The following is a 55,924-nucleotide window of genomic DNA, read 5'->3' as shown; positions in this document are numbered from 1 at the left end:
TTGCCATAGTCTCTTTCCTTGGACGGCCTTGACCTTCAGTTCAGTCGAATGCGGGGCGATTAGCGACTACGGCCGAAAAACACAAGTGCCTTGTGGCCGGGTGCGCTGTCCACTCGGTCCGAACCGATGATCCGATTGCGGGGATATGGCGCCGATATAGGAACGCGCGACGGGAAATGAAATGGGGGCAGCGGGCTTCAGCGCGTATCTGCAACTCCCGGCCATGTCCTGGCCCTTCCCTGCCGGATTGGCAGCCCGCGCGTGGCCCATTGCCGCTGCGGCGCCGGTCTGATTTGCTCGTCCGATGCATTTCATCCCCACCTCCATACGCGGCCCGTTGTTCATGATCGTTTCGACGGGGTCCTACCTCGTCAACGACACGATGATGAAGCTCGCCACCGCGGGATTGCCCTCCTATGAAGTGCTGTTCCTGCGCGGGGTCGCGGCCACGCTGTGGGGCATGCCGTTGCTGTTCCTGCTCGGCTATGGCAGGCAGATCCCGCTGATCTTCGACAAACGCGTGCTGCGCCGCAACCTGCTCGAGCTGGCGGCGATCCTTTGCTACGTGGTGGCGCTGGCCAACATGCAGATCGCCGATTCGACCGCGCTCGGGCAGATCACGCCGCTCCTGATGCTGGTCGGCTCCTCCATCCTGTTCGGCGAGCGGATCGGCGGCGTGCGCATGGCGCTGATCGGGCTCGGCTTCGTCGGGGCGGTCATGGTGGCGCAGCCGACCATGGAAGGCATCTCGATCTATGCCTTGCTGGCGCTCGGCAACGCCGCGCTGTCGGCGGCGCGCGATCTCGCCGGCAGGCGCGTTCCGGCCGAGGTACCGGGCATGATCGTCGCCATTTCCGCCGTCGTGGTGGTGCTGATCGGCGCGGGTGCCGCGCATCTGGTTTCAGAGCGCTGGGTGATGCCGGAAGCCCGTCACCTGCTTTTGATGGCCGGCGCCGGGTTCTTCCTGATCTTCGGCCATTTCTTCATCTTCATGGCCTATCGCGTCGGGCCGACCGGCGTCGTGGCGCCGTTCTACTACTGCTTCACCGTATGGGCAGTCATTTCAGGTGTGCTGGTGTTCGGGCAGTTCCCGAATGCCCTGGCCGTGTGCGGCATCCTGCTGGTGGTCGCGAGCGGACTGACCATCGTGTCGCTGGATGAGCGCAAGCGCAGACTGACCGTCGTCGCCTGACTCCTGCGGCAACGCATCGAAGAAGGTCAAAGACGTCCGGCAGCCAGCCAATCGGCAGACTGGCGCTAAAGCGTCCGCTTGCCGGAGAACTTGTGATAGGCCCACAGCACGACCACCGAACCGATGACGGCGACGATCAGACTCCAGATGTTGAGGCCGGTCACGCCCGAGGCTCCGAAGGCGCTGAAGATCAGGCCGCCGACAATGGCGCCGACGATGCCGAGCACGATATCCATGATCAGGCCCTGGCCGGTCTTGTTGACGATCTTGCTGCCGATGAAGCCGGCGATGACGCCGAGGATAATCCAGCTGATGATACCCATTTTTCCTCTCCATTCCCTCGCCGGCCGATCATGGTCACATGATTGTCAAAAGCTCAAGCCAACTTGAAATTCCGCCCGCGTGCTCCATTCTAGCCGACGGGACGGGCTTGGTCGTTATGGAGGATTGGACCTATGGGACTCTTTGACAACGCCGTACCCGGCGGCAACATCACCAAACCGCTGATGATCGCGCTCGGCGCGCTGCTGGTCGGAAAGATGCTGAGCGGCAGAAGTGCCGAACAGCCCGACGAGCCCGCCCAGCCTCAAACGCCCGCCCCCACCGGCACCACCGCCTCCGGCGATGGCGGCCTGCTCGGCGGACTGGGTGGACTGCTCGACAAGTTGAAGGACGCCGGCCAGGGCAACGTCGCTGACTCGTGGGTCGGCACCGGGCAGAACCAGCCGATCAATGCCAATGATCTTGGCAGAGCGATTGGTCCGCAGGTCATTCGCGAGATCGCGCAAAGGACCGGGCTCGACGAGCAGGAACTGCTCAAGCAATTGTCCACCGCCCTGCCCGGCATTGTCGACAAGCTGACGCCGAACGGCCAGGTGCCGCAGCAGCATCAGGTCGCGTCGGCGTTCAACAACTAGGGTACAGCGCCTGCTTCTGCATCGCGCCTAAACACGCCCGACGCCGCTTTGCGGTTGTCGGGCGTCGCTTCCACCAGCTCGGTGAACCTCCTGGCGATCAATGGCCAAGGGCGTACAGCCGGTCCTGCCGCTCACCGACGGCAACGTCGTGAAGCTATTTGCCAAGATCTGAGGGAAGTTTGGAGCGGGTAGCGGGAATCGAACCCGCATATTCAGCTTGGAAGGCTGCTGCTCTACCACTGAGCTATACCCGCATCGTCCTGGGGCTCGCGGGCTGGCAGTGGTGGAGAGGGTTGGATTCGAACCAACGTAAGCTAAGCTAACGGATTTACAGTCCGTCCCCTTTAACCACTCGGGCACCTCTCCAGCCTGCCGTCGAAGCCTTGCAACGAGGCATTCTCGCCGATCAGGTCGAAACCAAGGTTTTGTCCGAAATCAGCGAAGCGCCTTATGGCGGCAAGGCCAGTGGGTGTCAACCGCACGTCTGGGCAAAATGCGCGGATTTTGACTGCCCACGCGGCAAGCCGGCTTTCTGCCTGTATCCACGGCCCGGCGACGCGGCTATAGAAGCCGGCCATGAGCAATGACAACACCCCCAAGACCGCCAAAGACACCCATTACGCCAAGCTGCGTCGCGCCCACCGCGACGAGAAGGCCGGCGGCGCGCCTGCCTTCCGGCCGCGCCAGCGGGTGCCGCCCGGCGAGAACGCCGCCGACGGGCTGGTGCGACTCTATGGCCTGCACACGGTGCGCGCTGCGCTCGACAATCCACGCCGGCGGATCAAAAAGATGCTGGTGACGCGCAACGCCGCCGAGCGGCTGGCGATTGCCGATCTCGCCGCTCTGCCGTTCAAGGCCGAGCTGGTCGAGCCGAAGGAAATCGACAAGATCACCGGCTCGGACGCCGTGCATCAGGGCGTGCTGATCGAGGCCGAACCGCTGAAGCCGAAGCGCCTTGACGCGCTCGGCGACACGAAACTGGTGCTGGTGCTCGACCAGGTCACCGACCCGCACAATGTCGGCGCCATCCTGCGCTCGGCGGTCGCCTTCGGCGCCGGCGCGCTGATCACCACGGCCCGCCACAGCCCGCAGGAATCCGGCGTGCTGGCAAAATCGGCTTCCGGCGCGCTGGAGCATATCGACCAGATCGAGGTGAAGAACCTCGCCGACGCGCTGGGCCAACTGCACGAAGCCGGCTTCCAGACCATCGGCCTCGATTCGGACGGACCGGCGGAACTTGAAACGAGTTTTTCAGGCGAAAAGATCGCGCTGGTGCTGGGCGCCGAAGGCAAAGGCCTGCGCCAGAAGACGCGCGAGACGGTGACGACACTCGCCCGCCTCGACATGCCCGGCGCCATCCGCTCGCTCAATGTGTCGAACGCCGCAGCGGTGAGCCTTTACGCGGCACGGGCTTTCCTGAAGCGCGGCTGAGTCGGAAGCGGCAGGCCGCGGGCCAAAAGATATGACGAAACGAGAAACGGGCTCCCGTGACAGACGCAGGAACCCGTTCTCTGATCGGACAAGAGTTGGCGGCTTGGGAACGTTGCGCCGCCCTCTCCTGACCTATGCCGCTTTGCCCTTGGCTTCGGCCGCTGTGCCGCCGACTTCGAAATTGGCCATCCGCTCCAGCGCGCGAACCAGCGCCGAGTGATCCTCTTTTGCCCCGCCATTGGCCGCACAGGAATTGAACAGCTGCTGCGTCGTCGAGGTGTTGGGCAAAGAGACACCCAGCGCCTTGGCGCCTTCCAGCGCCAGGTTGAGGTCCTTCTGGTGCAGTTCTATGCGAAAGCCTGGCGCGAAGGTGCGCTTGACCATGCGCTCGCCATGCACTTCGAGGATGCGCGAAGCCGCCAGCCCGCCCATCAGCGCTTGCCTGACCTTGGCCGGATCGGCGCCGGCCTTTGAGGCAAAGACAAGCGCCTCGGCGACGGCTTCGATGGTCAGCGCGACGACGATCTGGTTGGCGACCTTGGTCGTCTGGCCGACGCCGTTCGGCCCGACCAACGTGATGTTCTTGCCCATTTTCTCGAAAACGGGCCGCGCGCGCTCGAACGCGTTGTCCTCTCCGCCGACCATGATGGTCAACGACGCCGCCTTGGCGCCAACCTCGCCGCCTGAGACCGGTGCATCGAGATAGTCGCAGCCGAGGTCGTTTATTTTCCGGGCGAAAACCTTGGTCTCGATCGGCGAGATCGAGCTCATGTCGATAACCAGCTTGCCCTTGGTGAGGCCGGATGCGACGCCGTTGTCGCCGAACAGCACGTCGGCTACCTGCGGTGTGTCGGGCACCATTAGGATGACGATGTCGGCCGCCTTGGCTACGGCGGCGTGGCCTGTTACGGTCTTTAGGCCCTTACCGACCAGGTCGGCCGGTGGCTTCGAGCGGTGGGCGCTGGCGATGACTTTGTAGCCCGCGTCCAGCAGATGCCCTGCCATCGGGGCACCCATGATGCCGAGGCCGATGAAGCCGATGGTTTCCATAGTTTTCTCTCCAAATGACTGTGTGAAACGCCCCCTCATCCGGCCCTTCGGGCCACCTTCTCCCCGCCGGGGAGAAGAGGTAGGCGTCAACTTCGGCGATCTCTTCTCCCCTCGGGGAGAAGGTGGCCGCGTAGCGGCCGGATGAGGGGGTTGCGACGCTTAAGCCGCCGCACTCCCCTGCCCGTTCAACTCCCTGAACCACCCCAATCCAGCCTCCGTCCCGGCCTTCGGCTTGTATTCCGCCCCAACCCAGCCGGAATAGCCGATGCGGTCGATGTGCTCGTAGAGGAAGGGATAATTGATCTCGCCCGTCCCCGGCTCGTGACGGCCGGGATTGTCCGCAAGCTGTATATGCGCGATGCGGCCAAGGTTAGCCTCGATGGTACGGGCGAGATCCCCCTCCATGATCTGCATGTGATAGATGTCGTATTGCAAATAGAGGTTCTTCGAGCCAACGCGGTCGATCAGCGCCAGCGCCTGCTCCGAATAGTTCAGGAAGAACCCCGGGATGTCGCGGGTGTTGATCGGCTCGATCAAAAGCCGGATGCCGGCCTGCTCCAGTTTCTCGGCGGCGAACGCCAGGTTCTCGGCAAAGGTGTTTTCCAGCACCGAACGATCGGCACCTTGCGGCGCGATGCCGGCGAGGCAATTGACCTGCTCGCAGCCGAGCGCATGGGCATAAGAGATCGCCTTGGCGATGCCTTGCCGGAATTCCGGCACACGGTCCGGCAGCACGGCAATGCCGCGCTCGCCCTTGCCCCAGTCGCCGACCGGCAGGTTGAACAGCACCTGGCTGAGCCCATTCTTCTTCAGCCGCGCCGCGACCACGTCAGGCGCATGGTCGTAGGGGCCGATATATTCGACACCCTTGAAGCCGGCGCGGGCGGCGGTATCGAAACGGTCGAGGAAATCGTGCTCGCCAAAGAGCATCGACAGATTGGCTGAAAAACGCGGCATTCTTTTTCTCCCTAGTCGAGCATGACGATCGCCGTCGGCGCGTCCTCATGGCTTTCGGCAAGGTCCTCGAATTCGGTGATCTTGTCGATTTCCGTGCCCATGGAAATGTTGGTGACACGCTCGAGGATGAATTCGAGCACAACCGGCACCTGATGTTCCTTCATCAGCCGCTCAGCCTCCTTGAATGCGCCGGCGAACTCTTCCGGCTTGCGCACCCGGACCGCCTTGCAGCCCATCGCCTCGGCGACCGCGACATGGTCGACGCCGTAGCCCGCCTCGGGGTCGTTGGCACGGTTGACGTTCTCGAAGGCCAGGCTGACCTCGAAATCCATGGAAAAACCGCGCTGCGCCTGGCGGATCAGGCCGAGATAGGCGTTGTTCACGACGACATGGATGTACGGCAGTTTGTGCTGCGCACCGGCCGCCAGTTCCTCGATCATGAACTGGAAGTCGTAATCGCCCGACAGCGCCACGATGGTGCGGTCGGGATCGGCGGCGCGCACACCGAGCGCTGCCGGCAACGTCCAGCCGAGCGGGCCGGCCTGGCCGCAATTGATCCAGTTGCGCGGCTTGTAGACATGCAGGAACTGCGCCCCGGCGATCTGCGACAGGCCGATCGTGGTGACATAGGTGGTATCGCGGCCGAACGCCTTGTTCATCTCCTCATAGACGCGCTGCGGCTTCAACGGCACCTGCTCGAAATGCGTCTTGCGCTTCATCGTCTTCTTGCGGGCCTGGCATTCCTTCGCCCAGCCCGACCAGTCGCGCAGCTTGCCCGCCGTCTTCCATTCGGTGGCGACGTCTAGCAATATCTTCAGCGCCGCACCGGCATCCGAGACGACGCCGAGATCCGGCGCGAAAACCCGGCCGATCTGCGTCGGCTCGATATCGACATGAATGAACTTCTTGCCCTTGGTGTAGACGTCGACCGAACCGGTATGGCGGTTGGCCCAGCGGTTGCCGATGCCGAAGACGAAATCGGCTTCCAGCATCGTCGCATTGCCGTAGCGATGCGACGTCTGCAGCCCGCACATGCCGGCCATCAGCCGGTGATCGTCGGGGATCGCGCCCCAGCCCATCAGCGTCGGGATGACCGGAACGCCGGTGATCTCGGCGAATTCGATCAACAGGTCAGATGCATCGGCATTGATGATGCCGCCGCCGGCAACGATCAGCGGCTTTTCCGCAGCGTTGAGCATCGCCAGCGCCTTTTCGGCCTGGGCGCGCGACATTGCCGGCTTGAACGGGACAAGCGGCTCATAAGCGTCGATATCGAACTCGATCTCGGCCAGTTGCACGTCGACCGGCAGGTCGATCAGCACCGGACCCGGCCGCGACGAACGCATCAGGTGAAACGCCTTCTGCAGCGCCATCGGCACCAGATAAGGCTCCATCACCGTGACCGCCCATTTGGCGACAGGGGCAGCGATGGCTGCGATGTCGACTGCCTGGAAATCCTCCTTGTTCAACCGGGCACGCGGCGCCTGCCCGGTGATACACAGGATCGGGATCGAATCCGCCGCCGCCGAATAGAGGCCGGTGATCATGTCGGTGCCGGCCGGGCCGGATGTGCCGATGCACAAGCCGATATTGCCTGATATGGCCCGGGTGTAGCCTTCGGCCATATGCGAAGCGGCCTCGACATGCCGCGCCAGGATATGGCGGATCGAGCCCCTCGCCTTCAGCGCCGAATAGAACGGGTTGATCGCCGCGCCCGGCACGCCGAAGCCGCAGGAAATGCCTTCCTTTTCGAGAACGAGAACCGCTGCATCGACAGCGCGCATCCTGGCCATGGTCAGCCTCCGCAAGATTGTTGGTTGGCTGACAATGCCAGCGCGCCGGCTATTTTTCAACTTTTTCAGAATATTTTTTCATTTCGAGAAAATGACTTTTACCAACTGATTTCGCTAACTTTTTCGTTTTCCATAAATCCAGTTCCAAAAATCAGTGAAAAACTTTTTCATTGTGTTTTGGGCGAAATCGGCGACAATGCCGGCATGGAAACCAGTGAAAAACGCCAGCGCGGCCGGCCGCGCGCTTTCAACGGCCCGGCCGAGGCCGGTTCGGTGCAGTCGCTCGACCGGGCCTTGCGCATCCTCGCCATCGTCGCCGAAGGCAGCGGCCTGTCGCTGAGCGAAATATCGGCGCAAAGCGGCCTTGCCGCCTCCACCGCCTACCGCATGCTGATGACGTTACAGAGCCACGGCATGGTCGAGTTCGATACAACGGACCAGCTTTGGTCGATCGGCGTCGAGACCTACCGCATGGGCTCGGCCTTCCTGCGCCGCCGCAAGCTGGTCGACCGCGCCCGTATCGTCATGCAGGAATTGATGGAAAGGACCGGGGAGACCGCCAATCTCGGCGTCGCGGAGGACGATTGCGTCGTTTTCGTCAGCCAGGTCGAGACGCATCAGGCGATCCGCGCCTTCTTCCGCCCGGGCACGCGCAGCTCCTTTCATGCCTCCGGCATCGGCAAGGCGGTGCTGGCGCAGCTCGAGCCCGAACGCGTCGCAGCCATCCTGCGCAAATCGGGCCTGCAGCGCTTCACCGACAAGACGCTGTCGGACATTTCGACCCTCGCCCATGATCTGGCTGTCATCAAGCACCGTGGCTGGTCGGTCGACGATGAGGAACGCCATCCCGGCATGCGTTGCGTGGCCGCCGCCATCTTCAACGAATTCGGCGAGCCGATCGGTGGCGTTTCGGTGTCCGGCCCGACCGTACGGGTGACGCCGGAGCGGCTAGGCGAGATCGGGCCGCTGGTGCGCGACGCGGCGGCGGAGGTGACCAAGATGATCGGCGGCGTCAGGCTGACCTGACTAAGCCCCGACCAGCGCGCTCCTCGCCGACACCTCGAAGACATCGAGCAGAATCGCCAGCCCGACGCCGCAGGCGGTCAGGATGATGCCGGCCATGAAGATGCGGTTGGCGCGTTCGTAGATTGGCCTGCGGAGCGAATCCAGGTCGAGCAGCAGCGACAGCGCCCGCATCTGCAGGGCGATGCCAACCAGGATCGGAACCACGGCAAGCAAATGATGGAGTTGCCACGGTATCGGGTTGGCCGCCCAATGGGTGACGAAGCCCAGCGAGAACGCCAGCAGGATGCCGACGGTGGTGACCGTGCCATTGCGGAAAACCGGCTCGATCAGGTCTTCCTTCGGGTCCTGCTCGTCCAAACCACCCTCCCCTCATTGGCGCTCGGGTGGCAGACTAGACTTTCGCAAAATCGCTGTACATCGCCGGCCACATGGACGTTGCCCGTCTTGCCGCGGCTTTCGCAGGCATGCAAAAAGGCGAGCATGCGGAAAACGGTCCAGCTTTTGCTCTTCGCTTCGCTTTGCGGTTGCGTGGCGACGACACCGCCGCGACCTGAACCCGCCGCGAGCCAGCGCGCCGATCCCATTGCGGTCTCGCTCGCCCTGGAGGAGACCATCACCATTGGCGTGCGCCAGCACTTGAAAAACCCGGTGGCAGCGAGGTTCGGAACCATACTTGCCGGCGAGCGCACGGTGAACGGCCGCAAAGAGATCGTGGTATGCGGCTCTGTCGATGACAAGATCGCCGCCGGCGGCTCTGCTGACTATGAGCCTTTCCTTGGCAAGATTTACCCGGATGCCGACAACAGCTTCGGACTCATCGCAATGGGCAACACGCAGCAAGGCGGGATTGTGGATGCCTGCCGCGCGGCAGGGTTGCCGATCGACGCGCAGAAATCCTAGCGCGAATGATGAAAAAGGGGCTGTGGAGCCCCTTCTTCATTGCCTGAAACCGACCTGTTAAAGGCGGCAATAGTGGCGGTAGCCGTCGTAGCCGACATAAGTGTCGGAGTACGGATCGTAACTCGAGTAGCGGTTGGCGCAGCGGCGGACGTGCCAGGAGCCACCCTCGTCGTCGACATAGACGGTGCGCGGCTGCTGGTTGAGCAGGCTGCCGAGCACGAAGCCGCCAACGCCGGCGGCGATGCCGATGCCGATTTCACGGTTGTGGTGATGGCTGTGGGCAGCCGAGGGCTGGACGGTGCCGACCAGCGACGTGGCGGCGACGGTGGAGGCGATGAGGGCAGAAGCGATTTTGCGCGTGAACATGACGATCTCCTTGTTTCGTTGGGAGAGGCGATTCATCCGCCTCTTGATCATCTGTCGTTGCGGTGCGGAAAAAGGTTCGAAGGGTTTGAAGATTTTTTTCTGGAGCCGGAAAATCTGCTGGGGTCAGTCGCGGTGGCATGGCGAAAGGTTCGAAGGTTTTGGGTGAGTTGTGATTAGTGAAAATGCGGCCTCCCCACTCACTACCGACTATTCGCTACTCACTCTCTGTCACCCCATCCCCGTCACATGCCGCAGCCACAAGGCCAGCACGATAAAGCCGACAATGGTGGCGATGCCGGTCCAGTCGACTTTGGCGCTCTTCACGTCCTTGATGAGCTTCACCACGAGAAACCAGGCCACGACGACAAGCGGCAGGATGATAACAAGTCTGATCATGCGACACCCCGTTCGATGCGGTTGCACCTGAACGATATGTAGGAAGCGCATTGACGGTTTTCAGCATGGCGGCGCCTGCCGGCCCGGCGGGGTTCATTGGCAATCGAAAACGGAGTTTTGTCTTTACTGGCGCGGCAAATATGCTAACCGGAGCGCCGTGCCCTTGTAGCTCAGCTGGTAGAGCAGCGGTTTTGTAAACCGAAGGTCGGCGGTTCGATTCCGTCCGGGGGCACCACCCTTCGCTCTTCGAGCTTCGGGTGGCAAGCCACCTGAAGCTCGTTAGACGAAGGAGTGTCCTCCGGAGCCTTGGCGTAGGAGGACTGCTGACGGCCAAGCGAAAAAGCTGAACTCTCGCCTCTACTGAAAGGCAGTCGCGATCTCCGCATTTGCTGCAGCCCTGTCGAAGGTGTTTCTGACCCTGACGGAGTTGTAGATGTAGGCAACCCAAATCCCGGTGACCACGAAGGAAACTATCGGCTTGACCAGCGCATCCCCCGCAAGGACCTGGCTCACCGAAACCTTGATAAGAGTGGAGATCCAAATAACGTCGACCAGGAACACGACCGGTATTGCAAACCACTGGAGGAGGAACAGCTTCTTGAAACGGGGACTGCGCCGAAACATGGCAATGAGAACAACCAGCTGAAGCACCAGAAATGCCAGCAACAAGGCGATCTCGCCATAAGTCGCCAAGAGACCATTGGGCAGCGTCATGAGCTGCTGATAACCTTCGATCGAATTGCCGAATTCGGCCAATGTACGCAACGGCGACAAGGTCTGACCGATTGCGAGCAGCAAAAGCCACCCTCCAAACCCTACCAGATCAGTCGAATTCCGTGATGGCCTTCGTGCTGATCGGACAGCGAAAAATACGGGCACTCCGATCAGCAGCAGCAGGATCACCCAATGCCAAATTGAAAACTGCACCCACCCCTCCATCAAATACACCCTGAAGTTGTACGATATTCTGGATTCAACTCAATAGGGACATTGTATGACGCCGGCGCGAGTTGATCGATGGGTATCTGGCGCGCAGAAGCGCCAGGCCGGCTGTTAACGGCGGTAGCGCCCTAACAGATCAACGCATCACCTCAAAATGCCGTGGAAATGCCTGATGCAACAGGAGCAGCATGGTCTTGCGCAGCACGTCGGTGTCGCGGCTGGACGGGTTGAGATGATCCCAATACCAGGCGCCGTGAACCAGATAGTTCAGGCTCTCTGACAGGGTGTGTATGTCGACGCCGGTGTAACCGCCGCTCTGCGAAATCTCGATCAACAGGTCGCGGGCTTCGGCGGTGTAGGCGAGATCGCTGGGCAGGCCGATCTCGTTGTAGAGCTGCATGCTCTTGCGGTCGCTGGAGAACACGACGAACACCGAAACCCATTTCGGATGCAGACGGGCAAAGCGCTGCGCGCAATCGACAGCGCCTAACACCCTCTCGACCGGCGACAGGCCGGGCGCCCGCACCAGCGTCAGCCACAGCGCATCATATTGGTCGCTGAGATATTGCAGCACGGCCCGGAACAGGTTCTCCTTGCTGCGAAAATGAAAGACGACCAGTGCGTTGGACGAGCCGACATGCTCGGCAATGCGCTGCATGGTGACGCTGGCCAGGCCCTCATCCGCGATGAGCTCGATGGTGGCATCGATGATGCGCTGTATGCTCGCTTCGCCGCGCTCGCGCCGGCGGTCCTTGGGCGCAGCGTCGTTTGCCGCACCCTTGGCTGCCTTGCTTTTTCCCGCAGCCGCGGTGGCTTTGCGTTGCGCCATTGTCGTCAGGCCTTCCTCGGCGACGGAAACATCCGGCCGCTGCTTTGGCGTGGGCACGCGGACTCAGAGCGACGGGCGTGTCCCGGCGTTTCCATACCACTGACCCCGAGCCGTCTCATAGGCCATCGCCACCCGGAACACGTCGGCGTCGCTATAGGTGCGGCCGACAATCTGGATGCCTGTCGGCACGCCATTGGTGGCGCGGCCCGACGGCACGGACAGAACCGGGCAGCGGCTCAGCATGTTGAACGGCGTCGTCATCACCCAGCCCAACGACGGGTTTACTTGCTTGCCATTGATCTCGACCTTGCCTTTGGTCTGGTCGAATTCCGCCGGCACCGCCGAAAGTGCATTGGTCGGGCAGATCAGCACGTCATATTTTTCCAGCAACGGCCCCAGCGTCTGGTACATCCTGGCCGCCACGTCCAGGGTCGCGACAAAATCTGTCGCCTTCGACTTCTGCCCATCCTCGGCGAACTGTCTGGCATAGCTAGTCATGTCCTTGCCGTGCTCTCTGAGCAGAGGCGCCAGCGAGGCACCGAAGAGGTGCTCCAAGTAAGCCATGCCGGCCTTGAGCACTTCATCGCCCCAGCCGAGATCGACCTCCTCGACCGTGGCGCCGAGCGAGCGGAACACATCGCAGGCGGCGAGCGTGTTCTTGCTCACCTCAGGGTCGACCTCGAAGGACCCGAGATCCATGGAGAAAGCGATCTTCCAACCCTTGATCGGCTTGTAGTCGAGCGGCAGGCGCAGCTTTGGGCGCAGCGTGGCGATGTCGAGCGGGCTCGGTCCGGCCATGACGTTCTGCAGCAGGATCGCATCCCCCACGTTTCGGGCGAGCGGCCCGGTGTGGCAATAGAAATCGAGGTTAAAGGGCGGCTCGTCCGGGTTGCGGCCGTAAGGCGGCTTGAAGCCGACCAGGCCGCAGGCCGATGCGGGGATACGGATCGAGCCGGCAATGTCCGAGCCGGTGGCGATCGACGATGTGCCGGACGCCAGCGTTGCCGCCGAACCGCCCGACGACCCGCCCGGCGTAAAGTCGGTATTCCAGGGGTTGCGCGTCACGCCCCAGCGCTTCGACCAGGTATAGCCGGCGCAGCTGAATTCGGGCGTTGCCGTCCGGGCGTGCACGATGCCGCCTGCCTTCATGATGCGCTCGTTCATCGTCGAGGTATGGCCGCCAATGGCGTCCTTCGACAGCAGCGAGCCATGCGATGTCGGCTTGCCCTTGATGTAGCTCTCATCCTTGATGCCGATCGGCAGGCCCTCGAGCGCGCCGGTCCTGGCGCCCTTGGCGTATTTCGCCTCGGCTTTTCTGGCGAGAGTCATCGCCTCGTCGAAATGCGTGAAGGTGAGGCAGTTGATCGTCGCCTTGGTCGCTTCGGCGCGATCGATGGTCGCCTGCATCAACTCCACAGGCGAAAGTTTCTTCGCCTTGAACAGCCGCAAGGCCTCGCTGGCTGGCATGTAGCAAAGGTCGAGATCGGACATCAAAAATCTCCCGCGGCGGCTAGACCGCGCATCTGGCATGAAGGGATGGCCGGGCCGCGATGCGCGGCCCGATGTTTGTTGGTCAGGTTCGTCTGGGGTCGCCGCTATTTCTGCAGGTCGGTCCAGATCCTGGTGTAGAGCGCCTGGACGTCGGCCGGACAGGCCGGCATGAACTGGCCCTTGTCGGCAAACTCGGCCGGAACATCCACTTCGGGCGCGCCCTTCATGTCGGCCGGCAGAAAAGCCTCGGAGCCCTTGATGCCATTGGCGTAGCGGGCGAAGGCCGAAACCAGCGCGGCGTTCTTCGGGTCCATGATGAAATTCTGGAAGAGCTTGGCGTTCTCGACATTCTTGGCGTCCTTGAGCACCGCGACATTGTCCATCCAGATCGGAAAGCCCTCTTTGGGATAGCCGTAGACGATCTTGTCGTTTTGCAGCCGTTGGCGCAGTGATATGCCGTTCCAGTTGACGCCGGCGGCAATGTCGCCCCGGCCCAGGCCGTCGACGGCAGCGTAATCGAGCGACAGCCATTTCGCTTTCGCCTCGACCAGCTTGTCATGAACCTTCTTCAGCAGCGCCTTGTCGTCGGTGCAATACTTGCCGCCCTCATAGGTGATGGCGAGGAACATGATGTCTCCCATTTCGGGCACGACATTGATCTTGCCGACGAGCTCCGGCGGCGGGTCGAGGAAAAGCGCCGAGGTGTTCGGGTCGCCCGCATAGACCGATTTGTTGACCGAGATGCCGGTCGTGCCCCATTGCCACGGCACTGAGTATTTGCGGCCGGGATCGAAGGGCACATCGACCCATTTCGGATCGACGTTTTTGAAATTCTCCATCGTGTTGGGATCGGTTTCCAGCAGCAGGCCTTCGCTGATCCAGATCGGCATGACACTGGCCGAGGGCACGACGATGTCATAGCCGGAAGCGCCCTGGCGGACCTTGGCCAAAGCGGTGTCATTGGAATCGTAGTCGGTGACGGTGACCTTGACCTTGTAGGTCTCCTCGAACTTCTTGATCAGGTCCGGGCTGGTGTAGTTGCCCCAATTGTAGATTTGGAGTTCGCCATCGGCGCGGGCAATGCCAGTCATGGCCAGCAGCGCGAGCGCCGTCGCGGTCGATTTCAGGTGCATGCTTATTGTCTCCCATTGTCGGGACCGGCGGGATTGCCGCCTCGAGTCCGTATGTTCCCTTCGTCCTGGTGGCCATTCACCGGCGGATGCCGGCTGACCAACTCGGTATGTCCGCAACGGTATTAATTACTAAACATACAGTCAATATCTTTTTACGGACATAACTACGCGTCGGCACCGACAGTGCGCCGGCGAGACTGACATGATATGGTCAAGGTCGGGGCCATTGATGAATTGGGGCAAGCCGTGGCGTACGCGCAGCGGCCTGCAAGACTTGGGCAGGGTCATGCGCCTTTTTCTGGCGGTCGTGGTGCTAATGTCCATGGCGCTCTTCTCCGCCGCGCGCGGCGAAGAGCGGATAGCGCTGGTTGTCGCCAATCCGGCCTATGAGGGCTCACAAGCCATCGCCAACGCCGAACTCAGTGCCGAGCTCGTTGCAGCGACGCTACGATCGCTTGGTTTCACTGTCCGGCAGGTGTCCGATGGCGACCGCGCCGATGTCGCGCGCGCCATGTATGACTTCGCCAAATCCCTGGCCGATCCGGAGTCCGTTGGCATCTTCTACTATGTCGGCCACACCGTGCAGGCCAATGACAGGAACTATCTGCTGACGCGCGGCACACGGATCGATTCAAAGGAAGCGGTCGACCAGACGGCATTGCCCCTCGATCTGTTTATGCAGGCGCTCGAGGCAACCCCGACATTGAAAGTGGTTCTTCTCGACAATCCCGGCGATGGCCACAACCCTACTTCAGGCGTGATGCAGGGTCTGGCGGAGGTCGATCCCCTCACCCACGCCATCGTTGCGCTTTCCGCCAAACCCAGAAGCGTTGCGCTGGACGAAGCCCGACCCGTGACGGTGTTTGCCGATGCACTCACCGCTGCACTGGTCAGGCGAGGCGCGGACATCCGCACCATTCTCGCCTCGGTCAGGCAAACCATTTTCGAAAAGACATTCGGTGAGCAGTGGCCGTGGGTTGCGTATGGCCGTTCGGCAGACACCGCCTTCGTGCTGACGCCCGACCAGTCGGCCGGCGCAGCACCGGCGCCGACCGAGGCGCCGCCGCTGCCGCCTGTGCCACAACCGGCGCCGCCGATGGAAAGCAGTGGCAGCGGCTACGACCTTCCGCCGGGCGGCTATATCTCCGGGAGTGACGGTTCTGAGCCTGCCGGCAGCGAGTACGGCTCCGGCGGCTCCGATGGCAGCAGCCAGGAGCAGCCTCCGATGGACGTTGCGCCGGGCTCAGGAAATCCCGACGCCTGGGCGGGCAACAGCGCCGATGAGGCTGCCCAATACGAGGAATACAAACGCCAGGGAGCGCAGCGCCAGCTGCAGGAGGCGCAGGCTCGAGAACGATACGAAGAGGAAAAGAAGCGTCAGGAGGCAGCGGCCGCGGCGCAGAACAATCTTGGCGAAACCTATCCGAAGGATGGCGACGCCACCGGCGCCGAACCGCCTCCCACCACCGAAGCGCCTCCCTCCGATCAGACAGAGGTTGTTCCCGAGGACGGCATGACATCGCCGGCCCCGCCACCCCCAACCGACACCAAAAGCCCGTCGGAGGTGGAGGCGCCACCGAAGCCAGCGCCACCTCCCGTCGACCAGGCGCAAACCCCTCCCTCCGGCGGCTCGCCAGCCCTTCAGCATCCCGAGACTGATGCTGTCGAAGTCGTGCGCCATCCGACCATTGATGCGCCGGATGAGATTGTCGCCGGCGAAACGGTGACTGTTTCGATCGCCCTGACTGAAGAGCAATTGACGCCCGAAGTGAAGGTGAAGGCAGCGCCGGGTTCGTCCGTGACAGAAGATGGCGCCTTGGCCATGGCGATGCCGGCGGGAGCCGAGCAGTGGCCGATCGACATCGATCTGTTCGCCAGCGGATTCGATCTCACCGATGGCGGCAAATGGAGCCGGCACACGACCCTCTACCGCCAGGGCGACAGCGACTTCGTCCGCTTCGACGTCAAGGCGCGGCCGATTACCAAGGACAGCAAGCCGGCCCAGTTCATCGCGCGCATCTACAGCGCCGGGAGGTTCCTGGGATCGGCGTCGCGGTCCGTTACTGTTCGCCGCACCGCGCCCGTCGAAGCAGCTGCTCCGAGCGCCACCGCCGAGCGCTCGGCCGCGCCGGCCATGCTGATGCTGGCCGCGGCGCCGCCGCAACCTGCGGTATCAGGCGATATTACGCTTGGCGGCACAGGCAACGATGACGTCCCCGACCTCGACGTGACCATCCTTTATGACGATCCGAGCGGGCTGGGTTCGGGGCAGATCATCATCCATTCGCCGCACCTGGCCGGTCCGGTAACCGATACATTCTCGACACCGCCCGAGATGGCGGCATGGCTGGACTCTGAATATCGCCGTCTGCTCCAGCTCGGCTTGAGCCTGCGCGGCGCGGTTTCGCTGCAGCAACCCGCCGCAAGCAGCGATCCTGACGCGCAAAAACGCTTTGTTACGCTGGCCGCCGAAGGTTTTGGCGATGCGCTCTATCGCGACTATGTGCCGAAGGCGTTCAAGGACGTGTTCTGGTCGCTACGTGGCCAAGGCGAGCTGCATTCGATCCAGATCACGTCGAACAGCCCGACGCTGCCCTGGGAACTGATCCGCCCGCGCAGCGCCGACGGCTCCACCGCCGACGGTTTTCTCGGCATGGGCTATCGGCTGGCGCGCTGGGCGCCGCGCAGCACTGCCTCACAGGTCGACAACCCGCTCGACCGCATGACCTTCACCGGCGTCGCGGCTGTCGCGCCCTCCTACGTCGATAACCAGTCGCTACGCTTCCAGCAGGACGAAATCGCGGCGCTGAGCAAGCTCGCCGGCTACCGCCGCTTCGATGGCGATTTCATCTCCTTCGAAAAACTGGTTGGCGAAGTCTCGACCGGTTTCATTCATTTCTCTGGTCATGGCGAAGTCAACCAGCCAAGCAGTGGCCGGCCGGTCTTTGCCATCGATCTCGTCGATCAGTCGCTCGACCCCGATACATGGCGCGCGCTGATTGCTGCCGCGCATGGCAAGGGCAATCCGTTTTACTTCTTCAACGCCTGCGACACCGGTCGCTCCCAGATGCTCGGCGGCTTCGTGCAGGGCTGGGGTCCGGCGGTGCTGGCGGGTGGCGCCTCAGGTTTCATCGGCGGCATGTGGCCGCTGACCGACCGTGCGGCAGCGGCTTTCTCGACCGATTTCTATGGCGGCATCAGCACGCGGATCAAGGACGGGCCGGTCTATCTGGCCGAGATCCTGCAGAACGTACGCAGAGAATTCTACCAGACCGGCGATCCGACCTATCTCGCCTACACATTCTACGGCAACGCCAATCTTCAGATCGTCGCGCAGTGAGCGTGGATCACCGTCGGCGGAACGGCTGCGGCTTCAGCCTACAAAGCGTTTTGCGGGCATGGCACGCCGGCATCGCCGCAGCGTGAGGCCGTCGGCCTTGGCCTGGAGCTCATGTCCTCGGACTGTCGCACAAGTTCGGCGAAGAGAAGCGCGAAACTTCCCAGCATGAGGAAGACGATAATCAGGCGTGTCACCGGCAATAGACAGGTCTCGACTGGCTAGCCCCCCAGCCACCCATCCTCTGCCGGCTAACATGATCGATCGGGCTTTACGAGTGTTTAAGCTTGCTCTTAACCATCACATTCGCCGCACCGGCGACATGAAGCGCGAGAAGCCGATTTTTGCGCTGGCGCGGCCGTGGTGGAACCGGACGCTGCCTCCCTTTGCAGAACTGCTTGCCCATGCTACCCCACGCAACCGCCGCCGACCGCCATCGGGAAGTCATGAGCAAAGCCAGTCTAGCCTTCGTCTCCTCCGACACCGCCGATGCCAAGGCGGCGATGGAAAGCCTGTCGGCCCGCTATGGCCAGGCTTCGTTCGACGACGCCGAGGTGGTTGTGGCGCTGGGCGGCGACGGCTTCCTGCTGCAGACCTTGCGCGACACCATGAGCACGGGAAAGAAGGTCTACGGCATGAACCGTGGCACCATCGGCTTCCTGATGAACGAATACCGAGTCGGCGGCCTCACCGAGCGCATCGCCGCCGCCGTCGCCGAAACGATCCGCCCGCTGGAGATGTTAGCGGTGACGCATGAGGGCGAGACGGTTTCGGCACTTGCCATCAACGAGGTGGCGCTGTGGCGCCAATCCTACCAGACGGCAAAGATCCGCATCACCGTCGATGATCAGGTCCGCATCGAGGAACTGAACTGCGACGGCGTGATGATCGCGACGCCGGCCGGTTCCACCGCCTACAATCTGTCGGCGCACGGGCCGATCCTGCCGCTCGACGCGCCGCTGCTCGCGCTGACCCCGGTCAGCCCGTTCCGGCCGCGCCGCTGGCGGGGTGCCCTGTTGTCAAACAAGGCGACCGTTCGCTTCGATATTCTCGAACCGGAGAAGCGGCCGGTGAACGCCGCCGCCGACCATACCGAGGTCAAGGCGGTGGCTTCCGTCACAGTCCGGGAATCACTGAGCGCGACGGCGACACTGCTGTTTGACCCCAACCATTCGTGGAACGAACGCATTCTCGCCGAGCAATTTCGCTATTGAGCCGGCGCAAAGATTGACTACCTGATTAAGCATCGCGATTAAGCTTACGTTTTCACAATCGTGCCAATCCCGCCCGTTTCTGTTGACAAATCGTGGGCTTGCGCCTAATCGCAATACCAATCTTGCAGGCACCATGTGCTTGCCGCGACGGATGCCGTTGCGCTTCCCCGAACCAGCCAAAGACAACAACACTTGTCCTCAGACACCACGACCGCTCCAGAAGCGTTGACCTTTTCAGACCTCGGCCTGTCGCCGAAGGTGCTTTCCGCAGTCACCGATGCCGGCTACACCCAGCCGACGCCGATCCAGGCCGGCGCCATCCCGCATGCGCTGCTCGGCAAGGATATTCTGGGCATTGCCCAGACCGGCACGGGCAAAACGGCCTCCTTTGTGCTGCCGATGCTGACCCGCCTCGAAAAAGGCCGGGCCCGCGCGCGCATGCCACGCACGCTGATCCTCGAGCCGACGCGCGAGCTCGCCGCGCAGGTCGAAGAGAATTTCATCCGATACGGCAAGAACCACAAGCTCAACATTGCGCTCTTGATCGGCGGCGTCTCCTTCGACGAGCAGGACAAGAAGCTCGAGCGTGGCGCTGATGTGCTGATCGCGACGCCCGGCCGCCTGCTCGACCACCGCGAACGCGGCAAGCTTTTGCTCAACGGCGTCGAGATCCTCGTCATCGACGAAGCCGACCGCATGCTCGACATGGGCTTCATCCCCGATATCGAGCGCATCTGCGAAATGATCCCGTTCACAAGGCAGACGCTGTTCTTCTCGGCGACCATGCCGCCCGAGATCACCAAGCTCACCGAAAAATTTCTGCATACGCCGGTGCGTGTCGAGGTTTCCAAGGCAGCATCCGCTGCCACCAACATCATCCAGCGCCTGGTCAAGTCCGGCTCGAAGCCGTGGGACAAGCGCGAGACGCTGCGTAATCTGATGAAGGCCGAAGACGCCGAACTGAAGAACGCCATCATCTTCTGCAACCGCAAGGTCGAAGTGTCGGAACTGTTCCGCTCGCTGTTGAAGTATGATTTCGACGCCGGTGCGCTGCATGGCGACATGGACCAGCGCGCCCGCATGCAGATGCTGGCCAATTTCCGCGACGGCAAATTGCGCTATCTCGTGGCGTCCGACGTCGCCGCGCGCGGCCTCGACATCCCCGATGTCAGCCACGTCTTCAACTACGATGTGCCGATCCACGCCGAGGACTATGTCCACCGCATCGGCCGCACCGGCCGCGCCGGACGTTCGGGCAAGTCCTTCACCATCGCCACCAAGTCAGACACCAAATACATCGACGCCATCGAACGGCTGATCGGCAACAAGATCGAGTGGCATGACGGCGACCTGTCGACGGTGGTTGCCAGCGAAGGCGGTGAGGACGAAGCGCCCCGCCGTGGCCGTGGCGCCCCGCGCCGCGCCGGCCGCAAGGACGAAGACCGCAAGGCCCATGATCGCAAAGACAGCGGCGAGCGCAAGCCACGCGAGCGCTATGCCAGGCCCAGCGACGAAGCCCCGGCGGATGCCGTGCGCGAAGAACAGCCGGTCGTAGCCGAAGCCGCGGTGGCCGACATCGGCGAACGGCGTCAGCGCAAGGAAGCGATCCGCTCCGAAAACAGCGAGCGCAAGGTTTCCGATCGCAACAACGAGAACCGCGCCCCCGAACGCGGCGACACGAGGCCGCAGCGCGCCAACAACAGCCGCCCTGCCCGCAACAACCGCGGCGGCGACGACAATGACGGCACGGTCGGCTTCGGCGATGACATGCCGGCCTTCATGAAGATCGTCGCCAAGGTCTGATTTCCAGTTTCATTTTCGCGAGGCAAGCCGATCACCCGGCTTGCCTGCCGCGATCGCATTTGTCCCGTCACATCGGGCCGGGCATCATCTTGGTTGGTTTTTCCAGCATCGGAAACTCGGCCTTGCTGCATTTCACATTCGGGTTCGTCGGACTGAACATGCCGTTCGGATTGTCCCTGAACAGCCAGGCATGAAGGTCGTAGTGGGCGAACTCCCTCGGGATGAGCGGATAGTGCCCTTCCATCGGTCCCATGAAGGTCTGGCCAAAGAGTTTTGGAGGTTCCTTGGTGTCTGGCGTCAGGGGCACCAGCCATTCCACGCCAACCAGCTTCAAGCCTTTCTTGCTCGGCTCGTAGATCAGCACATTGGGGCGCATCGGATCGAGTTTCTGACCGACACTCGGGACGTTGACGAAATGGATGCCCATGGCACCCTTCGGATAGTCCATCGTGCCGGCGATCTTTTCCCCGCTGAAGTAGACGCACCCGACGGTCGACAGATAAAGGTCGCGGACGGCGGTCGTGTAGTCCTCATATTTGGCGAGCGATTTCTTCAAGGCTTCGATGTCGGCCTTGTTGGCGTCCTCGGCTCGAGCCGTGGCGCCCGCGCACCACGCAGAGACTAGACCTGTCAAAACGAGGACGCCGCAACGCCCAAGGCGAGCTGTTCTTGTCATGCATTCCTCCCAGATTTCATGATCTGGCCGTGCAGGACCGGGGCCGATTGCGCGGCCATTTGTACCGCCCCATCCCCTCTGGAACGGCACCAATGCTAATCCTTTCCGAGGTCTCCGGAAAGCAATTATTAGTGATCTCTAATGCTTTAGGTCTTTTGGCTGATCAGGAGCCAAAATGAAAACGGCCCCTTGCGGGGCCGCCTTCGCATTTCGATGCCGACCTGATCAGGTAAGCGGCGAAAGCTGGATCTCGACGCGCCGGTTCTGCGCGCGGCCGGCCGTGGTTGCGTTGGATGCAATCGGGCGGGTCTTGCCGAAACCGGTGACGGCGAAGCGGCGCGAATCGACGCCCTGTCCCGATAGATAGTTGGCGACCGCCAGCGCACGACGCTGCGACAGATCGAAATTGTGCTCGTCGCCGCCGGTCGAATCGGTGTGGCCGAACACGTCGACCGTGGTCTGGCGGAACTTGTTCAGCACCAGCGCCACCGAATTCAGCACCTGGTAGAAGCCGGGCTTCACCGCATCCTGGTCGACGTTGAAGGTGATGTCGGACGGCATGTTGAGGATGATCTGGTCGCCGGTTCGGGTGACGCTGACGCCGGTGCCCTGCAACTGGCGGCGCAGTTCAGCCTCGTTCTGGTCCATCGTGGCGCCGATGGCGCCGCCGGCCAGCGCGCCGATACCGGCGCCGATCAGCGCGTTGCGCCGGTCATTGCCACCGGCAAGCAGGCCAAGGCCCGCACCCGCCAGCGCGCCAAGGCCGGCGCCGGCCGCGGTATTTGAAACCTTCTGCTCCCCGGTGTACGGATCGGTAGTGGTGCAGGCGCTCACCAGCACAGCCGTCGCAACGGCGACGAGCACAGTCTTTTTCATAGAAATCGTCCCTCTCCAAACCGCGGCCTTTACGGCTCGCGCAAATAAGCCCTTCTCCGGTCTTGTAACATGAAATGCGGCGAAAAGCGGAACGGCGAAAGCGGCTTTTCCCCGCTTGCGCCACTCTTCTGCTTCGGCGGTTGGCGCCGGCCTACCAGAGGTTCTTGCCGTCGATGACGACCACTTCGACCTTGTCGAGGTCGAAATCGTCGAACAGCCGCGAATTGACTGATATCTTGGGGTTGTCGAAGTCCGGTTTGCCGGTCGACCAGTCCGGCGTTTCGGTGAAGGTGCCGCAGCCGCAAATGGCGCAAAACCCGTGTTTGACGGTTTTGGACCCCCAGAGATAGACGGAGACGTTCTTGGCCGGGCTGGTGAGCTTGAATTGCGACGGAACGTAGTAGGCCCACAGCGAGCCGCGCTTGGAGCAGAACGAGCAGGTGCATTGCGTTACCGTCTCGGGCGCCTGCGAAACCTCGAATGTCGTCGCCTTGCAGTGACAGCTGGCCTTGATGGTCATAATCGCTTTCCTCTCCGTTGCCCGCCGCCCGTGCGGCAAAGGCAACATAAAGGAAGGGTCCTGACAACTGTCCGTCAGCTGGCTTTGATCGATAGAGCCGAGCGCCGTTCTGGCTGAGCGGTCTGTCGTCACCTGCCAATATAGGCAGCTAGTTCGTCCGGCGTCCCATTTGGGAAAGCCTGTTTTAGAAAATCCAGGAACGCCGACACTCGCGCGCTGAGCAGCCGCCGAGATGGGTAGAGCGTCCATAGAGAGATCTCGGGGCCGTCAATATCCCCCCAATTCACCAGTGTGCCGTCAGCCAAGTCGTGGGTCACCAACGAAATGGGAAGACGTGCTGCACCGACCCCGGCTCGCACCGCATCCCGGACCATGATGAGCGTCGACAAAGCAAGGACCGGCTCGATTTTAATTGTCGACCGGCCACCTTGGGTCTTTACATGCCATGTTTGCCGTTCGCCTGTCCCGCGCGCAACGCCAGGAGCGGGCCCGCCGGTCGTGCGAGGAAGATGAGGGCTCGCCACGACGACCAGGCGGTCGCGGAGAAACGCCCGTCCGACCAGGCTTTCGTCGGGATCTGGATTGACCCGGATTACCAGATCGTAGCCTTCCTCGATCATGTCGACATGGCGGTCCTCTGTCGTCACTTCAAGCCTCACCTCCGGATATTTCAGGGCAAAACCCGCCGCGATCCTCCCCATTGCCGTTTGAGAAAAAAGCATAGGAGCGCTGATCCGCAGTCTCCCCTTGGGTTTTTGACCACCCGAGGCAATCGCTGCAGCCGTCTCGTCCAGTTCGGCAAGCAATGCCCCGGTCCGCTCGAAGAGCGCCCGTCCTTCTTCGGTCAGCTTCAGGTTACGCGCACCCCGTTCAAACAGGCGCAGATCAAGGCTGCTTTCCAAGTCTCCAACGCGCCGGGACAGCGTTGCTTTGGGCCGGCCGGTGGCCCTTGCCGCTTTGCCGAAGCCACCATGGCGAGCAACGAGGTTAAAATCGGCGAGGGCCAGAAGATCCATGAGTGTTCCACCAGCGAGACGGTGCGTCTAAAATTTCGGCCTGTTTGGCTGTTTGTGAGCCACACATATTGGGCCTGTCAAGCAACCCAACAGGAGAAATTCCATGACCATTCTCGTTACCGGCGCCACAGGCAATGTTGGCCGCCAAGTCGTCGAACACCTCGTCAAGCGGGGCGCCGATGTCCGTGCTCTCGTCCGCGATCCGTCGAAAGCCAGCTTTCCGGCAGGCGTCTCCGTAGTGCAAGGCGACTTTCTCGACGTCGATTCGCTGCGCAAAGCCATGTCTGGGGTTTCCACCCTGTTCCTCTTGAACGCCGTGGTACCGGATGAATTCACCCAAGCTTTGATCGCGCTGAACGTCGCCCGATCGGCCGGCATCGAGCGGATCGTCTATCTGTCGGTGATCCACGCTGACGTCTATGTGAACGTGCCGCATTTCGCGGGCAAGTTCGGCGTCGAGCGAATGATCGAGCAGATGGACTTCAAGGCTACGATCCTGCGCCCGGCTTACTTCATCCAGAATGATCTGATGATCGAAGACATCATCACCGGCTATGGCACCTACCCAATGCCGATCGGCGCCAAGGGTCTCGCCATGATCGACGCCCGTGATATCGCCGAGATCGCCGCTCTTGAGCTACTGCGCCGTGAACAGTCCGAGGAGCCGCTTGCGCTCGACCGGATCAACCTCGTCGGTCCGCAGACACTGACCGGGACGGATATCGCCGCAATCTGGTCTGACTTGCTTACCCGCCCGATCAGCTACAGCGGCGACAATACAGAGGGCTTTGAACAAAATCTCAAGCAGTTCTTGCCCGCCTGGATGGCCTACGACATGCGCCTGATGGGCGAGCGCTTCTTCACCGACGGGATGCTGCCTGAGGCCGGCGACGTCGAGCGCTTGACGGCGCTTCTGGGCCGCCCACTGCGCCCATATCGCGACTTCGCCTCAGCAGTCGCTGCTTCTGTCTGACGGAAGCAACGTCTGTCTCGAAAAGACTATCGCCCTCGGTCTATTCGACTGCCAGTGTTCCGGTAAACCCGGAAGGCGAACCTAGGTTGACGCCCTCAGGTGTGGGAGGGTCTCGAACTCAAAGCACGCGACGCGCGCTTGTTCCTCGCGAGCGGCCAAGCACAAAAACGTCTAAAACTGAGAAGTGCTTGCCAGTGCCGTGGATGTCCTCACGTCATATGCCAGCCTTCTCAGCAAAAATGTTCTGGAACTACAGCCTGCCTTCCGATGAACTTTGTCAACAGTTCTCAGTAGGAACGCGGCGGCACGAACAGGCAGATCGTCTTGCCGGCGTCGAGACCAGCCTGATGCGCGCACCAGTGGAAATCGCCGTCGGGTGAGTCCTTGACCCGCTTATCGCTCATCGGAACGACCTCCCCCGTTCCGGCGATGACATAGCCCTCGGGTTTTTCCAGCACCTCGCCCGTGCGGGTGGCGCGGCAGTCATAGTTTGCACAGCAGGCGAAGGGATAACTCCAGCCTTGCGGTTTGGCCGCCGTCGGCTTGGCGTCATGGGCGAAGCCGGGTGCGGTCAGCATCGCGATCGCGCCGACCACAAACAGAGAAAACAGAAGTCGGCCAGCCGGTTGAACGGCTCTGGCCGATCGGACTATGGCAGCAGACATGGAAACGTTCCTTTCAAGCGAGCATCAAGCGTTTGCTTGCCCGTTCTTGGAACGTGTCTTCCCAGTGGCCGACTCGTCAGGCCGCAGATATGCCGCGTCCGGCCATAAATGCTTTTTCATCCCTCAGCCCGAGATGCTGGGCTGATTCCTTGGTCGGCGCAAGAAGTGCGTAGGTACTACAGTGCCGCACTCGGAGCGCCGGCCACCCAAAAGGGTGCGCCGGCTTGGTTAACGAGCGGTTAACGCGGCCGGCAGCCGAGGATCGCAATCAACGAAATCGGTATCCGCTGGTTCCACCTACTCGGGCGCGGAGACCACGTGCCCTTCATATTGCGGCAGGTCGTCGGCGATGGTGAACCATGGCGCCTTGGAGCTGACGAAAATATGCGCGGTCGGCCGGATCGTTGGATCGTCGACCAGCGTGCCCATGGCGACATGGACATAGGCGCCGTCGCGAACCAGCGAATAGAGCAACGAGCCGCAGCGGCTGCAATGCGCATCGTGGCCGCTGTCGTCGCCGAAATGGATGAGCCCGTGATGCCCTTCGGCAAGCGCGAACTTGTCACGCTCGATGCCGGCGAACGGCTTGAAGGCGGAACCCGTGGTGCGCCGGCAGTTTGAACAATGACAGTTCGCGGCATAGACGAACTCGTCCGCCACCTCATAGTGGACCGCGCCGCAAAAGCACTTTCCGCTGAGCTTGCGAGCCATGGTTCCTCCTTCGCTCCCCGCCCACGGATATGTTCTGATTCAGGTCAGGCCGGCCTCACCTGAATATGGACATATCCTAGTCGAGGTCCGCCACCGCTTCGCCCGCACCGCCTTCGATGCGCTGCGACAGCGAGGCTTCCATGAAGTCGTCGAGATCACCGTCGAGCACGCTCGACGGGCTGGTGCTTTCGACGCCGGTGCGCAAATCCTTCACCAGCTGGTAGGGCTGCAGCACATAAGAACGGATCTGATGTCCCCAGCCGATGTCGCTCTTCGACGCCTCGGTGGCATTGGCCACCGCTTCGCGCTTCTTCAACTCTTCCTCGTAGAGCCGAGAGCGCAGCATTTCCCAGGCCTTGGCCTTGTTCTTGTGCTGCGAGCGTTCGGCCTGGCAGGCGACCGCGATGCCGGTGGCGATATGGGTGATGCGCACCGCCGAATCCGTCGTGTTGACATGCTGACCGCCCGAACCGGACGAGCGGTAGGTGTCGATGCGGACGTCGGATTCAGAGACGTCGATCTCGATCCTGTCATCGACGACCGGATAGACCCAGATACTGGAGAAGGACGTATGGCGGCGCGCATTGCTGTCATAGGGCGAAATCCGCACCAGGCGGTGGACGCCGGATTCGGTCTTCAGCCAGCCATAGGCGTTGTGGCCCTTGATCAGCAGCGTGGCGGACTTGATGCCGGCCTCTTCGCCGTCATGGACTTCCAGCACCTCGACCTTGAAGCGGCGGCGTTCGGCCCAGCGCGTATACATGCGCAGAAGCATCGAGGCCCAGTCCTGGCTCTCGGTGCCGCCGGCGCCGGCATGGACTTCGAGATAGGTGTCGTTGGCGTCGGCTTCGCCCGACAGCAGCGTCTCGACCTGGCGGGCCTTGGCCTCGCCCTGCATCGAGCGGATGGCGGCTTCGGCCTCGGCGACGACGCCTTCGTCGCCCTCTTCCTCGCCAAGTTCGATCAGGCCGATATTGTCTTCCAGCGCCTGCGTCAGGCCTCTGACCGCCGCGATGCCTTCTTCGAGGCCCTGGCGTTCGCGCATCAGCTTTTGCGCTTCCAGCGGTTCGTTCCAGAGGCTTGCGTCCTCGGCCCGCACATTCAGGTATTCAAGCCGCTTTATGGCCTGATCCCAGTCAAAGATGCCTCCTCAGCAGGGTTATCGCCTGCCTGATCTCGTCGACAATGTTCTGCGTTTCCGCGCGCATGGCTGGTTGTTCTGTCCTGTTTTTGAATTGCGCTTGGGTCGGCGCGATACATAGGGACGGCATTGCTGCCTGTAAAGCGAAATGGGCCAGCTTCAACAGCCAGCCCATTCAACATAGGAAATCAGATCGTCAGTAAAGCCCGCCGCCGGGCGCCTGGATGGCTTGCGAAGCCTCCGGCGACAGCGGTCCGCCGGCGCCGTTGGAACCGTCGGCGCCCATGCCGATCACCCAATAGCTGTCGGCGGGGCCGGTGCCGGGCTTGAAGGCTTCGATGATGGTGCCGGGATCGCCTGACGCGGCACGCATGCCGGTCTTGCGGTTGATGGCGACCAGGTTCATGCCTTCCGGCACCTTGAAGTCGACATTGGGCGTGCCGTCCAGCGCCACGCGCATGAAGTCCTTGAAGATAGGCGCCGCCAGACCACCACCGGTGGCGCCATGGCCAAGGCCGCGCGGCGTGTCGTAGCCCATGTAGAGGCCGACGACGAGGTTCGGCGTATAGCCGATGAACCAGGCGTCCTTCTCGTCATTGGTCGTGCCGGTCTTGCCGGCAATGTGGCGGCCAAGCTCGGCGATAGTGGCGCCGGTACCGCGCTGGACCACGCCTTCCATCATCGAAGTGATCTGGTAGGCGGTCATCGGGTCGAGCACCTGCTCGGAATTGTCGACCAGTTCCGGTTCAGGCTGGTTGTTCCATTCGGACGCATTGCAGCCTTCGCAGCCGCGCTCGTCCTGCTTGAACACGGTCTTGCCGTAGCGGTCCTGGATGCGGTCGATGAGCGAGGGTTTGATCGACTTGCCGCCATTGGCCATGATCGAATAGGCCGACACCATGCGCATCACGGTGGTTTCACCGGAGCCCAGTGCCATCGGCAGATATGGCGCCAGATGGTCGTAGACGCCAAAACGTTCGGCATATTCCACCACCAGCTTCATACCCATATCGTTGGCCAGCCGCACCGTCATCAGATTGCGCGACTTTTCGATGCCGGAGCGCAAGGTCGCGGGACCGGCGACCGTGCCGTCATAATTCTTCGGCGTCCAGGTCGTGTTGCCGCTCTGGATGGTGATCGGCCCATCCATAATCACCGACGCCGGCGTATAGCCATTGTCGAGCGCCGCCGAATAGACGATCGGCTTGAACGACGAGCCCGGCTGGCGCATTGCCTGCGTGGCGCGGTTGAACTCCGACTGCGCGTAAGAGAAGCCGCCGACCATGGCCAGCACGCGGCCGGTATGCGGATCCATGGCGATCAGACCGCCCTCCACTTCCGGCACCTGGCGCAGCGTGTAGGCGCCTTCAGACCCTTCGTTTTTCTGCACGAAGATGACGTCGCCCGGCTGCAGCACGTCGGCTGGCGACTTGGCCTTGACCGTCTTGCCATCGACCACATGGCGCATGGCAAAGCTCATGTCTTCCTTGCTGACGGTGCCTTCGACGCGTTCCTTGACGATATCGCCTGAAATCTGCCGCGTCGGCTGCAGGCCGATGGAAAGACCGGTGTCGGAACTGTCGAGGACGACGGCAAGCGACCATTCCGGAACGTCTTCCAGCCCCTTGACCTTGCCTAGCGCAGCGCCCCAGTCGCCGGAAGCATCGATATGCGTCACCGGTCCGCGATAGCCGCGCAGCGTATCGTATTTGAGCAAGCCGTTCTGCATCGACTTGCGGGCGATGAGCTGGATCTTCGGATCGAGCGTCGTGCGCACCGACAGGCCGCCCTCATAGAGCGCGTTCTCGCCATAACGCGCGATGATCTGGCGGCGCACTTCCTCGGTGAAGTATTCGCCCGCGAACAGATAGGAGCCGTTGCGGCGCGGAGTCACGCCGAGCGGCTCGGCCTTGGCCTTGTCGCCTTCCTCGCGCGTCACGTAGCCATTCTCGACCATCTGGTCGATGACCCAGTTGCGGCGCTCGATGGCTCGGTCGGCATGCTTGAAGGGATGGTAGTTGTTGGGCCCCTTCGGCAGCGACGCCAGATACGCGGCTTCCGCGACGGTGAGTTCGTTGACCGACTTGTCGAAATAGGTCAGTGCCGCGCCAGCCACGCCATAGGCGCCAAAGCCGAAGAAGATCTCGTTGAGGTAAAGCTCGAGGATGCGGTCCTTCGAATAGGCCTGCTCGATGCGGAAGGCCAGGATCATCTCCTTGATCTTGCGCTCATAGGTCTGGTCCGAGGACAGCAGGAAGTTCTTCGCCACCTGCTGGGTGATGGTCGAGGCGCCGACCTGGCGCCTGCCCGAGCCCATATTCTGCAGGTTGACGTAGATGGCGCGGCCGAGCCCGGTGATGTCGATGCCGGGGTGGTTGTAGAAATTCTTGTCCTCAGCCGACAGGAACGCCGCCTTGACCCGGTCCGGAACCGCCTGGATCGGCAGATAGAGCCGCCGTTCGCGCGCATATTCGGCCATCAGCGCCCCGTCGGAAGCGTGGATGCGGGTCGTCACCGGCGGCTCGTACTTGGCCAGCACTTCGTAGTCGGGCAGGTCCTTCGACAGATGGCTAATGTATATCGCCACGCCCGCGGCAACCAGAAGCGCCAGCGTCGTGCCGATACCAAAGAAATAGCCGATGAGACGAATCATGCCCGCTCCAGTCCGAGGTTCGGGAATTTCTTAGACGAAGCCGCCTTTCGCGCAAGCTTTCGCAACGGTCCCAATCCGCAATGGCAAACCCTTGTCGCCACCATGTGGACAAAATACGGCAGCGTCCGATTTCGGCATCCCCTGGCGGAAATAAAAGCGCCTGGTGTTGTCGTCGTGCAACGCTGCCTCTGGTTGTGGGCGGCGGCGGCCATCTCAGCCCCCGGTTCCCGTTCCCATCTTGGCGGAGGCAAACAAGGCGACGGCATTGGTGATGCTCTGCGCCGCCTTCCCGCGCCAGTCGGCGTCGAGCAGCTGCGCCTCGTCTTTGGCATTGGAGAGATAGCCGAGTTCGACCAGCACCGAAGGCACATCGGGCGCCTTCAGCACCTTGAAGCCGGCCGAGCGCTGCGGATTGTTGATCAGGCCGACGCTGGTGGACAACTGGCCGACCAGAGTGTGGGCGAAGCTCATCGAGAAATTGTGCGTCTCGCGGCGGATCAGGTCGATCAGGATGTCGGTGACTTCCTTGTTGTCGTCCTTGATCACCATGTCGGCGAACTGATCGGAGAGGTTTTCGCGATCGGCCAGCGCCTGCGCTTCCGGATCGGATGCCTTGTCGGAGACGGTGTAGACGGTGGCGCCTCTGATACCCTTGACGCTGATCGTGTCGGCGTGGATCGAGATCAGAAGGTCGGCCTCGTGCTGGCGGGCGATGCGCACGCGGTCGTCGAGCCGCAGGAATTCGTCGGTCTCGCGCGTCATGAACACGTCGTAGTTGCCGACCGCGGCGAGCTTGTCGCGCAGTTCGGTGGCGAAGGCGAGCGTCACGTTCTTCTCGATGGTGCCGTTGAGACCTTCGGCGCCGCCGTCGATGCCGCCATGGCCGGGGTCGATGACGACTGTGAAGCGATGCCCCGGATTGGAAATCGGCCCGGTGCCGACCCTGGCGCCCTTGTCGGTGGAGACGGTCGAGCCTGTGGTCAGCGCCTGGTTGGCAAGCGCTTCATCGAACTCGCGGTCGGAAGCCGCCGACATGTCGATAGCGATGCGGTAGCCGTTGCCGTCATCGTTCTTGAGCACATCCAGCTTGTCGACCGAGAACGGCCCCTTGCCGGTCAGGATCAGCCGCGATCCCTCGCCCTGATCGCCATAACGTACCGCCTTGACCAGGCCGCGCGCCTTGGCGTCCTTCGCGCTGATGGCGAATCGTGTGCGCGGCAGGTCGATGACCAGCCGGTTGGGGCCGCGCAGCAGGAACCATTTGATATCAGGCTCGCGGTCGAAATCGATGACGATGCGCATCTTGGTGGCGTCGCCCGCCATCTTGTAGGCGGTGGCGCCGAGCGGCGCATCGGCGGCGCGTGAAACCGGCGCAAAGGCGAAGCAAAGCGCCAGCAGCAAAAGCACACACGCAGCGCGCAGCAAAAGGCCTGCACGGCCATGGCCCTTGTCTGTGGTGCCCGCCAGTCCCATCTCTTTGCAGTCGCTCCCGGTTTGGCGCCTTGCGCCCGCGTGGTTGGTCGAAATGCCGGTCAGGCCGCAGACTCGATTAACGATTGGTATCCAGAGAAGGTTAACCAAGCCTTTTCATTGAGGATTAGGGCCTGTGCTTCCGTTACGGCACTGCTTTTTGCCGGCATCCGAAATCGGGGTTGCCTTCCACCCCGTCAAATCATAAAAGCGATGGTGGATCACTGCAATCCTGGAACCGCTTCTCCCGCAGCTTCCCGCTACAGGTCAGATGAAAGGCGGCTCCTTTCGCTTCCAGCGAAAAGGCTTCAGGTGATCGCGACGAATTTCGCAGGTGTGCGCCCGTGGCGGGGGAATCGCCTGCGTGAGGAAAACGGCCGGGTTTGTTCCCGTGCCGGCTCTGTATGAGCAAACAAGCTGGTCCGGTACTTCCGGGCTTTGGTTCAAAAGGTTCTGCTGGTGACGATGGCTTCAAGCGCAATCATGGAAAGGTCCGCATCAAACCGCGCCATTATGGCTGCGGGCGGCACCGCCATGGCGCTCAAGCGGCGTCCCGCGGACATTCAGACATCCGGCACCCACATCCCAGACACGCAGCAGCGGGCTTTGCCTCGCAAGCTGCGGCTGACGGCTGCCGGGAGGAAACGTAATAATGCCCAACAAAATGCTGATAGACGCCTCCCACCCGGAGGAAACACGCGTTGTCGTTATCCGCGGTAACCGTATCGAAGAATTCGACTTTGAATCCCAGGACAAGAAGCAGCTCAAAGGAAACATCTATCTCGCTCGCGTAACGCGCGTCGAACCGTCCCTTCAGGCAGCCTTTGTCGAATATGGCGGCAACCGTCATGGTTTCCTCGCCTTCAGTGAAATACACCCCGACTACTACCAGATCCCGGTCGCCGATCGACAGGCGCTGCTGCGCGCCGAAGCGCAGGAAGCCGAGGACGAGGAGAACGAGGACAATGACGGCGACGACCGCCAGAGCCGCGATCGCGGCCGGCGCGGCCGCCGGCGCGGCGGCAAAGGCCGCGAGCGTGGCGAACACAAGCGCGATGCAGGCACGGATGATGAAAGTGGCGAACATGGCGATGCCGGCAGCGATGCCGTTGCCGAAGGGCCAGCTTCCGAGCATGCCGCGGCTGATACCGCCGGGCATGACGATCACGCCGGGCATAGCGACAGCGAAACGTCCGATACCGAGACATCTGGGACCGAACCGTCAGAAGGCGGCCCGACATCGATCGCGGCAAGCGTCGAAGCGGATGTGATCTCCGAAGCCGTCCCGCAGGCTGGGGCCGGCGACGAGGCAAGCGGCGAAACCGCATCAGCCGATCACAGCGGCGAAGCCACATCCTCCGACAATGATCGCGGCATGCTGGAAGAGGTGCAGTCCTCGCATCCCGACGACCACGAGATTGAATCGGTCGGTGCCGAGGATGCGCTGGAAGAGGTGCGCAACCGCCGCAAGCCGGTGCGCCGCCAGTACAAGATCCAGGAAGTCATCAAGCGCCGCCAGATCCTTTTGGTGCAGGTGGTTAAGGAAGAGCGCGGCAACAAGGGCGCGGCTCTCACCACCTATCTGTCGCTTGCCGGCCGCTATTCGGTGCTGATGCCGAACACGGCGCGCGGCGGCGGCATTTCGCGCAAAATCACCAGCGCGGTCGACCGCAAGCGCCTCAAGGAGGTCGTTGCCGATCTCGAAGTGCCGCAGGGCATGGGCGTCATCCTGCGCACCGCCGGCGAAAGCCGCACCAAGGCAGAGATCAAGCGCGACTACGAATATCTGATGCGGCTTTGGGAAAACGTCCGCAATCTGACGCTGCAATCCACCGCTCCCGCGCTCGTTTATGAGGAAGGCAGCCTGATCAAGCGCTCGGTGCGCGACCTCTACAACAAGGATATCGACGAGATCCTTGTCTCCGGCGAGGAAGGCTATCGCGAAGCCAAGGACTTCATGCGCATGCTGATGCCGAGCCACGCCAAGGTGGTTCAGCCGTTCCGCGACACGACGCCGATCTTCGTGCGCAACGGCATCGAGGCGCAGCTCGACCGCATGCTGCAGCCGCAGGTGACGCTGAAGAGCGGCGGCTACATCATCATCAACCAGACCGAAGCGCTGGTCGCCATCGACGTCAATTCGGGCCGCTCCACCAAGGAGCACTCGATCGAGGACACCGCGCTTCACACCAACCTTGAAGCGGCGGAAGAAGTCGCCCGGCAGTTGAGGCTGCGCGATCTCGCCGGCCTGATCGTCATCGACTTCATCGACATGGAGGAGAACCGCAACAACCGCTCCGTCGAAAAGCGGCTGAAGGATCACCTCAAGAACGATCGTGCCCGTATCCAGGTCGGCCGCATTTCGCATTTCGGCCTGATGGAGATGTCGCGCCAGCGCATCCGCGCCAGCGTGCTGGAATCGACCATGAAGCCCTGCCCGCATTGCGGCGGCACCGGCCATGTGCGCTCCGACTCGTCGGTGGCGCTGATGGTGGTGCGGGCGATCGAGGAATTCCTGCTCAAGGATTCGCGTAGCCACATCACCGTGCGGACGCCGGCGGCAACCGCGCTCTATGTGCTCAACCACAAGCGCGGCACGCTGGTGGAACTCGAAGGTCGCTTCGGCCTGACCATCACCATCGAGGCCGATGACACGGTCGGTGTGCAGCACTATGCGATCTTCCGCGGCGCCATTGCCGAAAAGCCCGAAGGCTTTGTCGAGGCGCGCAGCTTCCCGGCCTATGTCGAGCCGGAAGAACCCGAGGATGAGATCGTCATCGAGGAGGAAGACGACGAGGTTGTGGTGCAGGCCGAGCAGCCGCGCCCGGCGCAGCCGCAGTCGCAGCAGCAGCCGAGATCGGCCGAGGACGGCGAAGGCCGCGATCGCAAGCGTCGCAAGCGCCGCAGGCGGCGTGGCGGCAAGGATCGCGACCGCGAGCACGGCGAGCGCGAGCCTGGCCATGCGGCCGAAGGTGCTTCGGCCTCGGCAGCAAGCGACGACTTTGCCTCTGAACCAGGCGAAGACGATGCGGCCCCGCAGGACGAAGCCCCAGTCGGCGCCGTCGAAACGGTGGAAGCATCGGACGACGCCCAGGGCAAGAAGCGCCGGCGCGGCAAGCGTGGCGGCAAGCGCAATCGCCGTGAAGACGGTGAAGGCGGCACGGAGACCGAAGCCGGCGAAACCGCTGAGGTTTCGGTGGCCGATGCCTCCGATGCGACTGTCAGCGAGCCTGTCGCGGCGGTAGCGGTTGAAGAAGCCGCGGCTCCTGCAGCAGCGAACGACGACGAACCGGTCGCCGAAAAGCCGAAGAAGAAGCGTCCGTCGAGGTCGAAGAAGGCCCTGGCCGAGGCCGCCGCAGAGGCGGCAGCCGAAGCACCCGCCACACCTGTCGAGGACGCTGCACCGGCCGAAGCGGCGGCGCCTGCGCCCGCGCCGGCCGCCAAGGAGGAAGCGCCTGCCCGTCCCTCACGGCGCAAAGCGGTGGCGGCGGATACGCCGGTGGTGCCCGTGGTTTCCTCCAGCGTTGCCGACGAGGCCAAGGCCGAGGAAAAACCGAAGCGTGCCGGCTGGTGGCAGCGGAAGGGCTTTTTCTAAGCTTTTCAGTCAGTTGAACTGATTGCCTGAATAATAAAAATCCCGCGCCGTTCGAAAGACAGCGCGGGATTTTCGTATCTGGGGAATGGCCGAAGCCGTCAGGGAGCGAAGATCGACCAGTTCATCATCCTGGCCAGTTTTTCCAAGGCGATCGACCCCAGCTTTGAATTGCCGTTGGCGTTCAAGCCTGGCGACCACACGGCGAGCGAGGCGACGCCCGGCACGATCCCCAATATACCGCCGCCGACGCCGCTCTTGCCGGGAATGCCGACGCGAAACGCAAAGTCGCCGGAGCCGTCATAATGGCCGCAGGTCAGCATCATGGCGCCGATGCGGCGTGCGCGCTCGGCCGACACCACCTGATACCCGGTCGCGGGATTCTTGCCGCCATTGGCGAGGAAGCGACCGGCCAGCGCCAGCTGCCGGCAGCTCATGGCGATGGCGCAATGGTGGAAGTAGACGCCCAGCGCCAGCTCCGGCGCGTGGTTGAGATTACCGAAGGATTTCATATAGTTGGCAAGCGCAAAGTTGCGATAGCCGGTGGCCCGTTCGGAGGCCGCGACCTCCCGGTCGATGATGATCGTCTCGTCATCGGCGAGGAACTGGATGAAGCGCAGGATTTCGCCGATCGCCTCGCGCGGCTGGTGGCCGGCGAGCAGGATGTCGGAGACGACGATGGCGCCGGCATTGATGAACGGATTACGCGGAATGCCGTTCTCATGCTCGAGCTGGACGATCGAGTTGAACGGATTTCCCGACGGCTCGCGCCCGACCCGCTTCCACAGCGCGTCGCCGACATTGCCGAGCGCCAGCGTGAGGGTAGACACCTTAGAAATGCTCTGGATCGAGAACGCCTGGTCGGCGTCGCCGGCGACAAGCACGCGACCGTCATTGGTGACGGCGGCAATGCCGAATTTCTTCGGGTCGACCTTGCCGAGCTGCGGAATGTAGGTGGCGACGTCACCGCGATCGGTTCGCTCGGCCATCTCAGTGGCGACGTCGGCCAGTGCCTGTTCGAGTTCCGGCATGCTCGTCCCCGCTATTTCAGCCAGCGCTCGATGCGCGCCATCGCCTCGACCATGTCGTCATGGCTGCCGGCATAGGAAAAGCGCATCGTGCGGTGTCCGGCCAGCGGATCGAAATCACGGCCGGGCGTCGCCGCCACATGCGCCTCGGCCAGCATTTTGCGCGCAAAGGCCATGCTGTCATTGGTATGCCGGGTTACATCGCAAAAGGCGTAGAAGGCGCCGTCCATGGGTGCCGCCAGAGGAAATCCGAGCTCCGGCAGGCGCTGCATCAGGAGCTCGCGATTCCAGGCATAGCGCGCCTTCACCGCTTCCAGCTCGTCCGTCGCCTTGAAGGCTTCGATCGCCGCGATCTGCGACAGTTCCGGCGGCGAGATGTAGAGGCTCTGGGCAATGCGCTCGATTGGCCGCACCAGGGCTTCCGGCAGCACCATCCAGCCGATGCGCCAGCCGGTCATGCAATAGTATTTCGAGAAGGAATTGATCACCGTCACGCCCGAGCCGTAGGCCAGCGCCGTGGTGTCCGGCGCGGCATAGGCCAGCCGGTGATAGATTTCGTCCGATATCACCGCGATGCCAAGTTCCTCGGCTATCGCCACCAGCGCCGACAGCTCGTCGGCGGGAATGACCGCGCCGGTCGGATTGGCCGGGCTCGCAAACAGCACGCCCTTCAACGGTTTCTCGCGATGTGCGGATTTCAAATGCTCGGCATGCAGGTAGGCGTCGCTGCCGAGCTCGATCTCGACGATCTCGATGCCGAGCGCGGCCATGATGTTGCGATAGGCGGGATAGCCGGGTGCTGCGATAGCGACGCGGTCGCCCGGGTCGAACATCGCCAGGAAGGCCAGATTGAAAGCGGCCGACGATCCCGTCGTCACGGCGATGCGGTTCGGCGCGACATCGATCCCGTAATGGTCGCCATAATGCGCGGCGATCGCCTTGCGCAGATCCGCCAGGCCGAGCGTGTCGGTATAGCCGATGCGGCCGATCTTCAGCGCATTCGCGGCGGCCTCCCTGACCCTCACCGGAGCCGGGTCGGATGGCTGGCCGACGGCCATGGACACGACAGACACGCCTGTCGCCTTCAGCCGGTTGGCCTCAGCCAGAATGTCCATGGCGTGAAACGGCTCGACTTCACCGCGGCGCGACAGCGAAACAACCATTTGACCTCACTCTTTCCGCCCAAACCCGCCGCTCCAGGCCAACAACCCGCCCGGCAGCGCCGCACAAATGCCCGATTGATGTGAGGATCACAAGTTCACCTAGTTTCGGTGCCGACTCTTTTCATCGTTCGCCCGCTCGTTTACCAGTGGACCTCATGCTGAGCCGACCCAAATCGACGATTTCCAAATCTTCCATCGGGAAGACTGCGCGCGGCTTCGCGACGCTTTTGCTTGCCGCCGCCGTTGCGATCTCCGGCTCGGCGACGGCGTTTGCGCAGGCCGTGCCGGTGGTGCGCGATGCAGAGATCGAGGCGCTGGTGCGCGACTATGCACGGCCGATCTTCAAGGCGGCTGGTCTCGCCAATGACGGCGTCGATATCGTTCTGGTCAACGATCAGAGCTTCAACGCCTTCGTCACCGGGCGCCGGCTGTTCATCAACACCGGCGCGCTGATGCAGGCCGAAACGCCCAACGAGATTATCGGCGTCATCGCCCACGAAGCCGGCCACATCGCCGGCGGCCACCAGCAGAAATTGCGTGACCAGCTCGAGCGCGCCAAGACGATGGCCATCATCGCCACCCTGCTTGGCGCCGGCGCCATCGTTGCCGGCGCCACCACCAACAGCCGCGGCCTTGCCGGCGCCGGCATGGGCGTCGCCGCCGGCGGCGGCGAGATGGCGCAGCGCAGCATCCTCGCCTACCAGCGCACCGAAGAGTCGACCGCCGACCGCTCGGCCATCACCTATCTCAATGCCACCGGCCAGTCCGGCATGGGCATGCTGAAGACCTTCGCCCGCTTCCAGAACGCGCTGTCCCTGTCCGGCACGCAGGTCGATCCTTATCGCATCAGCCATCCCATGCCGCAGGAGCGCATCGCCAATCTCGAAGTGCTGGTCAAGCAGAGCCCCAATGTCGACAAGGTCGATCCGCCGGCACTGCAGCAGCGGCACGACATGATGCGCATCAAGATCGCCGCCTATATGGGCGGTCAGGCCGCCGCGATGCGGCTGATCCGCAAGGCCCCGGGCAGCCTCGCATCGCGCTATGGCGAAGCACAGATGGCCTACCTCTACGGCAATCTGGGTGCGGCGCTGACCAAGACCAACGCATTGATCAAGGAACAGCCGAAGAACCCCTACTTCCAGGAATTGCGCGGCGACATCCTGATGAAGGCCAACAAGCCGAAGGACGCAGCGGACGCCTATGCCAAGGCGGTCAGCCTCGATCCGGTGAGGTCGGGCCTGCTGCCGGTTTCGCTCGGTCAGGCATTGATGGCGATCGGTACGCCCGATTCGCTGAAGAAGGCCGTGGTGCAGATCAACAACGGCCTCGGGCGCGACAAGGAAAACACCGATGGATACCGCTATCTGGCCCAGGCCTATGGCGAACTCGGCAACATCCCTTCGGCGGAGCTCGCCACCGCCGAGGGCCACTTCTATTCCGGCGACTACAAGAATGCGAAAATCTTCGCCATGCGCGCGCAAAAGGACTTGAAGCGAGGCGAACCCGGCTGGATTCGGGCGCAGGACATCATAAACTACAACCCTTCAGGCAAACTCAAGAAGTGAACCTTCCGGTCGCCCGTAGCGACTAGAATAGACCAGAACCGGCAAGAGGATGAGACGATGAACAAGGCAATATTGCTCGGCACGACGGGAGTGGCGGCTGCTCTTGCCATGCTGGCTTTCGGGTTCGTCGCCGGCAGTCCGCAGGCCGCCAAGGCCGATACGGCGCAGATCGTGCAGGTAGCGTCCTCGGACACCAAGATCGACCGCGCCGAGGTCGAGGGCATCATCCGCGACTATCTGCTGAAGAACCCTGAGGTTCTGCTCGAAGTGCAGGACGCGCTCGAGGCCAAGCAGAAGGAAGAACAGCGGATCGCCGCCCTCGGCGTCATCAAGGACGCCAAGGAACAGATCTTCAACTCCACCTTCGACGGCGTCGTCGGCAACCCGAAGGGCAAGGTCACCATTGTCGAGTTCTACGACTACAATTGCGGCTTCTGCAAACGCGCCATTGAGGACATGCGAGCCTTGACGAAAGCCGATCCGGACCTGCGCTTCGTCCTCAAGGAATTCCCGATCCTCGGTCCGGATTCGCAGAAGGCCAGCGTCGTTTCGATGGCCTTCCATTTGATGATGCCGGAGAAGTACGGCGAGTTCCACAATGCGCTGCTCGGCGGCCAGGGGCGCGCCACAGAGGCGGCCGCCATCAAAGTGGCGCTGTCGCTCGGCGCCGACGAGGCGACATTGCGCGAGAAGATGAAGGACCCGACCATCACCGAGGCGTTTACCAAGACCTACGACCTCGCCAACAAGCTGGCCATCACCGGAACGCCGTCCTACGTGGTCGGCAACGAAGTGGTGTTCGGCGCGCTCGGCCAGGAAGTGCTGGCCGAAAAGATCGAGGCGGCGAAAGCCGCGCTCTGATCTTGCGCGGGAGCCTATTTCTCACGGGCAGATTTCCGCCTGTTGTGGACAGTGAAAGATCGCACTTGTGCTCTTTCCGCGGGCGGCTATGCCCATTATAGAAGGCCCTGCGCGCCGGCTTGAGGCTGGCGCCGGAAAAGGTCGGCATTTTTGAAAACGATTTTCGTCCTGAACGGTCCCAACCTGAACGCGCTCGGCAAGCGCGAGCCCGGCATCTATGGCGGCAAGACGCTTGCCGCGATCGCCGACGACTGCAAGCAGGCGGGGGCCGCACTTGGCCTCGAGATCGATTTTCGCCAGTCGAACCATGAAGGCGACCTCGTCGACTGGATCCAGGAGGCCGGCGACAAGGCTGCCGGCATCGTCATCAATCCGGGGGCCTACAGCCACACCTCGATCGCCATTCACGACGCCATCCGCGCTATCGCGCCGCTGCCCGTCGCCGAAGTTCACCTCTCCAACATCCACGCGCGGGAACCATTCCGCCACGTCTCCATGGTTGCGCCGGTTGCTGTCGGCATGATCTGCGGGTTCGGGCCGCTTGGCTACTTGCTGGCGCTGCAGGCGCTGGCGGCACGCCTATGACCGGCCCACAAACAGAAGGCTCGAAAATGTCGATAAAGAAGACCGGTGTTGACCAGCAACTGATCCGCGATCTGGCGGGCATACTGAACGACACCAACCTCACCGAGATCGAGGTCGAGCTCGGCGACCTGAAGGTGCGCGTATCGCGCCAGGCGCCCGCCGTCCACGCCATTGCGGCACCTCAAGCAGGCTATGCGCCGGCAGCGCAGCCCGCGGCGAGCGCAGCTGCCGCACCCGCGGCGGCCGATCCGTCCAAGAACGCGGTCCCCTCGCCGATGGTCGGTACTGCCTATCTTGCCCCCTCGCCCGACGCCAAGGCGTTCATCGAAGTCGGCCAGACGGTCAAGGAAGGCCAGACACTGCTGATCATCGAGGCGATGAAGACGATGAACCAGATTCCTTCGCCGCGCCCCGGCACGGTGACGGCGATCCTGTTCGAGGACGGCCAGCCGGTCGAATACGGCATGCCGCTCGTCGTGATCGAGTAGAGCGGGCCGGATGTTCCAGAAGATCCTCATCGCCAATCGCGGCGAAATCGCGCTTCGGGTGCTGCGCGCCTGCAAGGAACTCGGTATCCAGACCGTGGTGGTGCATTCGACCGCCGACGCTGACGCCATGCATGTCAGGCTCGCCGACGAGAGCGTGTGCATCGGCCCGCCGCCATCGCGCGACAGCTACCTCAACATCCATCAGATCGTTGCCGCCTGCGAAATCACCGGCGCCGACGCCGTGCATCCGGGCTACGGCTTCCTGTCGGAGAACGCCAAGTTCGCCGACATCCTGGCCGCCCACAACATCACCTTCATCGGCCCGTCGGGCGACCATATCCGCATCATGGGCGACAAGATCGAGGCCAAGCGCACGGCAAAGCGCCTCGGCATTCCGGTGGTGCCGGGCTCCGACGGCGCCGTCACCGATCAAAAGGAAGCCAGGCGCATTGCCGCCGAGATCGGCTATCCCGTGATCATCAAGGCGTCGGCGGGCGGTGGCGGGCGCGGTATGAAGGTCGCTCTTACCGAGGCTGACCTTGAGATCGCCTTGCAGACAGCGAGCACGGAAGCCGGTGCGGCCTTCGGCGACGATGCCGTCTACATCGAGAAATACCTGGAAAAGCCGCGCCACATCGAGGTGCAGGTGTTCGGCGACGGCGCCGGCCGCGGCGTGCATTTCGGCGAACGTGACTGTTCGCTGCAACGCCGTCATCAAAAAGTCTGGGAAGAGGCGCCCTCGCCGGCTCTCAACGCCGAGGAGCGCGCCCGCATCGGCGGCATCTGTGCCAAGGCCATTGCCGATCTTGGCTATTCCGGCGCCGGCACGATCGAGTTCCTCTATGAGAACGGCGAATTCTACTTCATCGAGATGAACACGCGTCTGCAGGTCGAGCATCCGGTGACCGAAGCGATCACCGGCATCGATCTCGTGCATGAGCAGATCCGCGTCGCTTCCGGTGGCGGACTTTCGGTGCGCCAAGAGGACATCAAGTTCAACGGCCACGCCATCGAATGCCGCATCAATGCCGAGGATCCGCGCACCTTCACGCCGTCGCCCGGCACGATCACCCATTTCCACACGCCCGGCGGCCTCGGCATCCGGGTCGATTCCGGTGTCTATTCCGGCTATAAGATCCCGCCCTATTACGACAGCCTGATCGGCAAGCTGATCGTGCACGGGCGCAACCGCGTCGAATGCATGATGCGGCTGCGCCGGGCGCTCGACGAGTTCGTCGTCGACGGCATCAAGACCACGCTGCCGCTGTTTCGCGACCTCGTCGGCAATGCCGACATCGCCAATGGCGACTACGACATCCACTGGCTGGAACAGTATCTGGCCAAAGAGGAATAGCGCCCAATTACCGCTATGAGGCCGCGATGACCCGCCCCTACGCGCCCGGCTATCGCATTCCGACCGACCTTCTGCTCAAGGCCTATGCCTCGGGCGTGTTCCCGATGGCCGAGAGCGCTTCGGATCCCGAGGTGTTCTGGGTGCGGCCGGAGACGCGCGGCATCATCCCGCTCGACGGCTTCCACACGCCGAAGAGCCTGAAGAAGACGATCCGCAAGCACCCGTTCGACATCCGCTTCGACTTCGATTTCGAGGCGACGATCGATGGCTGCGCCGAAAAGCGCGAGGAGCGCCGCTCGACCTGGATCAACGCGCCGATCCGCGAAGCCTATATCGAACTGCACCGTCTCGGGCACTGCCACTCGGTCGAAGCATGGCGCGAGGAACGGCTGGTCGGCGGCCTCTATGGGGTCTCGCTCGGCCGGGTGTTCTTCGGCGAAAGCATGTTCGCCCGGGAGACCGATGCGTCCAAGACCTGCCTCTATTATCTCGTCGAGCGGCTGAAGGCGCGCGGCTTCGCGTTGCTCGACACACAATTCACCACCGAACACCTCAAGCGCTTCGGCGCGGTCGACGTGCCGCGTGGCAAATACGAGAAGATGCTGGCCGACGCGCTGAAGGGCGAAGCGGTTTTTTATCCCTGACCGAGGCCATTAGCCTTTCGCAGCAGCCTCCATTGGCGTCTGCGAATGGAACATCATCTTCCATCCGGTGACGCGGTGGACGTAGCCGGTGCTGACCAGCGCCGCGTAGGGCTCGCCGTTTTCCCTGACGGCATGAGCCTCATAAGTCAGCATGATAATGTCGCTGCCGGGCTCGATGATGCCCTTGAGGTCAATCTGTAGATCGCGCCAGCGGTTGGGCTTGGTCGCGGTCTTGGCGAGATCGGCATTGTCCATCGCCTTTGCCATCTCAGGAAACGCCACCAGGCATTCCGTGTCGGCATTGGCCGCGTAGTAGGCCGAGTCACCCGTCCAGAACCCCTTTTCGAGGTCGAGCAGGTCTTTCTTGCTGGCGGTAATCCGCTTGCTGTCTGACATCTGGAAATCCTCCAAGCGCATAAATGCGCGGTCATCCATGGCCCAACGCATGGTGGCCACGACGGTTCCGGAGGATCAGTTGGTGTCGGTCGCGTCAGGCTCCGTGGGGTCTGGCTGTTCCACGGCCGGAGCAGCGGCGGGCTTCGGCTTTGACGTATCGACCTTGGGCGTCTCGGCCTTGGCCGCGTCAGGTGGCGGCACGTCCGACTTCTGCTTGCATCCCTTCAGCCACACGTCATAGACGGCGTGCTCGACGGCGTTGAGGCCGGGACTTTCGGCAAACATCCAGCCGGTGAAGATGCGGCGGATCTTGCGGTCGAGCGTGATCTCGTCGACCTCGACGAAGGAATCGGTCTTCGGCTCCTCGTTTTCCGGCCGCGAATAGCAGATGCGCGGCGTCACCTGCAAAGCGCCGAACTGCACGGTTTCGTCGATATAGACATCGAAGGTGATGATGCGGCCGGTGATCTTGTCGATGCCGGCAAATTCGGCGACCGGGTTGGTGATGCGATCGGAGATTGCGGGTGCCGCGGCAGGCGCCTGGGCTTCCGCAAACGCGGTCGGGCACATGGCAACAGCGGCAACTGCCGTCAGTCCGGCCATCGATGTCAGGCTGAAAATATTCATGCGGAGATACCGGTGGTTTGGGCCCGGGTGATTCTGTCACGCCCAAGGCTATTCGCCGTTGTCATATCAGCAAGCAGCTAAACGCCAATTGTGGCGACAAAAGACCGGCCGGCGATCAAGAACCAGGCGTCCACGCATCATAGTCGCCCGTCACTTGCGGACGGTGCTGATTGGTGAGCACGGAGCCCTTCGGGCGATAGGCCGCCGGCGTGCCCGTGAGGTTCGGTTCGTGTGCCTTTTCCCATTCACGCGGGCGATAGTCGTCGCTCGGCGGCGCGACATCGACGCGGTGATGCATCCAGCCGTGCCAGCCTGGCGGAATCGCCGAGGCTTCCGAATAATTGGCGTAGATGACCCAGCGGCGGGTGCGGCCTTCCGAATCGACGCCACCTTCGTAGTAGACATTGCCGGCAGCGTCCTGGCCGACCTTGCTGCCGTGGCGCCAGGTGTGGAAACGCGTTCCCAGCGTCTGGCGGTTCCACCAGGTGAAAAACTGCAGAAGGAAAGTTTTCATTCAAATCCTCGCGGGGCGCGCGGCGGTGCCTGCCTCCTGCTTATGGCGTCAGGCCTTCGCGAAGGCAAGGGTTTTGCGGGTGCCTGCGGCACTGACGGCATGCCGAAAGGCTCTGTCATTGGCCGATCCATTTCGCAACTGCGAACAGGAGCTTGCCAAGCCGGCTGTGTGTTCCTAAAGCTCTGCGCAGCCGGCGCTGGTCAACGCCGGCTGCGGGAGGTGAGGAATGGCCCCAGCTGTCACCAGGATCAGTGCGGAGACGATTCGCGCCCGCAAGGGCGGCGTGCCGATCGTCTGCCTGACCGCTTACACCTATCCCATCGCCCGCCTGCTCGACGATCATGTCGATCTTCTTCTGGTCGGCGACAGCGTTGCCATGGTTCTGCACGGCCACAAGACCACGCTCAGCGCTTCGCTGGAGATGATGATCTCCCATGGCCAGGCTGTGACGCGCGGCTCGGCGAAGGCCTGCGTGGTGGTCGACATGCCCGCCGGCAGCTATGAGAATTCAGCCGCGCAAGCCGTCGCCTCTGCGCGCCGCATCGTCGGGGAAACCGGCTGCCAGGCGGTGAAGCTGGAGGGCGGCGTTGACGTCGCCGGCCAGATCGCGGCAATCGTCGCTGCCGGCATTCCGGTGATGGGTCATGTCGGCCTGCAGCCGCAATCGGTGGAAAAGGACGGCGGCTACAAGATCAAGGGCCGCACGCCGGAGAATGTAGCCACCCTTATTCGCGACGCCGATGCGGTCGAGAAGGCCGGCGCGTTTTCGCTGGTCATCGAAGGCACCATCGAGAGCGTTGCCGCCGACCTGACCCGGCGCATCGCCATTCCGACCATCGGCATCGGCGCCAGTGGCCAGTGCGACGGCCAGATCCTGGTCATCGACGACATGATCGGCCTGACCGTCGACCGGGTGCCGAAATTCGTCAAGGAATATGCCGATTTGCGCAGCGTGGTTGCCAACGCCGCCAAGCGTTACGCGGCAGAGGTACGCAGCCGAACCTTCCCCGGACCAAGCCACGTCTTTTCAGCCAGCAGCGACAAGGACAACGTATGAGCCAGCCTGTCGTCGTCGATACCGTGGTTGCCCTTCGCGCGCAAATCCGCGACTGGCGGCTCCACGGCCTCAGCGTTGCCATGGTGCCGACCATGGGCGCGCTGCATGACGGCCATATCTCGCTGGTCAGGGCCGCGCTTTCGACGGCCGATCGCTGCATCGTCTCGATCTTCGTCAATCCGGCTCAATTCGCCCCCACCGAAGACCTGGACAAATATCCGCGCCAGATGGCGCGTGACCTCGACCGGCTGGCCGAGGCCGGCGCCCATCTTGCCTTCACGCCTACGGTTTCCGAGATGTACCCGACTGGCTTTGCGACGAAGATTTCGGTTGGCGGCCCGTCTGCTGGCCTGGAATCGGATTTCAGGCCGACCTTCTTCCAGGGCGTCGCCACGGTTGTGGCGAAGCTTTTTCTGCAAGCCCTGCCCGATCGCGCCATCTTCGGCGAAAAGGACTACCAGCAGCTTTGCGTTGTGCGAAAACTCTGCCGCGATCTCGACCTGCCGGTGGACATTGTCGGCGCGCCAACGGTGCGCGACGGGCACGGCCTCGCAATGTCGTCGCGAAATGCCTATCTCGGCGCCGCCGAACTCGGTGTCGCACGGCAGCTCAATGTCATCCTGCGCCAGGCAGCGGCGGCGCTTGCGGCCGGCACAGACGAAAGCAGCGTGACCGCCAAGGCTGCCGCCGCGCTTCTCGAGGCAGGCTTCGACCGCGTCGACTATGTCGCCGCGCGCGAGAGCCTGACCCTTGCCCCCTGGCGGCGTGCCAGCGACGGCCGCCTTCTGGCTGCGGCCTGGCTTGGCAGGACCAGGTTGATCGATAATGTGGAAGTTTCCTCATTTATTCCCTGAAAAATTCCAAATCCCTTCACTTTGATTTGTATCGCAGCTTGGCGCGAGTGCCCGTAGACAACGGCCCTTCAGGGTCATATCGGCTGGTCTGATAGCGATCACACACCAAAACGCCGCTGTGAGACGTTTCACAGACGTGGCGTACCCGGCAATGCTGTGTGAGACCTCAGGCAGATAATGCGTGACCTGCCACTACGCTGCGATGTAAACGAGGCTCTATGTCTATCCAGGCCCAACATCAACGGTCGCGCTCTGCCCCAGATCGTCGAGGCGATCTATGATTCGATTGCCGATGTCGACCGTTGGCAGTCGACCCTTGAATCAATCTGCAAATTGGCGATCGGCCGGCTTGCCATGCTGGCGGTCGTCGACACATCAAGCAATTCGGCACGGTTCTCAACGTCTTGCGGCGATCCGGCCCTGCTCGAGCCGCTGCAGCGCGACTACGCCTGCGAGGTGCCCTTCTTCAAGGCGCTGCCGAAGATGGACATCGACGTGCCGTTCACCGTCGATAGCGTCTACGCACTGCAAGGCCCCGATGCGCGGCAGAACTGGATCGAAAGCCGCATAGTGCGCGAGTGGGTGGAACCCAACCGTCTGGACGATTTCTTCTGGGTGGCGCTCATGAAGCAGCCGACCCGCACCGGCACGCTGATGGTGGTGACCGACAAGGATAGGCCGCAGATTTCAGCCAGGGATATCGATCTGATTTCCACGCTCGCACCTCACGTCCGGCGTGCGGTGACCATCGGCGACCTGTTCGAGGCCGAGCGGCGCAAGGCTGACATCTTTCGCTCGATCATCGAGGGCCTCGACCATCCGGTGCTGATCGTCGCCGACGATATGCAGATCATTTTCGCCAATCCGGCAGCCGAAGCGCTGCTCGCGCAAAACACCTCAGTGTCCTCGGTTCGCGGCCAGCTCTCCTTCACCTATGCCAATGCCAACACAGCGATCGGCCGCGCCGTCCAGCTCGGCACGCGAAACGAATTCGCGCTCGGACCTTCCGGCATCAACATTCCCCTGGCGAGGGCCATGGCTCCGGCGGTGGCGCATGTCATGCCGCTGGCGCGACGCGACATTTCGACCCGCATGTCGCAACGCGCCGCCGCCGCCATCTTCATTGCCGCCGCCGGCGCCGCACCGGTGCCGGCACTGGAGGCGATCGCGGCACTGTTCGGTCTGACCGCGGCGGAAAAGCGCGTCGCCGGCCATGTCGCCGCCGGATTGACACGGCGTGAAATCGCGGCTGCCAGCGGCGTCTCGGACGGCACCGTCAAATCACAACTGGCGACGATCTTCGACAAGACCGCCACCGGCGACCAACGTGAGCTGGCGCTCCTGATGCGCGAATTGACACCACCGCTGCACGCGATCTGATTTCTTGCGCCCGGCCGGTACAGCATCCGGTGACGCTAGCCGATAGTCTTCTCGAAGATCAGCGTCGGCAAGCCCGAACCGCCGCCGCAATCGGCGGTGCTGCCGGCCGGCAAAAATCCCTTCGAACGGTAGAAAGCAATGGCCGGCGTGTTGGCCTCTTCCACCTCGACGCGCAAGGTGTTTGCCTCGGGAAAGCTGGCCTCGACCTCGTCCAGCAAGGCCTGGCCAATGCCTTGCCGCTGGCAGGCGGGCAGCACATAGAGCTGGTTCAACAGCACGATCTTTGGATCCGTGGTAGCGGCGGCGAAAGCCATGCCGCCGATGCGCTTGCCGTCATCGGCTATCAGGAACTCGGAATTCGGCCTCGTCAGCCGCGCCTTGAGCCAAGCGATCGAATGCCAGTCCTCGGTGATTTCGGTCACCCGCTTGGCGCCATAGATGGCGTCGTAGGTTGCATGCCAGGTTTCGACCAGCAGCGCGCGGATGGCGGCAAGGTCGCGCTCGCTGGCGGTGCGGACGAACATCGCGCTATTCGATGCCGAGCTTGGCCTTGACCAGGTCGTTGACCGCCTGAGGGTTGGCCTTGCCGCCGGTTGCTTTCATCACCTGGCCGACGAACCAGCCGGCCATGGTCGGCTTGGCGCGGGCCTGTTCGACCTTGTCGGGGTTGGCAGCAATGACCTCGTCAACCGCCTTCTCGATGGCGCCGGTGTCGGTGACCTGCTTCATGCCGCGGCTTTCGACCAGCTGGCGCGGATCGCCGCCCTCGTTCCAGACGATCTCGAACAGATCCTTGGCGATCTTGCCCGAGATGGTGCCTTCCTTGATGAGGTCGATGACGGCACCCAGCTGCTCTGGCGAAACCGGAGCATTTTCAATGCCCTTGCCGGCCTTGTTGAGCTGGCCGAGCAGATCGTTGATAACCCAGTTGGCGGCAAGCTTGCCGTCGCGGCCGCTGGCCACCTGCTCGAAATAATCGGCGATCGGCTTTTCCGACACCAGGATCGATGCGTCGTAGGTCGACAGCCCCAGCGAGGAGATCAGCCGCGCCTTCTTGTCATCGGGCAGTTCCGGTAACTCCTTGGCCAGTGCATCGACATAGGCCTGGTCGAATTCCAGCGGCAGAAGATCGGGATCGGGGAAATAGCGGTAGTCGTGCGCCTCTTCCTTGGTGCGCATCGAGCGTGTCTCGCCCTTGACGGCGTCGAACAGCCGCGTCTCCTGGTCGATCTTGCCGCCGTCCTCGATGATGGCGATCTGGCGACGCGCCTCGAACTCGATAGCCTGGCCGATGAAGCGGATCGAGTTGACGTTCTTGATCTCGCAGCGCGTGCCGAATTCGCCGCCCGGCTTGCGCACCGACACGTTGACGTCGGCGCGCATCGAGCCTTCGTCCATGTTGCCGTCGCAAGTGCCGAGATAACGCACAATGGTGCGCAGCTTGGTGACGTACGCCTTGGCCTCGTCGGCGGAGCGCATGTCGGGCTTGGAGACAATCTCCATCAGCGCAACGCCCGAGCGGTTGAGGTCGACATAGGACATGGTCGGATGCTGGTCGTGCATCGACTTGCCGGCATCCTGCTCCAGGTGCAGGCGCTCGATGCCGATCTCGATGTCCTCGAACTCGCCCTGCCGGTCGGGGCCGACCGAAATGACGATCATGCCTTCGCCGATGATCGGCTGCTTGAACTGCGAAATCTGGTAGCCCTGCGGCAGGTCGGGGTAGAAATAGTTTTTCCGGTCGAACACCGACTTGTGGTTGATCTGCGCCTTCAGTCCGAGCCCGGTGCGGATCGCCTGCTTGACACATTCCTCGTTGATGACCGGCAGCATTCCGGGCATGGCCGCGTCGACCAGGCTGACATTGGCGTTGGGCGCCGCGCCGAAAGTCGTCGACGCCCCGGAAAACAGCTTTGCTTCCGAGGTCACCTGCGCATGAACCTCGAGGCCGATGATGATCTCCCAATCGCCGGTGGCGCCGGGGATAAAACGTTTGGCGTCGGGCGTGCGGGTATCGATGAGGGTCATGGTGGCCTGCTTTTGTCTCGCGAAAACTGCGATTTTCGCAAATTTGGGTATCGGCCTTCGCTAGTGCAAACCGCTTCGCGAGACAAGCACCCAAAGAAGCACAGAGCCGTCGGCTGGCCTTTTCGGCCACTTTCGCCTATAGGACGCCATCCCAATGGAGAGTGGATGTCCACTTACGCGGCCCCTACCGCATCACAAGGCGCGGACTGCAACTCGTCCGCTCCGAACTCGACAAACGATGAGATAAAGTCCGCCGGCCGGCAGTCCGGTCGGCGGTTTCTTCGCCTGGTCAGGCCGTTGCGATATAGGCGCGGATCTCTGCAGCCTCGCGCTCGACATCCTCGATGCGGCGCTTGACCACGTCGCCGATCGACACGATGCCATCGAGCATCCCGTCCTTTTCCACCGGCAGATGGCGGAACCGGCCTCGGGTCATGATCTCCATTACCTCGTTGACCGTGTGGTTCTCGTTGCAGATCTTCACTTTCGGCGTCATCGCCGAGCGCACCGCAATATCAAGTGCGGCAGCGCCTTCCTTGGCAACCACCCGAACGATGTCACGCTCGGAAAGGATGCCGACGATCTTGCGATCGCCATTGGTGATGACCAGTGCACCGATCTTGTGGTCGACCAGGATTCGAATGGCTTCGCTCAGCTTTTCATTCGGCCCGAGCGTGAACACGTCATGGCCTTTTTTCTCGAGAATTGCCTTAACCGTCATGGCGTCCTCCTCCTCCTCCTGCTTGGCTAGCCAGCTCCCGCCCTGACCGGCTTCACATAAGAGTGAACATCGTGCGCCGTGATCGGTTGCTTTTCAAGTGTGCCAATGGGGTGCGCTAGTCGGGAGTGCTCTGGTCCTCGGGGATTTCCCATTCAGGCGCCTGCCAGCGCCGGTCGAACCAGCGCAATCCGAAGAAGCCGGCGACAAGGCCGCCAATATGCGCTTCCCAGGCAATCTGGCCGGGCTCGCCGAGTCCGAGCCCATAAAGGCCGGTGATGAGATTGATGATCATCCAGGCGCCGAGAAAATTGACGACGCCGCGCAAGCGCAGCACGATCGCGATCGGCAGCACGGGGCCGGCAAAGGCAGCCCCGCCGGACGAGCGGTCGGTACGGAACCCGAAACGCGCCGCCGCACCCATCATGCCCGATATCGCTCCGGAGGCGCCGACCAGCGGCGCTTCACCGAATGGATGGACCGCCCAGAACAGCACCACCGCGGCCAATCCGGTGGCGGCGAAAAACAATGCGAACCGGAACCAACCGAGACGGTTGGCCAGCGGCGAACCGAAGGCGGCCAGCGCAACCATGTTGATGGCAATGTGGGCAAGGCCGCCATGCATGAAGGCATAGGTGAAAGGACGGGTGAAGAGGAACCAGTCGAAGCCGTATTGCCCGGTGTAGAGCACGGGAATGAAGGCCCCGTCGGTGAGCAATGTTATCTGCTGCTCTTCGGTCAGCACATACTGTTGCAGCAGGAAGACGGCCACACATATGCCGATCACCGCCAGCACCACCGGCGGCAGGTTGAACACCGGCTCGCGGCGCGGCGGCGGCGCCTCCTCGGTCTGTTCGGTCTCGGTGGGACTGATCGGTTCGCTCATTCACTTGGGTCCAGGGATTCGTTCCGCGAGCTTTAGAGCAAGGATGCTTCGGTTGAAACTGCCCTGAATCCTCTAACACCTCGCATGGCGCGCTCCAGCGCGGCGTCAGGTGATGACAGCACAAATCGCGCTGTCCCCGATGGCAGAGCCAGGGAGGCGGCATATCTTCTCACCTTGGCCTCGACAGGTTTAGACTAAAAAAATCGTTGGCCCTGTCGGCCAGGCCCGCGCTCCGCCGTCCTTGATGAAAGGGACGCAATCGGGAGGAAAAAATGCCAGAAAAAATCCTCGTGCTCATCGGCACGAAAAAAGGCGCCTTCATCGTCGAGAGCGATGGCAAGCGCGGCTCGTGGAAGCTGCGCGGTCCGTTCTGCGAGCACTGGCCGATGAACCATGTCGTCGGCGACCCCGAGACCGGCGCGATCTACGGCGCCGGCGGCAACGAATGGTTCGGTCCGGCGGTCTGGAAGTCGGACGACCTTGGCCAGACCTGGACGCATTCCAGCGAGGGCTTGGCCTATGCGGCTGGCGAGGAACCGATCAAGGCGGTGTGGAGCCTCGCCAGGCGCAACGGCAGCCTCTATGCCGGCGTGCAGCCGGCCGGCCTGTTTCGCTCCGACGACGGCGGGGCCACCTGGAACCACATCGAGGGCCTGCAGCATCACCCAAGCCGCAAGGACTGGAACCCGGGTGGCGCGGGCCTCATCCTCCATTCCATCATCACGCACCCCAGAGACGAGGGGCAGATCTGGGTGGGCATCTCGTCCGCAGGCGTGTTCTACACCTGGGACGGCGGCAAGACGTGGGAGCCGCGCAACCGTGGCACCCGCGCCGACTTTCTGCCCGAAGGACAAAACTATCCAGAATTCGGCCAGTGTGTGCACTGTCTGGTGATGGCGCCCGGCAAACCCGACCGGCTCTACCAGCAGAACCATTGCGGCATGTACCGCTCCGACGATGGCGGCAAGAACTGGCAGAGCATCGAGAAGGGCCTTCCCTCGACCTTCGGCTTTCCTGCGGCCACGCATCCGCGCGACGCCGACACGCTCTTCCTTTTGCCGCTCAACGGCGACAGCGCCGGCCGTTACGTACCGGACGCGAAGGCGGCGGTCTGGAAGACGGAGGATGCGGGCGCCACATGACTCGACGAGCGCAAGGGTCTGCCGCAGGAGAACTGCTATGCGGGCGTGTTGCGGCAGGCTATGGCGACCGACAGCCTCGAGCCGGCCGGAGTCTATTTCGGCACCAGCGGCGGCTCGCTCTTTGCCAGTGCCAACGAAGGCGAAGACTGGTCGGAGATCGCTCAGCATCTGCCCACGATTCTGTCCGTCGAGACGATGGTGGTGGGCGAGTAGGGCAAATGTCGAACAACCCCGCCCGCAGTGTGCACCATGTCATCGCGCGGCTCCCGGGCGTGCTCATCGACCTGTTTCCTGGCGCGCCGCGCCGGGTCGAACTGCCGGCCTCGACTGTGAAGGAAATGATCGACGGGCTGGACGCGCTCTGGCCCGGCATGCGCGACCGGATGTGCGATTCCCGCCCTGCCATCCGCCGCCATATGAACGTTTTCGTCGATGGCGAGAGGGCAACCCTGGAAACCAGGCTCGCCCCCGGCACCGAGGTTTTTATCCTGACGGCAATCAGCGGCGGTTAGGCCAGGGAAGACAGGTAGCCCACCCTCCCGACGATATCTCCTGACCGTAAGCGAGGGAGAAGAGAAGGGATCAGTTGGAGGGATCCAGCTGGTGGCAGCCGCGTTCATCGCTCGCCGACGGCAGGAAGCTTGGCATCGAGATCCTCGACCGTTTCGAAGCGCGCCATTGGCAAATGTTGCCGTTGGCTGGCCGCAACGCGCCTCGACCGCGAATCACCGGGGCGCGAATCAAAAAGAAGCCGTCCAAGGTTTCCCTTGAACGGCTGGTCGAGCCCCCTGCTCCCCTAAAACTTTTGACCGAAGTGCTGTTGGTCGTCGCGAAACGACCGCTTCTGGAGTGGTTTTTGTGTGCCACGACGGCCGTCGGCGCACAACGTAAACCACTTGTTAACCTTAACGTCCCCGACCCGTGAACAAGTGTTAACGACGCTGGCACGCATCCTGCTCCGGAACGCATGTAGGTCATCGGAGGGCGCCCTTTCTGTTCACCGATGGGACCATCAGACGGCAGATTGCGCGGAGTTGCAGAGCATGAACCAGAACGGATCAATCACGCTGTTCCATTATTGGAACCGACTGCGTGATGGACGTGCTGCGCCAAAGCGTTCGGAGGTCGAACCGGCCGATATCAAGGCGCTTTTGGCCGACACCTTCATCCTGGAAAAGGATACGCGCGGCGAAGCCGTGTTCCGGCTTGCCGGCACCAGGCTTTGCGCCGGCTATGGCCGCGAGCTCAAGGGTTTTTCGCTTCCCTCGCTGTGGCGCGACAAGGACCAGCGGCTGGTGTCGCGGCTCATTCATGGCGTTTTCGAGCAGAAATCCGTGGTGCTCATCACCTATGAGGGGTTCAGCCGCAACGGCCGTTCCAACCGCTTCGAACTGCTTGCATTGCCCCTCGACGGCGGCGTCGAGAACCCGCGCTGCCTCGGCGTCGTCAGCGCCGTCGAAAAGCCGTTCTGGCTGGGCGCCGACCCGATTACCGACGCGCTGATCGACGCCATTCGCGTCATCGATCCCGACAAGGAACCGATGTTCCTGAAAAATCGGCCAGAAATACCGGTTCCTTCGCTGGCTCCCACCGAACTCGAAGCGCCAGAGACCATCTCGGCGCTCGGTAGGTCGCGACGCATCCGCCACTTGGTCGTGTTCGACGGCGGGCGTGGGGAGTAATGCATGGCGCTCAAAAGTGGCCCCGGACTGGCCACCGGTTTTGAGAAAGCGACATGCATAAAAACAAAGGCCTGAAGCGAGTCGCCTGAATCCATTCAAACGCGACGCGCGTTAGGCTCAAATCCATGGCCCGACTTTAAGTATTGGCGACCCGCTTTTCCCCTTTGTTAACCTGATTTGCTGTAGCGTTTCGGCGTGAAGTTCCACGCACGATGCGGGAATGCCAAGGGGTGTAGGCAGTCATGAGGTCAGCGGCGGTCGAATATGCGCCGTCCCGCGCCGAAAGGCGTAACTTTCAGCGCGTCCGGGTCAAGATCTACGGGCGCTTCATGCTGGAGGACCGCACCGAACACCCCTGCCAGGTGATCGACATGTCGCCGGGCAATGTCGCGTTGCGCACCGACCGTGTCGGCATGCCGGGCGAAAAAGTCATTGCCTATATCGATCATATCGGCCGCATCGAGGGCGTGGTGACGCGCACCTCGCAGGACGGCTTTGCGATGACCGTCATTGCCTCGGACCGCAAGAAGGACAAGCTTGCCGCGCAGTTGACCTGGCTCGCCAACAAGCACGAACTCGACCTGCCGGAGGATCGCCGCCACGAACGCGTGGCGCCGCGCAACCCGACCAGCGTGCTGCAGCTCACCGACGGGCGTCAGTACCAGTGTCGCATCATCGACCTGTCATTGTCGGGCGCGGCGGTCGAGATCGACGTCAAGCCGGCGCTCGGCATCCAGGTGACGCTCGGAACCATGCGTGGCCAGGTGGTGCGTCATTTCGAGGACGGCGTCGCCATCGAATTCGCTGTCATCCAGCGCCCGGAAACGCTCGATTCCGAGTTCAACGCGCCGCGCGCCTGAACGATCGGTAACACGCAGTGAAAAGCGAACCGGCCCTTCGCGGCCGGTTTTTTGTTGCCCGGCATTCCGCCTCGGCACGCAAGGATGCGGGACCGCACCTGAAGTCCCCGCCTGTGGCCAGCGACCGCATTGCAAAAGCTTCGACTTTTGCGCCCGCGTCTGAACGATTTTATATTAAAATAGATCAAATTTTACGCTTATTCTATTGAGGTTTTACTCAATGTCTACTTCGGGTTTTTGCGTCAAATAAATCCAACGCTGTCATTGTCTCCTCAAACGGGGAGACTGACCAAATGGCGAAGACGTGGGGCAAGCTGTTGCTCTTGGCAATGGCGATGCAGCTTTCCGCTTGGGGAACGGCAGAAGCAGCGGGGCCCGCCTACATGCACACTGGCGGCCGCACCACACAGCCGGTCGGCCATTACGAATTCTGCCAGAAGCTGCCGCAGGAATGCGCGCAGCGCACAGCGAGGCAGGCGCCCGTCGAACTGACCCGCAAGCTGTGGGCGGCGATCGTCAACGTCAACAATTCGGTCAACACCCGGATCGTGCCGCGCACCGACATGGAAATGTGGGGCAAGGAAGAGGTCTGGTCCTACCCCGACAGCGGCTTCGGCGACTGCGAGGACTATGCGCTGGAGAAGCGCCGCGAGTTGATGGCGCTCGGCGTTCCCGCCGGCAATCTGTTGATGACGGTGGCGCGCCAGCCAAATGGCGACGGCCATGCGGTGCTGACCGTGCGCACCAGCCTCGGCGAGTTCATCCTCGACAATCTGGAGTCCAAGGTGCTGTCCTGGACCGACACCGACTACACCTACCTGAAGCGCCAGTCCGATCAGAATTCCGGCGCGTGGGTGACGATCAATGACGGCCGCGCCGACGCAGTTGCCAGCGTCCGTTAGGACGCGGAAACAAGAAAACGCGTTCGTTAGGACGCCAAGAATTACGTCCGCTAGGACGCGCAACAACAATCACGTCCATTCAGGACGCGACGAGAAAGCCCGGTCGAGTCCCCACCC

At 62.5% G+C, this 55,924-nt stretch carries 55 protein-coding genes, 3 tRNA genes and 2 pseudogenes (1 of these 60 cut by a window edge); 27 read left to right on the top strand and 33 right to left on the bottom strand.

From position 1 onward, the window contains the following. Positions 1–7 carry part of the coding region annotated (locus tag H0241_RS32755) for a GTP-binding protein (RefSeq protein WP_235984598.1) on the bottom strand (this coding region is incomplete at its 3' end). 186 nt of the annotated region lie to the left of the window's left edge, so 7 of the 193 annotated nt are shown. A gap of 297 nt (positions 8–304) precedes the next feature. Between H0241_RS32755 and H0241_RS32750 the strand changes: the two genes are divergently transcribed. Beyond that, positions 305–1,192, top strand: a complete 888-nt coding sequence (locus tag H0241_RS32750) for a DMT family transporter (RefSeq protein WP_181061899.1) — start codon at positions 305–307, stop codon at positions 1,190–1,192. Between the two features lie 65 nt (positions 1,193–1,257). Here the strand turns inward: H0241_RS32750 and H0241_RS32745 are convergent, their stop codons facing one another. Then, entirely contained in the window at positions 1,258–1,515 is a 258-nt protein-coding gene (locus tag H0241_RS32745; protein WP_181061898.1) for a GlsB/YeaQ/YmgE family stress response membrane protein, read from the bottom strand. Between the two features lie 132 nt (positions 1,516–1,647). Between H0241_RS32745 and H0241_RS32740 the strand changes: the two genes are divergently transcribed. Then, positions 1,648–2,109, top strand: a complete 462-nt coding sequence (locus tag H0241_RS32740; RefSeq protein ID WP_181061897.1) for a YidB family protein — start codon at positions 1,648–1,650, stop codon at positions 2,107–2,109. 180 nt (positions 2,110–2,289) lie between these two features. Here H0241_RS32740 and H0241_RS32735 read toward each other — a convergent pair. The 3 genes from H0241_RS32735 to H0241_RS35465 form a co-directional block, all read right to left on the bottom strand. After that, positions 2,290–2,363 (bottom strand) — tRNA-Gly (locus H0241_RS32735). 27 nt (positions 2,364–2,390) lie between these two features. After that, positions 2,391–2,475 (bottom strand) — tRNA-Tyr (locus tag H0241_RS32730). Continuing rightward, complete coding sequence (locus tag H0241_RS35465; protein ID WP_210285162.1) at positions 2,454–2,687, bottom strand: hypothetical protein; 234 nt, start codon at positions 2,685–2,687, stop codon at positions 2,454–2,456. Before H0241_RS35465 ends, H0241_RS32730 begins: the two co-directional genes overlap by 22 nt. Here H0241_RS35465 and rlmB point away from each other — a divergent pair. Then, complete coding sequence (gene rlmB, locus H0241_RS32725) at positions 2,686–3,540, top strand: 23S rRNA (guanosine(2251)-2'-O)-methyltransferase RlmB (RefSeq protein WP_181061896.1); 855 nt, start codon at positions 2,686–2,688, stop codon at positions 3,538–3,540. The two genes, H0241_RS35465 and rlmB, sit on opposite strands and share 2 nt — an antisense overlap. 132 nt (positions 3,541–3,672) lie before the next feature. Here rlmB and H0241_RS32720 read toward each other — a convergent pair whose 3' ends face one another. Beyond that, complete coding sequence (locus tag H0241_RS32720; protein WP_181061895.1) at positions 3,673–4,590, bottom strand: 2-hydroxy-3-oxopropionate reductase; 918 nt, start codon at positions 4,588–4,590, stop codon at positions 3,673–3,675. A gap of 29 nt (positions 4,591–4,619) precedes the next feature. Here H0241_RS32720 and H0241_RS36615 point away from each other — a divergent pair. Continuing rightward, positions 4,620–4,726, top strand: a pseudogene (locus H0241_RS36615) (endonuclease domain-containing protein); the annotation flags it as partial. 23 nt (positions 4,727–4,749) lie between these two features. Here H0241_RS36615 and otnI read toward each other — a convergent pair. Beyond that, entirely contained in the window at positions 4,750–5,547 is a 798-nt protein-coding gene (otnI, locus tag H0241_RS32715) for a 2-oxo-tetronate isomerase (RefSeq protein WP_181061894.1), read from the bottom strand. Between the two features lie 11 nt (positions 5,548–5,558). Further along, the gene (gene gcl, locus H0241_RS32710; RefSeq protein ID WP_181061893.1) at positions 5,559–7,340 is read right to left on the bottom strand and encodes a glyoxylate carboligase; all 1,782 of its coding nucleotides are present in this window, start codon (positions 7,338–7,340) and stop codon (positions 5,559–5,561) included. Positions 7,341–7,544: 204 nt separating this feature from the next. Here gcl and bhcR point away from each other — a divergent pair, with 204 nt between their 5' ends. Continuing rightward, positions 7,545–8,366, top strand: a complete 822-nt coding sequence (bhcR, locus tag H0241_RS32705; RefSeq protein WP_181061892.1) for an HTH-type transcriptional regulator BhcR — start codon at positions 7,545–7,547, stop codon at positions 8,364–8,366. On the opposite strand, the gene H0241_RS32700 is transcribed toward bhcR, so the two are convergent. After that, a complete protein-coding gene (locus H0241_RS32700; protein WP_181061891.1) occupies positions 8,367–8,723 on the bottom strand; it encodes a hypothetical protein in 357 nt (118 codons plus the stop codon). It abuts the gene before it with no gap. A 123-nt stretch (positions 8,724–8,846) separates the two neighbouring features. On the opposite strand from H0241_RS32700, the gene H0241_RS32695 reads away from it, so the two are divergent. Continuing rightward, positions 8,847–9,266, top strand: a complete 420-nt coding sequence (locus H0241_RS32695) for a hypothetical protein (RefSeq protein ID WP_181061890.1) — start codon at positions 8,847–8,849, stop codon at positions 9,264–9,266. A 57-nt stretch (positions 9,267–9,323) separates the two neighbouring features. On the opposite strand, the gene H0241_RS32690 is transcribed toward H0241_RS32695, so the two are convergent. Together H0241_RS32690 and H0241_RS32685 are read right to left on the bottom strand one after the other, a co-directional pair. Then, positions 9,324–9,632, bottom strand: coding sequence for a BA14K family protein (locus H0241_RS32690; protein WP_181061889.1), 309 nt, complete (start codon positions 9,630–9,632; stop codon positions 9,324–9,326). A 228-nt stretch (positions 9,633–9,860) separates the two neighbouring features. After that, entirely contained in the window at positions 9,861–10,028 is a 168-nt protein-coding gene (locus H0241_RS32685; RefSeq protein ID WP_181061888.1) for a hypothetical protein, read from the bottom strand. 159 nt (positions 10,029–10,187) lie between these two features. Here H0241_RS32685 and H0241_RS32680 point away from each other — a divergent pair. Beyond that, a tRNA-Thr gene (locus tag H0241_RS32680) sits at positions 10,188–10,263 on the top strand. A 122-nt stretch (positions 10,264–10,385) separates the two neighbouring features. Here the strand turns inward: H0241_RS32680 and H0241_RS32675 are convergent. The 4 genes from H0241_RS32675 to H0241_RS32660 all read right to left on the bottom strand — a co-directional run bounded on the left by H0241_RS32675 (position 10,386) and on the right by H0241_RS32660 (position 14,423). After that, positions 10,386–10,955, bottom strand: a complete 570-nt coding sequence (locus H0241_RS32675; protein WP_328824938.1) for a DUF2569 family protein — start codon at positions 10,953–10,955, stop codon at positions 10,386–10,388. Between the two features lie 151 nt (positions 10,956–11,106). Then, on the bottom strand, positions 11,107–11,856 hold the full coding sequence (locus H0241_RS32670; protein WP_328824937.1) for a TetR/AcrR family transcriptional regulator: 750 nt from the start codon (positions 11,854–11,856) through the stop codon (positions 11,107–11,109). 6 nt (positions 11,857–11,862) lie between these two features. After that, the gene (locus H0241_RS32665; RefSeq protein ID WP_181061886.1) at positions 11,863–13,290 is read right to left on the bottom strand and encodes an amidase; all 1,428 of its coding nucleotides are present in this window, start codon (positions 13,288–13,290) and stop codon (positions 11,863–11,865) included. Positions 13,291–13,394: 104 nt separating this feature from the next. Further along, positions 13,395–14,423 carry an extracellular solute-binding protein gene (locus H0241_RS32660; protein WP_181061885.1) on the bottom strand — a complete coding sequence of 343 codons (1,029 nt, stop codon included), beginning with the start codon at positions 14,421–14,423 and terminating at the stop codon, positions 13,395–13,397. 286 nt (positions 14,424–14,709) lie between these two features. Here H0241_RS32660 and H0241_RS32655 point away from each other — a divergent pair, with 286 nt between their 5' ends. The 3 genes from H0241_RS32655 to H0241_RS32645 all read left to right on the top strand — a co-directional run bounded on the left by H0241_RS32655 (position 14,710) and on the right by H0241_RS32645 (position 20,777). Next, complete coding sequence (locus H0241_RS32655; protein WP_181061884.1) at positions 14,710–17,763, top strand: caspase family protein; 3,054 nt, start codon at positions 14,710–14,712, stop codon at positions 17,761–17,763. Positions 17,764–18,206: 443 nt separating this feature from the next. After that, a complete protein-coding gene (locus H0241_RS32650; RefSeq protein WP_181061883.1) occupies positions 18,207–18,974 on the top strand; it encodes an NAD kinase in 768 nt (255 codons plus the stop codon). 192 nt (positions 18,975–19,166) lie between these two features. Further along, positions 19,167–20,777, top strand: a complete 1,611-nt coding sequence (locus H0241_RS32645) for a DEAD/DEAH box helicase (RefSeq protein WP_181061882.1) — start codon at positions 19,167–19,169, stop codon at positions 20,775–20,777. A 67-nt stretch (positions 20,778–20,844) separates the two neighbouring features. On the opposite strand, the gene H0241_RS32640 is transcribed toward H0241_RS32645, so the two are convergent. The 4 genes from H0241_RS32640 to H0241_RS32625 form a co-directional block, all read right to left on the bottom strand. Next, the gene (locus H0241_RS32640) at positions 20,845–21,453 is read right to left on the bottom strand and encodes a hypothetical protein (RefSeq protein WP_181061881.1); all 609 of its coding nucleotides are present in this window, start codon (positions 21,451–21,453) and stop codon (positions 20,845–20,847) included. Between the two features lie 225 nt (positions 21,454–21,678). After that, positions 21,679–22,329: an OmpA family protein gene (locus tag H0241_RS32635; protein ID WP_181061880.1), complete on the bottom strand. Its 651-nt coding sequence runs from the start codon at positions 22,327–22,329 to the stop codon at positions 21,679–21,681. A gap of 151 nt (positions 22,330–22,480) precedes the next feature. Beyond that, entirely contained in the window at positions 22,481–22,849 is a 369-nt protein-coding gene (locus H0241_RS32630; RefSeq protein WP_181061879.1) for a GFA family protein, read from the bottom strand. A 128-nt stretch (positions 22,850–22,977) separates the two neighbouring features. Beyond that, positions 22,978–23,865 carry a LysR family transcriptional regulator gene (locus tag H0241_RS32625; RefSeq protein ID WP_181061878.1) on the bottom strand — a complete coding sequence of 296 codons (888 nt, stop codon included), beginning with the start codon at positions 23,863–23,865 and terminating at the stop codon, positions 22,978–22,980. 103 nt (positions 23,866–23,968) lie between these two features. On the opposite strand from H0241_RS32625, the gene H0241_RS32620 reads away from it, so the two are divergent. After that, positions 23,969–24,838 carry an SDR family oxidoreductase gene (locus tag H0241_RS32620; protein WP_181061877.1) on the top strand — a complete coding sequence of 290 codons (870 nt, stop codon included), beginning with the start codon at positions 23,969–23,971 and terminating at the stop codon, positions 24,836–24,838. A 287-nt stretch (positions 24,839–25,125) separates the two neighbouring features. On the opposite strand, the gene H0241_RS32615 is transcribed toward H0241_RS32620, so the two are convergent. The 5 genes from H0241_RS32615 to H0241_RS32595 all read right to left on the bottom strand — a co-directional run bounded on the left by H0241_RS32615 (position 25,126) and on the right by H0241_RS32595 (position 31,481). Beyond that, entirely contained in the window at positions 25,126–25,503 is a 378-nt protein-coding gene (locus H0241_RS32615) for a hypothetical protein (RefSeq protein WP_181061876.1), read from the bottom strand. 297 nt (positions 25,504–25,800) lie between these two features. Further along, complete coding sequence (locus tag H0241_RS32610; protein WP_181061875.1) at positions 25,801–26,214, bottom strand: GFA family protein; 414 nt, start codon at positions 26,212–26,214, stop codon at positions 25,801–25,803. A 76-nt stretch (positions 26,215–26,290) separates the two neighbouring features. Continuing rightward, positions 26,291–27,422 (bottom strand): peptide chain release factor 2 gene (gene prfB, locus H0241_RS32605; RefSeq protein WP_181061874.1). Its coding sequence is split into 2 segments (ribosomal slippage): positions 26,291–27,355 and positions 27,357–27,422, totalling 1,131 coding nucleotides; the frame shifts between segments, so codons are not numbered across the junction. 129 nt (positions 27,423–27,551) lie between these two features. Continuing rightward, positions 27,552–30,008: a penicillin-binding protein 1A gene (locus tag H0241_RS32600; protein WP_181061873.1), complete on the bottom strand. Its 2,457-nt coding sequence runs from the start codon at positions 30,006–30,008 to the stop codon at positions 27,552–27,554. Positions 30,009–30,221: 213 nt separating this feature from the next. Continuing rightward, on the bottom strand, positions 30,222–31,481 hold the full coding sequence (locus tag H0241_RS32595) for an N-acetylmuramoyl-L-alanine amidase (protein ID WP_181061872.1): 1,260 nt from the start codon (positions 31,479–31,481) through the stop codon (positions 30,222–30,224). Between the two features lie 649 nt (positions 31,482–32,130). Here H0241_RS32595 and H0241_RS32590 point away from each other — a divergent pair. Then, the gene (locus tag H0241_RS32590; protein ID WP_181061871.1) at positions 32,131–35,073 is read left to right on the top strand and encodes an Rne/Rng family ribonuclease; all 2,943 of its coding nucleotides are present in this window, start codon (positions 32,131–32,133) and stop codon (positions 35,071–35,073) included. A 98-nt stretch (positions 35,074–35,171) separates the two neighbouring features. Here the strand turns inward: H0241_RS32590 and H0241_RS32585 are convergent, their stop codons facing one another. After that, complete coding sequence (locus H0241_RS32585; protein WP_181061870.1) at positions 35,172–36,101, bottom strand: glutaminase; 930 nt, start codon at positions 36,099–36,101, stop codon at positions 35,172–35,174. 11 nt (positions 36,102–36,112) lie between these two features. Next, on the bottom strand, positions 36,113–37,261 hold the full coding sequence (locus H0241_RS32580) for a pyridoxal phosphate-dependent aminotransferase (protein ID WP_181061869.1): 1,149 nt from the start codon (positions 37,259–37,261) through the stop codon (positions 36,113–36,115). Between the two features lie 155 nt (positions 37,262–37,416). Between H0241_RS32580 and H0241_RS32575 the strand changes: the two genes are divergently transcribed. The 6 genes from H0241_RS32575 to aat all read left to right on the top strand — a co-directional run bounded on the left by H0241_RS32575 (position 37,417) and on the right by aat (position 42,761). Further along, entirely contained in the window at positions 37,417–38,829 is a 1,413-nt protein-coding gene (locus H0241_RS32575) for a M48 family metalloprotease (RefSeq protein ID WP_181061868.1), read from the top strand. Positions 38,830–38,886: 57 nt separating this feature from the next. Further along, positions 38,887–39,690: a DsbA family protein gene (locus tag H0241_RS32570; RefSeq protein WP_181061867.1), complete on the top strand. Its 804-nt coding sequence runs from the start codon at positions 38,887–38,889 to the stop codon at positions 39,688–39,690. Between the two features lie 150 nt (positions 39,691–39,840). Beyond that, on the top strand, positions 39,841–40,275 hold the full coding sequence (gene aroQ, locus H0241_RS32565; RefSeq protein WP_181061866.1) for a type II 3-dehydroquinate dehydratase: 435 nt from the start codon (positions 39,841–39,843) through the stop codon (positions 40,273–40,275). Between the two features lie 26 nt (positions 40,276–40,301). Further along, on the top strand, positions 40,302–40,763 hold the full coding sequence (accB, locus tag H0241_RS32560) for an acetyl-CoA carboxylase biotin carboxyl carrier protein (RefSeq protein WP_181061865.1): 462 nt from the start codon (positions 40,302–40,304) through the stop codon (positions 40,761–40,763). A gap of 10 nt (positions 40,764–40,773) precedes the next feature. Then, positions 40,774–42,117 carry an acetyl-CoA carboxylase biotin carboxylase subunit gene (gene accC / locus H0241_RS32555; RefSeq protein WP_181061864.1) on the top strand — a complete coding sequence of 448 codons (1,344 nt, stop codon included), beginning with the start codon at positions 40,774–40,776 and terminating at the stop codon, positions 42,115–42,117. A gap of 26 nt (positions 42,118–42,143) precedes the next feature. Next, the gene (gene aat, locus H0241_RS32550; protein ID WP_112564331.1) at positions 42,144–42,761 is read left to right on the top strand and encodes a leucyl/phenylalanyl-tRNA--protein transferase; all 618 of its coding nucleotides are present in this window, start codon (positions 42,144–42,146) and stop codon (positions 42,759–42,761) included. A gap of 9 nt (positions 42,762–42,770) precedes the next feature. Here the strand turns inward: aat and H0241_RS32545 are convergent, their stop codons facing one another. The 3 genes from H0241_RS32545 to H0241_RS32535 form a co-directional block, all read right to left on the bottom strand. Beyond that, positions 42,771–43,157 carry a hypothetical protein gene (locus H0241_RS32545; protein ID WP_181061863.1) on the bottom strand — a complete coding sequence of 129 codons (387 nt, stop codon included), beginning with the start codon at positions 43,155–43,157 and terminating at the stop codon, positions 42,771–42,773. A gap of 75 nt (positions 43,158–43,232) precedes the next feature. Further along, positions 43,233–43,784, bottom strand: coding sequence for a DUF2155 domain-containing protein (locus H0241_RS32540; RefSeq protein WP_181061862.1), 552 nt, complete (start codon positions 43,782–43,784; stop codon positions 43,233–43,235). A 115-nt stretch (positions 43,785–43,899) separates the two neighbouring features. Further along, positions 43,900–44,298, bottom strand: a complete 399-nt coding sequence (locus H0241_RS32535; protein ID WP_181061861.1) for an NADH:ubiquinone oxidoreductase subunit NDUFA12 — start codon at positions 44,296–44,298, stop codon at positions 43,900–43,902. 226 nt (positions 44,299–44,524) lie between these two features. Between H0241_RS32535 and panB the strand changes: the two genes are divergently transcribed. The 3 genes from panB to H0241_RS32520 all read left to right on the top strand — a co-directional run bounded on the left by panB (position 44,525) and on the right by H0241_RS32520 (position 47,589). After that, entirely contained in the window at positions 44,525–45,355 is an 831-nt protein-coding gene (gene panB / locus H0241_RS32530; protein ID WP_181061860.1) for a 3-methyl-2-oxobutanoate hydroxymethyltransferase, read from the top strand. Beyond that, positions 45,352–46,209: a pantoate--beta-alanine ligase gene (gene panC, locus H0241_RS32525; protein WP_181061859.1), complete on the top strand. Its 858-nt coding sequence runs from the start codon at positions 45,352–45,354 to the stop codon at positions 46,207–46,209. Before panB ends, panC begins: the two co-directional genes overlap by 4 nt. 177 nt (positions 46,210–46,386) lie before the next feature. Beyond that, positions 46,387–47,589, top strand: coding sequence for a helix-turn-helix transcriptional regulator (locus tag H0241_RS32520; RefSeq protein WP_181061858.1), 1,203 nt, complete (start codon positions 46,387–46,389; stop codon positions 47,587–47,589). Between the two features lie 35 nt (positions 47,590–47,624). Here H0241_RS32520 and H0241_RS32515 read toward each other — a convergent pair whose 3' ends face one another. From H0241_RS32515 to H0241_RS32500, 4 genes are all read right to left on the bottom strand, one after another. Beyond that, a complete protein-coding gene (locus H0241_RS32515; RefSeq protein WP_181061857.1) occupies positions 47,625–48,113 on the bottom strand; it encodes a GNAT family N-acetyltransferase in 489 nt (162 codons plus the stop codon). A gap of 4 nt (positions 48,114–48,117) precedes the next feature. After that, a complete protein-coding gene (gene gatB / locus H0241_RS32510; RefSeq protein WP_181061856.1) occupies positions 48,118–49,617 on the bottom strand; it encodes an Asp-tRNA(Asn)/Glu-tRNA(Gln) amidotransferase subunit GatB in 1,500 nt (499 codons plus the stop codon). Between the two features lie 289 nt (positions 49,618–49,906). Further along, positions 49,907–50,338 carry a CBS domain-containing protein gene (locus H0241_RS32505; protein WP_181061855.1) on the bottom strand — a complete coding sequence of 144 codons (432 nt, stop codon included), beginning with the start codon at positions 50,336–50,338 and terminating at the stop codon, positions 49,907–49,909. A 115-nt stretch (positions 50,339–50,453) separates the two neighbouring features. Continuing rightward, positions 50,454–51,221, bottom strand: coding sequence for a rhomboid family intramembrane serine protease (locus H0241_RS32500; RefSeq protein ID WP_181061854.1), 768 nt, complete (start codon positions 51,219–51,221; stop codon positions 50,454–50,456). A gap of 272 nt (positions 51,222–51,493) precedes the next feature. On the opposite strand from H0241_RS32500, the pseudogene H0241_RS32495 reads away from it, so the two are divergent. The 6 genes and pseudogenes from H0241_RS32495 (at position 51,494) to H0241_RS32470 (ending at position 55,807) form a co-directional block, all read left to right on the top strand. Beyond that, positions 51,494–52,576: pseudogene (locus H0241_RS32495) on the top strand (WD40/YVTN/BNR-like repeat-containing protein). Positions 52,577–52,581: 5 nt separating this feature from the next. After that, positions 52,582–52,875 carry a MoaD/ThiS family protein gene (locus H0241_RS32490; protein WP_181061853.1) on the top strand — a complete coding sequence of 98 codons (294 nt, stop codon included), beginning with the start codon at positions 52,582–52,584 and terminating at the stop codon, positions 52,873–52,875. 74 nt (positions 52,876–52,949) lie between these two features. Continuing rightward, on the top strand, positions 52,950–53,288 hold the full coding sequence (locus H0241_RS32485; RefSeq protein ID WP_181061852.1) for a hypothetical protein: 339 nt from the start codon (positions 52,950–52,952) through the stop codon (positions 53,286–53,288). A gap of 118 nt (positions 53,289–53,406) precedes the next feature. Further along, positions 53,407–54,045, top strand: coding sequence for a PAS domain-containing protein (locus H0241_RS32480; RefSeq protein ID WP_181061851.1), 639 nt, complete (start codon positions 53,407–53,409; stop codon positions 54,043–54,045). A 242-nt stretch (positions 54,046–54,287) separates the two neighbouring features. Further along, positions 54,288–54,905: a PilZ domain-containing protein gene (locus H0241_RS32475; RefSeq protein ID WP_181061850.1), complete on the top strand. Its 618-nt coding sequence runs from the start codon at positions 54,288–54,290 to the stop codon at positions 54,903–54,905. Positions 54,906–55,198: 293 nt separating this feature from the next. Next, positions 55,199–55,807 (top strand): transglutaminase-like cysteine peptidase, encoded by a 609-nt coding sequence (locus H0241_RS32470; protein ID WP_181061849.1) that lies wholly within the window; start codon positions 55,199–55,201, stop codon positions 55,805–55,807. Positions 55,808–55,924: the final 117 nt, after the last annotated feature.

The sequence above is a fragment of the Mesorhizobium neociceri genome, assembly GCF_013520985.1.
Classification (GTDB): Bacteria; Pseudomonadota; Alphaproteobacteria; order Rhizobiales; family Rhizobiaceae; genus Mesorhizobium; species Mesorhizobium neociceri.
The sequence above is the reverse complement of the archived record's forward strand: the minus strand, read 5'-3'. Positions and strand labels throughout refer to the sequence as shown.

Bases quoted from the DNA above. Each gene is read 5' to 3' on its own strand.
- aat (WP_112564331.1), top strand. From the start codon at position 42,144: ATGACCCGCCCCTACGCGCCCGGCTATCGCATTCCGACCGACCTTCTG.
- H0241_RS32625 (WP_181061878.1), bottom strand. From the start codon at position 23,865: ATGGATCTTCTGGCCCTCGCCGATTTTAACCTCGTTGCTCGCCATGGT.
- H0241_RS35465 (WP_210285162.1), bottom strand. From the start codon at position 2,687: ATGGCCGGCTTCTATAGCCGCGTCGCCGGGCCGTGGATACAGGCAGAA.
- panB (WP_181061860.1), top strand. From the start codon at position 44,525: ATGGCCCCAGCTGTCACCAGGATCAGTGCGGAGACGATTCGCGCCCGC.
- H0241_RS32750 (WP_181061899.1), top strand. From the start codon at position 305: ATGCATTTCATCCCCACCTCCATACGCGGCCCGTTGTTCATGATCGTT.
- H0241_RS32635 (WP_181061880.1), bottom strand. From the start codon at position 22,329: ATGAAAAAGACTGTGCTCGTCGCCGTTGCGACGGCTGTGCTGGTGAGC.
- H0241_RS32655 (WP_181061884.1), top strand. From the start codon at position 14,710: ATGCGCCTTTTTCTGGCGGTCGTGGTGCTAATGTCCATGGCGCTCTTC.
- H0241_RS32660 (WP_181061885.1), bottom strand. From the start codon at position 14,423: ATGCACCTGAAATCGACCGCGACGGCGCTCGCGCTGCTGGCCATGACT.
- H0241_RS32615 (WP_181061876.1), bottom strand. From the start codon at position 25,503: ATGTCTGCTGCCATAGTCCGATCGGCCAGAGCCGTTCAACCGGCTGGC.
- H0241_RS32610 (WP_181061875.1), bottom strand. From the start codon at position 26,214: ATGGCTCGCAAGCTCAGCGGAAAGTGCTTTTGCGGCGCGGTCCACTAT.
- H0241_RS32650 (WP_181061883.1), top strand. From the start codon at position 18,207: ATGAGCAAAGCCAGTCTAGCCTTCGTCTCCTCCGACACCGCCGATGCC.
- H0241_RS32545 (WP_181061863.1), bottom strand. From the start codon at position 43,157: ATGTCAGACAGCAAGCGGATTACCGCCAGCAAGAAAGACCTGCTCGAC.
- H0241_RS32690 (WP_181061889.1), bottom strand. From the start codon at position 9,632: ATGTTCACGCGCAAAATCGCTTCTGCCCTCATCGCCTCCACCGTCGCC.
- gatB (WP_181061856.1), bottom strand. From the start codon at position 49,617: ATGACCCTCATCGATACCCGCACGCCCGACGCCAAACGTTTTATCCCC.
- H0241_RS32595 (WP_181061872.1), bottom strand. From the start codon at position 31,481: ATGGGACTGGCGGGCACCACAGACAAGGGCCATGGCCGTGCAGGCCTT.
- H0241_RS32665 (WP_181061886.1), bottom strand. From the start codon at position 13,290: ATGTCCGATCTCGACCTTTGCTACATGCCAGCCAGCGAGGCCTTGCGG.
- H0241_RS32500 (WP_181061854.1), bottom strand. From the start codon at position 51,221: ATGAGCGAACCGATCAGTCCCACCGAGACCGAACAGACCGAGGAGGCG.
- accB (WP_181061865.1), top strand. From the start codon at position 40,302: ATGTCGATAAAGAAGACCGGTGTTGACCAGCAACTGATCCGCGATCTG.
- H0241_RS32695 (WP_181061890.1), top strand. From the start codon at position 8,847: ATGCGGAAAACGGTCCAGCTTTTGCTCTTCGCTTCGCTTTGCGGTTGC.
- H0241_RS32540 (WP_181061862.1), bottom strand. From the start codon at position 43,784: ATGAATATTTTCAGCCTGACATCGATGGCCGGACTGACGGCAGTTGCC.
- H0241_RS32620 (WP_181061877.1), top strand. From the start codon at position 23,969: ATGACCATTCTCGTTACCGGCGCCACAGGCAATGTTGGCCGCCAAGTC.
- H0241_RS32570 (WP_181061867.1), top strand. From the start codon at position 38,887: ATGAACAAGGCAATATTGCTCGGCACGACGGGAGTGGCGGCTGCTCTT.
- H0241_RS32480 (WP_181061851.1), top strand. From the start codon at position 53,407: ATGAACCAGAACGGATCAATCACGCTGTTCCATTATTGGAACCGACTG.
- H0241_RS32490 (WP_181061853.1), top strand. From the start codon at position 52,582: ATGTCGAACAACCCCGCCCGCAGTGTGCACCATGTCATCGCGCGGCTC.
- rlmB (WP_181061896.1), top strand. From the start codon at position 2,686: ATGAGCAATGACAACACCCCCAAGACCGCCAAAGACACCCATTACGCC.
- H0241_RS32580 (WP_181061869.1), bottom strand. From the start codon at position 37,261: ATGGTTGTTTCGCTGTCGCGCCGCGGTGAAGTCGAGCCGTTTCACGCC.
- H0241_RS32590 (WP_181061871.1), top strand. From the start codon at position 32,131: ATGCCCAACAAAATGCTGATAGACGCCTCCCACCCGGAGGAAACACGC.
- H0241_RS32585 (WP_181061870.1), bottom strand. From the start codon at position 36,101: ATGCCGGAACTCGAACAGGCACTGGCCGACGTCGCCACTGAGATGGCC.
- otnI (WP_181061894.1), bottom strand. From the start codon at position 5,547: ATGCCGCGTTTTTCAGCCAATCTGTCGATGCTCTTTGGCGAGCACGAT.
- H0241_RS32470 (WP_181061849.1), top strand. From the start codon at position 55,199: ATGGCGAAGACGTGGGGCAAGCTGTTGCTCTTGGCAATGGCGATGCAG.
- accC (WP_181061864.1), top strand. From the start codon at position 40,774: ATGTTCCAGAAGATCCTCATCGCCAATCGCGGCGAAATCGCGCTTCGG.
- H0241_RS32475 (WP_181061850.1), top strand. From the start codon at position 54,288: ATGAGGTCAGCGGCGGTCGAATATGCGCCGTCCCGCGCCGAAAGGCGT.
- H0241_RS32600 (WP_181061873.1), bottom strand. From the start codon at position 30,008: ATGATTCGTCTCATCGGCTATTTCTTTGGTATCGGCACGACGCTGGCG.
- bhcR (WP_181061892.1), top strand. From the start codon at position 7,545: ATGGAAACCAGTGAAAAACGCCAGCGCGGCCGGCCGCGCGCTTTCAAC.
- H0241_RS32575 (WP_181061868.1), top strand. From the start codon at position 37,417: ATGCTGAGCCGACCCAAATCGACGATTTCCAAATCTTCCATCGGGAAG.
- H0241_RS32685 (WP_181061888.1), bottom strand. From the start codon at position 10,028: ATGATCAGACTTGTTATCATCCTGCCGCTTGTCGTCGTGGCCTGGTTT.
- H0241_RS32745 (WP_181061898.1), bottom strand. From the start codon at position 1,515: ATGGGTATCATCAGCTGGATTATCCTCGGCGTCATCGCCGGCTTCATC.
- gcl (WP_181061893.1), bottom strand. From the start codon at position 7,340: ATGGCCAGGATGCGCGCTGTCGATGCAGCGGTTCTCGTTCTCGAAAAG.
- H0241_RS32720 (WP_181061895.1), bottom strand. From the start codon at position 4,590: ATGGAAACCATCGGCTTCATCGGCCTCGGCATCATGGGTGCCCCGATG.
- H0241_RS32520 (WP_181061858.1), top strand. From the start codon at position 46,387: ATGCGTGACCTGCCACTACGCTGCGATGTAAACGAGGCTCTATGTCTA.
- H0241_RS32505 (WP_181061855.1), bottom strand. From the start codon at position 50,338: ATGACGGTTAAGGCAATTCTCGAGAAAAAAGGCCATGACGTGTTCACG.
- H0241_RS32515 (WP_181061857.1), bottom strand. From the start codon at position 48,113: ATGTTCGTCCGCACCGCCAGCGAGCGCGACCTTGCCGCCATCCGCGCG.
- H0241_RS32535 (WP_181061861.1), bottom strand. From the start codon at position 44,298: ATGAAAACTTTCCTTCTGCAGTTTTTCACCTGGTGGAACCGCCAGACG.
- H0241_RS32640 (WP_181061881.1), bottom strand. From the start codon at position 21,453: ATGACAAGAACAGCTCGCCTTGGGCGTTGCGGCGTCCTCGTTTTGACA.
- H0241_RS32740 (WP_181061897.1), top strand. From the start codon at position 1,648: ATGGGACTCTTTGACAACGCCGTACCCGGCGGCAACATCACCAAACCG.
- panC (WP_181061859.1), top strand. From the start codon at position 45,352: ATGAGCCAGCCTGTCGTCGTCGATACCGTGGTTGCCCTTCGCGCGCAA.
- H0241_RS32630 (WP_181061879.1), bottom strand. From the start codon at position 22,849: ATGACCATCAAGGCCAGCTGTCACTGCAAGGCGACGACATTCGAGGTT.